Annotated in this window: 50 protein-coding genes (2 of these 50 cut by a window edge); 21 read left to right on the plus strand and 29 right to left on the minus strand. The window is 59.7% G+C overall.

The window, feature by feature from the left end; translation table 11 throughout:
* Positions 1 to 45 carry the beginning of a YitT family protein gene (locus GWQ31_RS11945; RefSeq protein WP_275909440.1) on the minus strand. 582 nt of this gene lie to the left of the window's left edge, so the window shows 45 of its 627 coding nt (coding positions 1-45); it begins with the start codon at positions 43 to 45; the stop codon falls past the left edge of the window.
* Between the two features lie 331 nt (positions 46 to 376).
* On the opposite strand from GWQ31_RS11945, the gene GWQ31_RS11950 reads away from it, so the two are divergent.
* From GWQ31_RS11950 to GWQ31_RS11970, 5 genes are all read left to right on the plus strand, one after another.
* The gene (locus GWQ31_RS11950; protein ID WP_219598436.1) at positions 377 to 1,387 is read left to right on the plus strand and encodes an NAD-dependent epimerase; all 1,011 of its coding nucleotides are present in this window, start codon (positions 377 to 379) and stop codon (positions 1,385 to 1,387) included.
* Positions 1,388 to 1,665: 278 nt separating this feature from the next.
* Positions 1,666 to 2,523, plus strand: coding sequence for a lytic transglycosylase domain-containing protein (locus GWQ31_RS11955; protein ID WP_275909441.1), 858 nt, complete (start codon positions 1,666 to 1,668; stop codon positions 2,521 to 2,523).
* 392 nt (positions 2,524 to 2,915) lie between these two features.
* Positions 2,916 to 4,583 carry an energy-dependent translational throttle protein EttA gene (gene ettA, locus GWQ31_RS11960; RefSeq protein WP_017412471.1) on the plus strand — a complete coding sequence of 556 codons (1,668 nt, stop codon included), beginning with the start codon at positions 2,916 to 2,918 and terminating at the stop codon, positions 4,581 to 4,583.
* 93 nt (positions 4,584 to 4,676) lie between these two features.
* Positions 4,677 to 5,012: a hypothetical protein gene (locus GWQ31_RS11965; RefSeq protein WP_021138350.1), complete on the plus strand. Its 336-nt coding sequence runs from the start codon at positions 4,677 to 4,679 to the stop codon at positions 5,010 to 5,012.
* 268 nt (positions 5,013 to 5,280) lie between these two features.
* Complete coding sequence (locus tag GWQ31_RS11970; protein ID WP_275909442.1) at positions 5,281 to 6,624, plus strand: NCS2 family permease; 1,344 nt, start codon at positions 5,281 to 5,283, stop codon at positions 6,622 to 6,624.
* A gap of 68 nt (positions 6,625 to 6,692) precedes the next feature.
* Here GWQ31_RS11970 and djlA read toward each other — a convergent pair whose 3' ends face one another.
* Genes djlA through GWQ31_RS11985 form a run of 3 tightly spaced genes read right to left on the minus strand, consistent with a single transcriptional unit; the run spans position 6,693 to position 9,227 of the window.
* The gene (gene djlA / locus GWQ31_RS11975; RefSeq protein WP_021138352.1) at positions 6,693 to 7,529 is read right to left on the minus strand and encodes a co-chaperone DjlA; all 837 of its coding nucleotides are present in this window, start codon (positions 7,527 to 7,529) and stop codon (positions 6,693 to 6,695) included.
* 19 nt (positions 7,530 to 7,548) lie between these two features.
* On the minus strand, positions 7,549 to 8,217 hold the full coding sequence (gene murU, locus GWQ31_RS11980) for an N-acetylmuramate alpha-1-phosphate uridylyltransferase MurU (protein ID WP_096120084.1): 669 nt from the start codon (positions 8,215 to 8,217) through the stop codon (positions 7,549 to 7,551).
* Positions 8,214 to 9,227 carry a phosphotransferase gene (locus GWQ31_RS11985; RefSeq protein WP_275909443.1) on the minus strand — a complete coding sequence of 338 codons (1,014 nt, stop codon included), beginning with the start codon at positions 9,225 to 9,227 and terminating at the stop codon, positions 8,214 to 8,216. Before GWQ31_RS11985 ends, murU begins: the two co-directional genes overlap by 4 nt.
* A 174-nt stretch (positions 9,228 to 9,401) precedes the next feature.
* Here GWQ31_RS11985 and lptD point away from each other — a divergent pair, with 174 nt between their 5' ends.
* The 6 genes from lptD to GWQ31_RS12015 are packed head-to-tail and all read left to right on the plus strand — an operon-like array spanning position 9,402 to position 16,170.
* The gene (gene lptD / locus GWQ31_RS11990; RefSeq protein ID WP_275909444.1) at positions 9,402 to 11,834 is read left to right on the plus strand and encodes an LPS assembly protein LptD; all 2,433 of its coding nucleotides are present in this window, start codon (positions 9,402 to 9,404) and stop codon (positions 11,832 to 11,834) included.
* A gap of 30 nt (positions 11,835 to 11,864) precedes the next feature.
* A complete protein-coding gene (surA, locus tag GWQ31_RS11995; RefSeq protein WP_058393609.1) occupies positions 11,865 to 13,163 on the plus strand; it encodes a peptidylprolyl isomerase SurA in 1,299 nt (432 codons plus the stop codon).
* Entirely contained in the window at positions 13,163 to 14,158 is a 996-nt protein-coding gene (gene pdxA / locus GWQ31_RS12000) for a 4-hydroxythreonine-4-phosphate dehydrogenase PdxA (protein WP_275909445.1), read from the plus strand. The genes surA and pdxA overlap by 1 nt, the downstream gene beginning before the upstream one ends.
* Positions 14,148 to 14,975 carry a 16S rRNA (adenine(1518)-N(6)/adenine(1519)-N(6))-dimethyltransferase RsmA gene (gene rsmA, locus GWQ31_RS12005; protein WP_275909446.1) on the plus strand — a complete coding sequence of 276 codons (828 nt, stop codon included), beginning with the start codon at positions 14,148 to 14,150 and terminating at the stop codon, positions 14,973 to 14,975. The genes pdxA and rsmA overlap by 11 nt, the downstream gene beginning before the upstream one ends.
* A 4-nt stretch (positions 14,976 to 14,979) precedes the next feature.
* On the plus strand, positions 14,980 to 15,342 hold the full coding sequence (gene apaG, locus GWQ31_RS12010; protein WP_005311700.1) for a Co2+/Mg2+ efflux protein ApaG: 363 nt from the start codon (positions 14,980 to 14,982) through the stop codon (positions 15,340 to 15,342).
* A 6-nt stretch (positions 15,343 to 15,348) separates the two neighbouring features.
* Positions 15,349 to 16,170, plus strand: coding sequence for a symmetrical bis(5'-nucleosyl)-tetraphosphatase (locus tag GWQ31_RS12015; protein WP_275909447.1), 822 nt, complete (start codon positions 15,349 to 15,351; stop codon positions 16,168 to 16,170).
* A gap of 188 nt (positions 16,171 to 16,358) precedes the next feature.
* On the opposite strand, the gene GWQ31_RS12020 is transcribed toward GWQ31_RS12015, so the two are convergent.
* From GWQ31_RS12020 to GWQ31_RS12030, 3 genes are all read right to left on the minus strand, one after another.
* Positions 16,359 to 16,859 (minus strand): 2TM domain-containing protein, encoded by a 501-nt coding sequence (locus tag GWQ31_RS12020; protein WP_021138360.1) that lies wholly within the window; start codon positions 16,857 to 16,859, stop codon positions 16,359 to 16,361.
* A gap of 123 nt (positions 16,860 to 16,982) precedes the next feature.
* On the minus strand, positions 16,983 to 17,408 hold the full coding sequence (locus tag GWQ31_RS12025; protein WP_275909448.1) for a VOC family protein: 426 nt from the start codon (positions 17,406 to 17,408) through the stop codon (positions 16,983 to 16,985).
* 3 nt (positions 17,409 to 17,411) lie between these two features.
* Positions 17,412 to 18,401 carry a luciferase-like monooxygenase gene (locus tag GWQ31_RS12030; protein ID WP_275909449.1) on the minus strand — a complete coding sequence of 330 codons (990 nt, stop codon included), beginning with the start codon at positions 18,399 to 18,401 and terminating at the stop codon, positions 17,412 to 17,414.
* A gap of 313 nt (positions 18,402 to 18,714) precedes the next feature.
* Here GWQ31_RS12030 and GWQ31_RS12035 point away from each other — a divergent pair, with 313 nt between their 5' ends.
* From GWQ31_RS12035 to GWQ31_RS12045, 3 genes are all read left to right on the plus strand, one after another.
* Complete coding sequence (locus GWQ31_RS12035; protein WP_275909450.1) at positions 18,715 to 19,155, plus strand: DUF1842 domain-containing protein; 441 nt, start codon at positions 18,715 to 18,717, stop codon at positions 19,153 to 19,155.
* A 143-nt stretch (positions 19,156 to 19,298) separates the two neighbouring features.
* A complete protein-coding gene (locus GWQ31_RS12040) occupies positions 19,299 to 22,187 on the plus strand; it encodes an HD domain-containing phosphohydrolase (RefSeq protein WP_275909451.1) in 2,889 nt (962 codons plus the stop codon).
* Positions 22,188 to 22,319: 132 nt separating this feature from the next.
* Positions 22,320 to 22,670 (plus strand): hypothetical protein, encoded by a 351-nt coding sequence (locus GWQ31_RS12045; protein WP_275909452.1) that lies wholly within the window; start codon positions 22,320 to 22,322, stop codon positions 22,668 to 22,670.
* Between the two features lie 63 nt (positions 22,671 to 22,733).
* Here the strand turns inward: GWQ31_RS12045 and GWQ31_RS12050 are convergent, their stop codons facing one another.
* The 5 genes from GWQ31_RS12050 to rplU form a co-directional block, all read right to left on the minus strand.
* Positions 22,734 to 24,428, minus strand: coding sequence for an AMP-binding protein (locus tag GWQ31_RS12050; RefSeq protein WP_275909453.1), 1,695 nt, complete (start codon positions 24,426 to 24,428; stop codon positions 22,734 to 22,736).
* A gap of 173 nt (positions 24,429 to 24,601) precedes the next feature.
* Positions 24,602 to 25,972, minus strand: coding sequence for a YjiH family protein (locus tag GWQ31_RS12055; RefSeq protein WP_159165662.1), 1,371 nt, complete (start codon positions 25,970 to 25,972; stop codon positions 24,602 to 24,604).
* Between the two features lie 408 nt (positions 25,973 to 26,380).
* Complete coding sequence (cgtA, locus tag GWQ31_RS12060) at positions 26,381 to 27,583, minus strand: Obg family GTPase CgtA (RefSeq protein WP_005311680.1); 1,203 nt, start codon at positions 27,581 to 27,583, stop codon at positions 26,381 to 26,383.
* 192 nt (positions 27,584 to 27,775) lie between these two features.
* Positions 27,776 to 28,033: a 50S ribosomal protein L27 gene (gene rpmA / locus GWQ31_RS12065; protein ID WP_005311678.1), complete on the minus strand. Its 258-nt coding sequence runs from the start codon at positions 28,031 to 28,033 to the stop codon at positions 27,776 to 27,778.
* 17 nt (positions 28,034 to 28,050) lie between these two features.
* A complete protein-coding gene (gene rplU, locus GWQ31_RS12070; RefSeq protein WP_005304210.1) occupies positions 28,051 to 28,362 on the minus strand; it encodes a 50S ribosomal protein L21 in 312 nt (103 codons plus the stop codon).
* A gap of 242 nt (positions 28,363 to 28,604) precedes the next feature.
* Here rplU and ispB point away from each other — a divergent pair, with 242 nt between their 5' ends.
* The gene (ispB, locus tag GWQ31_RS12075) at positions 28,605 to 29,576 is read left to right on the plus strand and encodes an octaprenyl diphosphate synthase (protein ID WP_005311674.1); all 972 of its coding nucleotides are present in this window, start codon (positions 28,605 to 28,607) and stop codon (positions 29,574 to 29,576) included.
* Between the two features lie 92 nt (positions 29,577 to 29,668).
* Here the strand turns inward: ispB and GWQ31_RS12080 are convergent, their stop codons facing one another.
* From GWQ31_RS12080 to GWQ31_RS12125, 10 genes are all read right to left on the minus strand, one after another.
* Entirely contained in the window at positions 29,669 to 29,857 is a 189-nt protein-coding gene (locus GWQ31_RS12080) for a DUF2065 family protein (RefSeq protein ID WP_005311672.1), read from the minus strand.
* A 102-nt stretch (positions 29,858 to 29,959) separates the two neighbouring features.
* Entirely contained in the window at positions 29,960 to 30,844 is an 885-nt protein-coding gene (gene hflC / locus GWQ31_RS12085) for a protease modulator HflC (protein ID WP_275909454.1), read from the minus strand.
* A 3-nt stretch (positions 30,845 to 30,847) separates the two neighbouring features.
* Positions 30,848 to 31,996, minus strand: a complete 1,149-nt coding sequence (gene hflK, locus GWQ31_RS12090; RefSeq protein ID WP_131731256.1) for an FtsH protease activity modulator HflK — start codon at positions 31,994 to 31,996, stop codon at positions 30,848 to 30,850.
* Positions 31,997 to 32,088: 92 nt separating this feature from the next.
* Positions 32,089 to 33,375 carry a ribosome rescue GTPase HflX gene (gene hflX, locus GWQ31_RS12095; protein WP_021138373.1) on the minus strand — a complete coding sequence of 429 codons (1,287 nt, stop codon included), beginning with the start codon at positions 33,373 to 33,375 and terminating at the stop codon, positions 32,089 to 32,091.
* 63 nt (positions 33,376 to 33,438) lie between these two features.
* A complete protein-coding gene (gene hfq / locus GWQ31_RS12100) occupies positions 33,439 to 33,702 on the minus strand; it encodes an RNA chaperone Hfq (protein ID WP_005311664.1) in 264 nt (87 codons plus the stop codon).
* A 70-nt stretch (positions 33,703 to 33,772) separates the two neighbouring features.
* Positions 33,773 to 34,690 carry a tRNA (adenosine(37)-N6)-dimethylallyltransferase MiaA gene (gene miaA / locus GWQ31_RS12105; RefSeq protein WP_265452254.1) on the minus strand — a complete coding sequence of 306 codons (918 nt, stop codon included), beginning with the start codon at positions 34,688 to 34,690 and terminating at the stop codon, positions 33,773 to 33,775.
* Positions 34,691 to 34,788: 98 nt separating this feature from the next.
* Positions 34,789 to 36,672 carry a DNA mismatch repair endonuclease MutL gene (mutL, locus tag GWQ31_RS12110; RefSeq protein ID WP_275909455.1) on the minus strand — a complete coding sequence of 628 codons (1,884 nt, stop codon included), beginning with the start codon at positions 36,670 to 36,672 and terminating at the stop codon, positions 34,789 to 34,791.
* Positions 36,673 to 36,744: 72 nt separating this feature from the next.
* Positions 36,745 to 38,469, minus strand: coding sequence for an N-acetylmuramoyl-L-alanine amidase (locus tag GWQ31_RS12115; protein ID WP_275909456.1), 1,725 nt, complete (start codon positions 38,467 to 38,469; stop codon positions 36,745 to 36,747).
* On the minus strand, positions 38,460 to 38,933 hold the full coding sequence (gene tsaE, locus GWQ31_RS12120; protein ID WP_275909457.1) for a tRNA (adenosine(37)-N6)-threonylcarbamoyltransferase complex ATPase subunit type 1 TsaE: 474 nt from the start codon (positions 38,931 to 38,933) through the stop codon (positions 38,460 to 38,462). The genes GWQ31_RS12115 and tsaE overlap by 10 nt, the downstream gene beginning before the upstream one ends.
* 8 nt (positions 38,934 to 38,941) lie before the next feature.
* Entirely contained in the window at positions 38,942 to 40,453 is a 1,512-nt protein-coding gene (locus GWQ31_RS12125; RefSeq protein ID WP_275909458.1) for an NAD(P)H-hydrate dehydratase, read from the minus strand.
* Positions 40,454 to 40,578: 125 nt separating this feature from the next.
* Here GWQ31_RS12125 and queG point away from each other — a divergent pair, with 125 nt between their 5' ends.
* Both queG and GWQ31_RS12135 read left to right on the plus strand, forming a co-directional pair.
* Positions 40,579 to 41,733, plus strand: coding sequence for a tRNA epoxyqueuosine(34) reductase QueG (queG, locus tag GWQ31_RS12130; RefSeq protein WP_275909459.1), 1,155 nt, complete (start codon positions 40,579 to 40,581; stop codon positions 41,731 to 41,733).
* Positions 41,734 to 41,816: 83 nt separating this feature from the next.
* A complete protein-coding gene (locus GWQ31_RS12135) occupies positions 41,817 to 42,566 on the plus strand; it encodes a polyphosphate--glucose phosphotransferase (protein ID WP_005311650.1) in 750 nt (249 codons plus the stop codon).
* Between the two features lie 80 nt (positions 42,567 to 42,646).
* Here GWQ31_RS12135 and GWQ31_RS12140 read toward each other — a convergent pair whose 3' ends face one another.
* Positions 42,647 to 43,102, minus strand: coding sequence for a hypothetical protein (locus GWQ31_RS12140; protein ID WP_275909460.1), 456 nt, complete (start codon positions 43,100 to 43,102; stop codon positions 42,647 to 42,649).
* 474 nt (positions 43,103 to 43,576) lie between these two features.
* Here GWQ31_RS12140 and metN point away from each other — a divergent pair, with 474 nt between their 5' ends.
* From metN to rfaH, 4 genes are all read left to right on the plus strand, one after another.
* Positions 43,577 to 44,620: a methionine ABC transporter ATP-binding protein MetN gene (gene metN / locus GWQ31_RS12145; protein ID WP_275909461.1), complete on the plus strand. Its 1,044-nt coding sequence runs from the start codon at positions 43,577 to 43,579 to the stop codon at positions 44,618 to 44,620.
* Positions 44,621 to 44,696: 76 nt separating this feature from the next.
* The gene (locus GWQ31_RS12150) at positions 44,697 to 45,350 is read left to right on the plus strand and encodes a methionine ABC transporter permease (RefSeq protein WP_017411745.1); all 654 of its coding nucleotides are present in this window, start codon (positions 44,697 to 44,699) and stop codon (positions 45,348 to 45,350) included.
* A 26-nt stretch (positions 45,351 to 45,376) separates the two neighbouring features.
* A complete protein-coding gene (gene metQ, locus GWQ31_RS12155) occupies positions 45,377 to 46,177 on the plus strand; it encodes a methionine ABC transporter substrate-binding lipoprotein MetQ (RefSeq protein WP_275908190.1) in 801 nt (266 codons plus the stop codon).
* 95 nt (positions 46,178 to 46,272) lie between these two features.
* Positions 46,273 to 46,770 (plus strand): transcription/translation regulatory transformer protein RfaH, encoded by a 498-nt coding sequence (gene rfaH / locus GWQ31_RS12160; protein ID WP_005311640.1) that lies wholly within the window; start codon positions 46,273 to 46,275, stop codon positions 46,768 to 46,770.
* A gap of 180 nt (positions 46,771 to 46,950) precedes the next feature.
* Here rfaH and GWQ31_RS12165 read toward each other — a convergent pair whose 3' ends face one another.
* The 6 genes from GWQ31_RS12165 to arcB all read right to left on the minus strand — a co-directional run.
* Complete coding sequence (locus tag GWQ31_RS12165) at positions 46,951 to 48,927, minus strand: methyl-accepting chemotaxis protein (RefSeq protein ID WP_265430440.1); 1,977 nt, start codon at positions 48,925 to 48,927, stop codon at positions 46,951 to 46,953.
* Between the two features lie 38 nt (positions 48,928 to 48,965).
* The gene (locus tag GWQ31_RS12170; protein ID WP_058393629.1) at positions 48,966 to 50,177 is read right to left on the minus strand and encodes an EAL domain-containing response regulator; all 1,212 of its coding nucleotides are present in this window, start codon (positions 50,175 to 50,177) and stop codon (positions 48,966 to 48,968) included.
* The gene (locus tag GWQ31_RS12175; protein WP_275909462.1) at positions 50,158 to 54,438 is read right to left on the minus strand and encodes a transporter substrate-binding domain-containing protein; all 4,281 of its coding nucleotides are present in this window, start codon (positions 54,436 to 54,438) and stop codon (positions 50,158 to 50,160) included. Before GWQ31_RS12175 ends, GWQ31_RS12170 begins: the two co-directional genes overlap by 20 nt.
* A gap of 147 nt (positions 54,439 to 54,585) precedes the next feature.
* Positions 54,586 to 54,789 carry a hypothetical protein gene (locus GWQ31_RS12180; protein WP_096120104.1) on the minus strand — a complete coding sequence of 68 codons (204 nt, stop codon included), beginning with the start codon at positions 54,787 to 54,789 and terminating at the stop codon, positions 54,586 to 54,588.
* A gap of 322 nt (positions 54,790 to 55,111) precedes the next feature.
* Positions 55,112 to 56,479, minus strand: a complete 1,368-nt coding sequence (dgt, locus tag GWQ31_RS12185; protein ID WP_275909463.1) for a dGTPase — start codon at positions 56,477 to 56,479, stop codon at positions 55,112 to 55,114.
* A 55-nt stretch (positions 56,480 to 56,534) separates the two neighbouring features.
* On the minus strand, positions 56,535 to 57,671 hold the end of the coding sequence (arcB, locus tag GWQ31_RS12190) for an aerobic respiration two-component sensor histidine kinase ArcB (RefSeq protein ID WP_219598416.1). It continues 1,176 nt past the right edge of the window; the window shows 1,137 of its 2,313 coding nt (coding positions 1,177-2,313); its start codon lies off the right edge, out of view; its stop codon occupies positions 56,535 to 56,537.

Consider the following 57,671-nt stretch of genomic DNA (forward strand, 5'->3'; position numbering starts at 1 on the left):
GTGCACAAAAGCGTGCGAGTCCGCAGAGCCCGGGGTGTTGTCCATAACCTGTATCCAATAGCGAAGTGAAAAGAGTGTTTTTGCCGCAGTGGCGGACGCGAGCCCTGTCCGCAGGGCTTCGTTATGGGGTCCAGTCTATTTTTTGCGACCATGATCACAATAGCTCCGGGAAACGCCCCGTTTTGGTGCCTGTCATTCTCCATTGACAGGCCGTGCACCAAGATGCAGCATGCCGCGCCTGACGAGCTCCGCCATCGCCCGCCATGTCGCCGGAACGACGTGGCGCTGGCGTGCGCGCTCTGGTACAAAGCCCACAGCCATTTTCCAGTCCCCGTTCAGGACCAGAGACCCCAATGATCAGCACAGGACAACACTCATGAAGTATCTGGTGACAGGCGCCGCTGGCTTTATCGGCTTTCACGTGGCCAAACGGCTATGCGAGGCAGGCCATCAGGTGGTGGGGCTGGATAATCTGAACGACTACTACGAGGTAAGCCTGAAACAGGCGCGACTGGCCCGGCTGCTCCCCTTTCCTCATTTTCGCTTCGAACAGCGGGAACTAGCAGATCGGGATGCCATGGCAAACCTGTTCACCAACGGCCAGTTCGAGCGGGTGATCCACCTGGGCGCCCAGGCGGGGGTACGTCACTCACTGGAAAATCCGTTCGCCTATGCCGACAGCAATCTCACCGGCATGCTGACTGTACTGGAAGGGTGCCGCCAGCACGGCATAAACCATCTGATCTACGCCTCCTCCAGCTCTGTCTATGGCCTGAGCGATCTGATGCCCTTCTGTGCCGAACAGCGGGTAGATCACCCCGTCTCTCTCTATGCCGCCACCAAGAAGAGTGGCGAACTGATGGCCCACTCCTACTCTGCGATCTATGGTCTGCCTACCACAGGCCTGCGCTTTTTCACCGTCTATGGCCCCTGGGGTCGCCCCGACATGGCCATCGCCAAGTTCACCCGCGCCATCCTGGCGGGCGAGCCCATCGATGTGTACAACCACGGGGATCTCAGCCGCGACTTTACCTACATAGACGACATAGTGGACGGCATACTCGCCATCGCCGAGCTGCCGCCCCGCGCCAATCCGCACTGGCACGCCAGTCAGGACAGCCAGGCCGAGAGCGCTGCCCCCTATCACATCCTCAACATAGGCAACGGCCGGCCGGTGCGGCTGCTCGATTTTATCGAGGCGCTGGAGCAGGCGCTGGACAAGCCCGCCATCAAGCGGATGCTGCCCATGCAGGCTGGCGACATGCACGCCACCTGGGCCGACAGCGAGCCCCTTCACACCCTCACGGGTACCCGCCCCGCCACCCCGCTCAGGCAGGGAGTCGCCGAGTTTGTGCGCTGGTATCTTGACTATTACCGGCCGGGGTGAGCCCCCCGGCGACATGAACGTGCAATCCTGACTAAATAGTGCGGCGTGGAACATGAGTCATCACAGGTTTCCCCCATCGCAAGCCACTTTTGCTACCCCTTGTGATGGGACTGTCCCTTCCAATGCCCACCGGCATCCCACACGGGCCTGTATTTGCCATTGGTTCCATACCATTTTGATCTCTGGGCAGGTGGCGTCATAACAACAGGATCCACTGGATTAATGGCAGATCGGGCCATGTTCCCCTATATCTTCTGTACCCCAACAGGAGAGAATCCATGGCGAGCCTCAGCGAAAACAGGCTGTTTTTGCTGCTTTTTTTATCGCTGTTGCTGGCCGGTACTGTGCAGGCTGCAGCGCAAAGCAGGGATTTCAGACAAGCCCCCAAGGCGCTCACTGCCCTGAAAAAGGGTCAGGTGGCGCAGAGCCAGGGTAATTTGACCCAAGCCATTCACTTCTATTGTGCCGCCGCCACGACGGGCAACCCGGAAGGCTATTTTCGCATCGGTCGCCTGCTTGCCACCGGCCCGGGCTCGGTGCGCAACCCCAAGATGGCCAACGCCTACCTCGCCATGGCAATGCGCCTTGGCAATCAGCAAGCCGCCCGCTACTACAATGCCCGCATCGGCAACGCCATCATGGGGGATCAGTGTGGCGCCGGCGTCGGCGGGGGAGCAGGCAGTTACTTTGCCGAGATCCCCAATACCCCTTTCAATCTGGATGCCTACCTGGCCCGCCAGTCACCAACCAAACAGAAACTGGCCGCCATGTTGCGCCACGCCGCCAAACACCACAGCCTCGATGAGCGGCTGGTGCTGGCCATCGCCATTGCCGAATCCAACCTCAACAGCCGCGCCGTCTCCCCCAAGAATGCCCAGGGGCTGATGCAGCTCATACCGGAAACCCAACAGCGCTTCGGCGTGACTCGCCCCTTCGATCCGGCACAGAACATCAAGGGTGGCGTGACCTATCTCAAGTGGCTGGATCGCCGGTTTGATGGCAACTGGGTACTGATGTCGGCAGCCTACAACGCAGGAGAGAGAGCGGTGGAACAGTACGGCGGCATCCCCCCCTATCAGGAGACCCAACAATATGTGCGGCGAGTGCTCTACTTCGCCGGTCACAAGGGGAAGTAACCCTCACCCGTTCATGCCCGATCTGGAAATAGACGTCGGTCCCCTTCCCAACCCGCGACCGGCAATCAGAGCCAGGTACAACCCAATGTCTCGCTCGCAGCCAGCGAAAATATTGCCCGGCAAGGCTGGTCAGCGACGAACAGCCAAATATGGCGGCTTTGGCACAAAAAGAGCCCTCATCATGCCAGGCGTGCCCCCAGCGCACAGCCGGATGTGACGGCTGCGGCAAAGAGGGCTACAAGCCGGGCCCTGCCTTTGCCCCCCTTCCCCCATTGGTTTACAATCGGAGCGTTTTTTGGAACCGGGTTGACGGCGTGTCGACCTGGCCCCACCACGACATCAGTCTGTTAGTGCCAAGACATTAACCTGCTGAATAGGAAGAGAATTAGCCAATGGCTCAATTTATTTACACCATGAACCGGGTCGGCAAGGTAGTGCCGCCCAAGCGTCATATCCTCAAGAACATCTCCTTGAGCTTCTTCCCGGGCGCCAAGATAGGCGTACTGGGCCTGAACGGTGCCGGTAAGTCCACCCTGCTGCGCATCATGGCCGGCATAGATACCGAGATCGAAGGGGAAGCCCGTCCGCAGCCCGGCATCAAGATCGGCTACCTGCCCCAGGAGCCGAAGCTGGATCCGGAGCAGACAGTCCGCGAAGCGGTGGAAGAGGCCGTCGGCGACGTCAAACGCGCCATGGCTCGCTTGGACGAGGTCTATGCGGCCTACGCCGATCCGGATGCAGATTTTGACAAGCTGGCCCGCGAACAGGGCGAGCTGGAAGCCATCATCCAGGCCCAGGGTGGCCACAACATGGAAAACCAGCTGGAGCGCGCGGCCGATGCCCTGCGTCTGCCGGCCTGGGACGCCAAGATCCAGCACCTCTCCGGTGGTGAGCGCCGCCGTGTGGCGCTGTGCCGTCTGCTGCTGGAAAAGCCGGACATGCTGCTTCTGGACGAGCCGACCAACCACCTGGATGCGGAATCCGTGGCCTGGCTGGAGCGCTTCCTGCACGACTACGAAGGCACTGTGGTGGCCATCACCCACGACCGCTACTTCCTCGACAACGTGGCAGGCTGGATCCTGGAACTGGACCGCGGCGAAGGTATCCCGTGGGAAGGCAACTACTCCTCCTGGCTGGAGCAGAAAGATGCCCGCCTGGCCCAGGAGGCCAGCTCCGAAGCGGCTCGTCGCAAGTCCATCGAGAAAGAGCTGGAGTGGGTTCGTCAGAATCCGAAAGGTCGTCAGGCCAAGTCCAAGGCCCGTATGGCTCGCTTCGAAGAGCTCAACACCAACGACTACCAGAAACGCAACGAGACCAACGAGCTGTTCATTCCGCCCGGACCCCGCCTCGGCGACAAGGTGCTGGAAGTGGCCAACCTGCGCAAATCCTACGGTGATCGGGTGCTGATCGACGATCTGTCGTTTGCCATTCCGAAAGGGGCCATCGTCGGCATTATCGGCCCGAACGGTGCCGGTAAGTCGACCCTGTTCCGCATGATGTCGGGTCAGGAGCAGCCGGATTCCGGCACCATCACCCTGGGTGAAACCGTGGTGCTGGCCTCTGTGGATCAGTTCCGCGACAGCATGGATGACAAGAAGACGGTATTCGAAGAGGTCGCTGACGGTCAGGACATACTGCGCATCGGCAACTACGAGTTCCCGAGCCGCGCCTATATCGGCCGCTTCAACTTCAAGGGCGCCGATCAGCAGAAGCGGGTCGGCGAGCTCTCCGGTGGTGAACGTGGCCGTCTGCATCTGGCCAAGCTGCTACAGACCGGTGGCAACGTACTGCTGCTGGATGAACCGACCAACGATCTGGACATCGAAACCCTGCGCGCCCTCGAGAACGCCCTGCTGGAGTTCCCAGGTTGTGCCATGGTCATCTCCCACGATCGCTGGTTCCTCGACCGCATCGCCACTCACATCCTGGACTACCAGGACGAGGGTAATATTGCCTTCTTCGAAGGCAACTTTACCGAATACGAAGAGTGGAAGAAGAAGACCTACGGCGCCGAGGCGATCCAGCCCCATCGCGCAAAATACAAACGCATCACCAAATAAGGGTGACGGCGTCACAAGGGGAGCTTCGGCTCCCCTTTCTATTGCCTTTTGGCATACAATCCAAGACGGATGCCTTTGCATGGATGTATCGAAATGACGACCCAGACCCCCACAGAGAAGAAACTCACCATCCAGATCCGGGTCGAACCCGGCTGCCTCGGGCCGGATGGCAAAGAACACATCGAGACCTTCTGTGTCGCCGCCGCCAAGATCTTCGCCGCCATCTATCCCGAGCTGGTGAGCTGGGTGCTGATCCCGCGCTATGACAAGCAGTTGCCGGAGCAGGAGTTCTTCATCGAGGGACGCAAGTTGACCGAGGAGCAGGCCAGTCTGTTCCTGCGTCGTGTCGGTAGAGAGCTGGGGGAAGTACAGGACAGACTCGACTCCGTGCTGGCCCAGTTGGTGGAGCGTTACTTCAAGACCCTCTGACGCGGCCTCTGTCAGCCATAAAAGGTTCTCTATCGAGGACCTTTTTTATTGCTCAAAAAGAAAACGTTTGAATTTTTGCTCTATTCATTGATCCGCTTCGCAGATCCGGGGTTTGTAAACGGCGCCGCCTGTGTGAAAATGTGCGCGCTGTCACGGTATCAGGACGAGTCTGGTCACTTAGTCACCAGAAAAACAGCCCCCTTGCCCACGCATGGATGGGGTGCCGACTCTCCTGCTGCTTATTTCACGTCACCTATTGGAATCCAACATGAACCAACAACACCAAGCTGCCAATCAGGCCGCCGGGCAAGGATTGCTTGAGCGCTTGTTTGCCCTGCAAGGCCATGGCACTACCGCCCGCACCGAGGTCATCGCCGGGATCACCACCTTCCTGACCATGGTCTATATCGTGTTCGTCAACCCGCAGATCCTCTCTGCGGCGGGCATGGACACCCAGGCCGTGTTCGTCACTACCTGCCTTATCGCTGGCATCGGCAGCATACTGATGGGCCTGTTGGCCAATCTGCCCATCGCCCTGGCCCCGGCCATGGGACTGAACGCCTTCTTCGCCTTCGTGGTGGTGGCCGGCATGGGCTATTCCTGGCAAGTCGGCATGGGCACCATCTTCTGGGGTGCCATGGGTCTGCTGATCCTCACCCTGCTGCGGGTACGTTACTGGCTGATCGCCAATATCCCGCTCACCCTGCGGGTCGGTATCACCGCCGGTATCGGTCTGCTGATCGCCCTGCTCGGCCTGCACAACGCAGGTATCGTAGTGGCGAGCCCGGCCACCATGGTGACGGTGGGCGATCTCACCTCCCTGCCCTGCCTGTTGGGGCTGCTCGGTTTCTTCCTGATCTGCATCTTCTCAGCCCGCGGCGTTCACTCCGCCGTGCTGATCGCCATAGTGGTCACCACCACCCTGGGCTGGCTGTTTGGTGATGTGACCTTCAAGGGCTTCGTCTCCATGCCCCCTAGCATAGAGCCGGTATTCGGCCAGCTGGATTTGATGGGGTCGCTCGACATCAGCCTGGCGGGGATCATCTTCTCCTTCATGCTGGTCAACCTGTTCGACTCTTCCGGAACCCTGATAGGCGTCACCAACCGCGCCAAGCTGGCGGACGACAAGGGTCACTTCCCGCGCATGAAGCAGGCACTTCTGGTGGATAGCGTGAGCTCGGTCGGCGGCGCCTTCATGGGTACCTCCTCTGTCACCGCCTTTATCGAGAGCAGCTCCGGCGTCGCCGTCGGTGGCCGCACCGGCCTGACCGCCATAGTGGTCGGCCTGCTGTTCCTGCTGGCGATCTTCTTCTCCCCCGTCGCGGCCATGGTGCCTGCCTATGCCGCCGCCGGCGCCCTCATCTATGTAGGCGTGCTGATGTGCTCCGAGCTGACCCGGGTGAAGTGGGAAGACCTGACCGAAGCTGTACCGGCCTTCATGACAGCTGTCATGATGCCGTTCAGTTTCTCCATCACGGAGGGGATCGCCGTGGGCTTCATCTCCTACTGCGTGATGAAGGCAGGTACAGGCCGCTGGCGCGAGATCAACCCCTGCGTACTGGTGGTCGCCCTGCTGTTCGTGCTCAAGTTTGTCTGGGTCGACAGCCACTAAACCTGACTTTCGCAAACAAAAATGCCCGTCATCGACGGGCATTTTTTATGGCGGACAGATAGCGGCACTCAACGGATGCCGCGGGCCTCGCGGATCCATTCCCAGGCCTGCTGGATCTCCTGGGTCTTCTCCTTCGCCATCTCCATCATCTCCGGTGGCAGCCCCTTGGCGGCCAGCTTGTCGGGGTGATGCTTGCTCATCTCCTTGCGGTAGGCGCGCTTGATGTCCTGATCGCTGTCGCTCTCGCTCACCCCGAGCAACTGGTAGGCATCCTTGAGGCGATCCGCTGACGGCGCATCCTGCCGATACTGCTGCCCGCCGTGCTCACCGCCCTGATACTGGCCGCCATGCGCCCGGTTGAAAAAGTTCATCTGCGCTTCGGCCATCGCCAGGATGCGGGCCAGCTCGATGCGGCTGAAGCCCAGCTCATCGGCGATGGTATGCAAAATGGCGCGCTCGTCGGCCTCGACCTTGCCATCGGCAAAGGCTGCCTGCAGTTGCACCTCCAGGAAGAAACGCAGTATGTCCCGCTGCCCCAGGCTGGCACGACGGAACTCGGCCAGGGTTTCCCGCAACGGGAACTCGGCCTCCTTGCCCAGACGGAACGACTCCTGGGCGCGCGCTCGCTGATCTCCCACCAGTCGCATCCGATCCATCAGGTTGGAGGCAACCCGGATCTCCTGCTCTGTTACCTGGCCATTCGCCTTGGCGATATGGCCCATGACGGCGAAAGTGGCATGGAAAAATACCGCCTGTTGTTGTTGGCTGGGGCCACGCTGAAACGCGCCCCGAATACCCATGCCCCGATCGAAACGATGGCCGATCCAGAGGCCAAGCAGAGCACCAAAGATGTTGCCGAGCAGAAAACCGAAGAAGGCGCCCAGCACCTTACCCCAAATACGCATGGTTCAAGACCTCGTGATGTTAATGAGTGCGCCGTTGCAGCTGATCATTCAGCTCGCGCAGCCGCTCTGTGGTGCCAATATCGCGCCACTCGCCGGCCAGCATGGCGCCACCGACCCGGCCTTGCGCCATCCAGTCGCGCAGCAGGGGGGCCAGCTTGCGCGCCCCCGACGGCAAATCGGCAAAGGCGGCGGGGTCATAGAGCCCGACACCGCTGAAGGTGAAGGCTGGCGCATCCTGCACCCGACCGGCGTGAAGCGAGAAATCCCCATGAGGATGCTGGGGCGGATTGGGCACCAGCCAGAGATGGGCCAGATCCGTACCCAGTGGCTGGTTGACCAGGGTGCGATAGTCCAGACTGAGCCAGGTATCGCCGTTGATCACCAGAAACGGATCGGCGCCAAGCAGGGGCAGCGCCTGCACTATGCCACCGGCGGTTTCCAGCGCACTCGCCTCTGCCGACCAGTGAATGCTGACCCCGAACGCACTGCCGTCACCGAGTGCTTCCACCAGCTTGTGGCCGAGCCAGGCGTGGTTGATGACAAGCTGGGTCACGCCGGCGGCCTTGAGCTTTTCGATATGGTGCACTATGAGCGGCTTGCCCCCTGCCGCCAGCAGCGGCTTGGGCAAGGTGTCAGTGAGCGGGCGCATCCGCTCGCCACGGCCGGCAGCCAGGATCATCGCCTTCATACCGGGGCTCCGGCCACTCGGGCCAGCCCGGGCAACACCACTTGCTGCAACCAGGCACCGAAGCGGGCCAGCTGCGGATAGCTGGCGCCATGTTGCTGGCACACATCCACCACATAGCCCAGGGTGCGGGGAATGTCCTTGAGGTAACCGGACTTGCCATCCCTGTGATAGAGGCGAGTGAAGAGACCAGCCGCCTTCAGGTGACGCTGCATGCCTGTCAGGTCGGCATGACGACGGAAACTGGCATAGTCGAGCCCGCCAAGCAGACCCGCCTGCTGCAGCGTATCGAAGCCGTGGCGCATGCCCTGCTCGATCACATCGTCGGGCCAGCGCACGTAACAGTCTTTCAGCAGGGAGACGAGGTCATAGCTGAGGGGACCTATCACCATGTCTTGAAAATCGATGATGGCCAATTCGCTGCCGTTTGGAGTATCACCACCACAGACCATCAGGTTGCGGCTGTGAAAGTCACGGTGCATCACCCCCTGGGGTTGAGCCAGATTGCTGGCAGTGAGGCAGGCAAACATATCATCCAGCAGCTGTTGTTCCGACTCGCTCAGGGCCAGCTGCAGATGATGGCCCAGCAGCCACTCGGGGAAAATACTGTTTTCACGGGCCATAAAGGCAGCGTCGAAGGGCTCCAGCGCCAGTGCTACCGCCCCCAGTCTGGGTAGCAAGGCGATGGCTTTGCCATACCAGGCCAGCACATTCTGTGCATCCAGACAGCTGATAAGCTGGGTATCCCCCAGATCTGTCACAGCCAGCAGGCCATCATCATAGTCCACCCCCTTTATCTCGGGCGCCAGCAGCCCCATGGCATGCAAAGCAGAGGCATTGCGGACAAACTCATGATTTTTTTCGGTTTTTGGATTGGCATCCACCCACACCAAGCCACCACCACGGTAGTAGCGGCGAAAACTGGCGTCACCGGAAATCAGGGTCAACTCAAGGTTGGCATCACCGGAAATCCGGCGAGCCCATTGCAATAGCAGGGAATCGCGATCGTACATAAGTCGGGGACCGAATTGGAAAGCAGCACTTGGCTGTTAGCCCTGGCCGCAATAATGCTTTATCATTGCCGGCTAACATAAAGCAATGACATGCAATGTCAACTCGATGAATCCTGTCGTAAAATGCATGTCTTGAATCAGCCGTATCTACCACGGATTGCGCGAGTCTTTCACATGACAAAATGGACACTGGGGTACTCATATCCCATCGCCCTGACCATCAGCCTTATCCCAGCCCTGACCCCGGCCATAGTGCAGGCGGCTCCGCTGACGCCGCCGCCCGCCACCGGGATCCTGGACGGGCTCTGCTATGACTATGTACCCAAGGTAGAGAAACTGGCCCCCGGAAAGGATGCCAACGCCCAACCTGTCGAAGTGGATGCCGATCGGCTAGAGGCCAAGCAGGGCGGTACCGCCGTCTATCAGGGCGATGTCAAAGTTCGCCAGGGTGTGCGCAAATTTGACTCGGATTATGCCGAGCTCGATCAGAAGAGCCGGGATGTCATCGCCATCGGCAACATCTATTACAACGATGGCCAGATCACTGTCACCAGTGACAAGACCCTGAAATCCAACCTGGATACCAAGAATTCCGAGCTGGAAGAGGGCAAATACCAGGTTCATGGCTCACCGGTACGCGGCTCTGCCGACCGGGTCACCATGACCAACAACAACCAGAACATCACCCTGGAAGGGGCTCAGTACACCACCTGCCCACCTGGCCAGGAAGTGTGGACCCTGAAAGCGGGCAGCATCGACATCGATCAGACAGAGGTGTTCGGGGAAGCCTGGAACGCCAGCCTCTGGCTCTACGACTATCCGGTGTTCTATTTCCCGTATATCAACTTCCCCATCAAGGATGAGCGCAAAACCGGCCTGCTTTACCCGGGTTATACCCAGAGCTCCAAGAACGGCATGGACATCACCCAGCCGTTCTACTGGAACATAGCGCCCAACTACGATGCCACCATCACTTCCCGTTTCATGGACAGACGGGGCCTGATGGAGCAGGTAGAGTTCCGCTATATGCCGGATCCGGCCCATGTCGGCAGCCTCTATTTCGAAAATCTGGCAGACGACAAACAGTATGATGAAACCCCCAGCCTGAACGAAAAGCTGTCTGACGGGCATCGCTATCTGCTCAATGCGCGCCACACCTCGCGGTTTGCCGACAATGCCATGCAGGTGTCGATCGACTACACCAAGGTCCGGGATCGGGATTACAACTACTTCAACGACTTCTCCCCCAAGGTAGGGACCCAGGTCGAGAACCAGTTGCAGCAATCCCTGATGGCCGGCTACTTCCAGCAAAACTGGAACCTCAACACAGAGGTACGGACCTACCAGATACTACTGGCCAATGCTCAACAGCCCCACGAGCTGATGCCACGGATCAACCACAACTACTACCATCAGGGCAACTGGTACGATCTGGCCTGGAATACCGAAGTCACCCGATTCGGTTACAACAACACCCAGGCCTCAGCGCAAAACCTGGGGGATGCCTATACCGGCACCCGTGTCTACACGGCGCCGACCCTGACCATGCCGCTCATCGACGAGGCAGGCTATTACCTCGACAGCCAGTACAAGCTGATGTACACCCGTTACGATCAGGAAGTGCCGGACAACATGAGCTCCACCTTCACCAAGCGGTTCACTCCTGAAGGTGCGAGCGGCGTCACTCTGGATAAGGGCATCATCACCCGGACCCTGCCTTCCTTCCGCCTAAAGGGCGGCATGACCTTCGAACGCAACCAGGACTGGTTTGGTGGCAACGCCAATCAAACCCTGGAGCCGGAGTTCCAGTACCTCTATGTGCCCTACAAGGATCAGGACAACATAGGTGTCTATGACTCCACCACCATGCGTCAGGACTACTACAGCCTGTTCAGCGACCGCCGTTATGCCGGTCTGGATCGCATCAGCGACTCAAATCGCGTGTCGGTGGGCGTCACCAGCCGAGTCTATGATGATGCTGGCGATGAACGAATTCGACTGGCCGTTGCCCAAGCCTTCGACTTTGTTGCCCCCAGGGTCAAGCTCTACCCCAGCGAGTCACTGGCGACCAACACCCGCTCCCCGCTCTCGTTTGAGGGGGATGCCAAGATCAACGAGCAGTGGTTTGCCCATGCCGGTGCGCAATATGATATGGATCAGAGCGAGATCAGCTCTGCCAACAGCGCCCTCGAGTATCGCCGCGAGAAGCTGATCAGCCAGCTGAACTACCGCTTCGTGCGCAATGCCAACTACGACCTGTCGAACACCAACCAGGTCGCCGACATCAATCAGGTCGGCATGCTGTTGACCACACCGCTCAATGATCAGTGGCACCTCTACGGGGGCTACTATCGCGACCTCGATCAGGGGGTGAATGTGGATCGCAAGGTGGGCCTGAAATATGACTCCTGCTGCTGGAGCATCAACTTCAACCTGGAGTGGGTCAATACACCGGATAACGTGACCATGCGTCCGACTTCGGAGCGCAGCCTGGGCATTCAGTTTGAAATGAAAGGATTGGGTAGCGTGGGTACCGGCTCCAAGGGCACCTCCTTGGATACCGAAGCACTGCCTTACATTCGTCCGTTTAACCTGCGAGACCAATAACCGGTCTGGCAAACGCCTTGAGAGATGGATATGAAGAAGACGTTGATTTCCCTGCTGACTGCAGGCCTGTTCGGAGCCATGAGTCAGGGGGCCTTCGCCGCCCCCGAGCTGATGGACAAGGTGCTTGCCGTGGTCAACAAGGACGTGGTGCTGGCCAGCCAGCAGGAAGCCCTGGTACAGAAAGTCAAAAGCTCTGCCCAGGAGAGCGGCCAGTCCCTGCCCGATGATGCCACCCTGCGCAAGCAGGCGCTGGATCGCCTGATCCAGGAGAGCCTGCAACTGCAACTGGCGGATCGCCAGGGCCTCAAGATCAGCGACACCCAGCTGGAGCAAGCCATCCAGAGCATAGCCGCCGACAACAAGATGACCCTGGATCAGCTGCGAGCCCAACTGGCCCGCGAAGGCCTGACCTATGCCCAGTATCGGGAAGAGGTGCGCCGCGAGATCCTGATGAACGAGGTGCGCCGCAACCAGGTGCGCCGTCGCATCAACATCTCCGATCAGGAGGTCAAGCAGGTGGTGGATATCCTCGCCAAGCAGGGCCAGCAGCAACAGCAGTACCATGTCGGCCATATCCAGATTGCCCTGCCGGACAACCCGAGCGCCGAGCAGCTCAACGCCGCCAAGAGCAAGATAGAGCGCATACTGGCTGCCCTGAAACAGGGGGCCGACTTCCGCAAGCTGGCCATTGCCGAGAGTAATGGTCCCAAGGCACTGGAAGGGGGCGACTGGGGCTGGATGAGCCCGCAAGAGATGCCGACCCTGATGGCCGAAGCGGTACAAGGCGCGGCCAAGGGTGACATAGTTGGCCCGCTGCGCTCTGGCGCCGGTCTGCACATCGTCAAGGTGTTCGATGCCAAGGGCCAGCAGCAGGTGCTGCAGACCGAGGTGAAAGCACGCCACATACTGATCAAGCCTTCCATTATCCTCAGCGAAGAGAAAGCCAAGGGCATGCTGGATGGCATACTGCACGACATCAAGAGCGGCAAGGCGACCTTCGCCAGTCTGGCGGAAAAATACTCCGAAGATCCGGGCTCTGCGGTGCAGGGCGGCGAGCTGGGCTGGTCTGATCCCAACGTCTATGTGCCGGAGTTCCGCGACATGGTCAACCGCCTCAAGCCGGGTGAGCTGAGCGCCCCCTTCCGTACTACCCACGGCTGGCACATAGTGCAGCTGGAAGAGCGTCGCAGCCAGGATGCCACCAGCAAGGCCCAGGAGCAGCGTGCCTATCAGCTCATCTTCAACCGCCGCTTCACCGAAGAGTCCCAGGCTTGGCTTGATGAGCTGCGTGACGAGGCCTACATCCAGATCGAAGGCGCCGGCAGCTGATGAGCTGTCGTCGTCTCGCCATTACCCCGGGTGAGCCCGCCGGAATAGGCCCGGATCTGGTGTTGCAGATAGCCCAGCAGGATTGGCCCCACCAGCTGGTGGTGATCGCCGATCCCGCCCTGCTGCTCGAACGGGCCGCCCTGCTGGGGCTGCCCATCGAGCTGCAACCCTATGATGCCGAAGCTTCTGCCGAGCCGCAACGGGCGGGTACCCTGACCCTCTGTCCAGTCAGCCTCGGCGCCCCCGTGGTGCCGGGTGAGCTGAACGAGGGCAACGGCGCCTATGTGCTGGCAACCCTGCAGCGCGCCTGTGACGGCAACCTCAGCGGCGAATTTTCCGCCGTGGTGACCGGGCCGGTGCACAAGGGGATCATCAATCAGGCGGGCGTGTCATTCAGTGGTCATACCGAGTTCTTCGCCCAGCAGTCAGGTACCGCCGACGTGGTGATGCTGCTGGCGACCGAAGGCTTGCGGGTGGCGCTGGCCACCACCCATATACCGCTCGCCTACGTAGCCATGGCTATCACAGAGGATCGCCTCGGCAAGGTGATCCGCATTCTGGATGCGGATCTCAAAACCAAGTTTGGCATCGCCAAGCCCCGGATTTACGTCTGCGGCCTCAATCCCCACGCAGGGGAAGGGGGTCATCTCGGCCGTGAAGAGATTGACGTGATCGAACCCGCCCTGGCCAGCTTGCGCCAGGAGGGGATCGATCTGGTCGGCCCGCTGCCGGCCGATACCCTGTTCCAGGACAAATACCTCAAGGATGCGGATGCGGTACTCGCCATGTACCACGACCAGGGGCTGCCCGTGCTCAAATACAAGGGGTTCGGCAGTTCGGTCAATATCACCCTTGGACTTCCTTTCATCCGCACTTCGGTGGATCACGGCACTGCGCTGGATCTGGCAGGCAAGAGCCTGGCGGACCCGGGCAGTCTGATCACCGCGATTAACCACGCCATCAAGATGGTAGAGAAAAAAAGATATGAGCAGTAAGGTGCAGAGCAACAAGGTGCACATGGGTCACACGGCCCGTAAGCGTTTCGGTCAGAACTTCTTGCATGACCGCTATGTTATTGATCAGATAGTGGCCGCCATCAATCCGCAGCCGGGTCAGAATCTGGTGGAGATAGGCCCGGGCCTCGCCGCCCTGACCGAACCGGTCGCCTCCCAGATGGACAAGATGACAGCGGTCGAGCTGGACCGGGACTTGGCCGCGCGCCTGCGCGAGCACCCGACCCTCAAGGACAAGCTGACCGTCATCGAAGCCGATGCCATGCGCTTCGACTTCGGCACTCTGATGGGGGAAGGCAAGGGGCCGCTGCGCATCTTCGGCAACCTGCCATACAACATCTCCACCCCGCTCATCTTCCACCTGTGCGATTTCGCCGACCGGGTAGAAGACATGCACTTCATGCTGCAAAAAGAAGTGGTATTGCGGATGTCTGCCGGCCCGGGCAGCAAGGCCTATGGCCGCCTGAGCGTCATGGTGCAGTACTACTGCCAGGTGATCCCCGTGCTGGAAGTGGGCCCTGGCGCCTTCAAACCGGCACCGAAAGTGGATTCAGCCGTGGTCCGTCTGGTGCCGCACAAGAACCCGACCATAGTCGCCAAAGACATCCGCTGCCTGAGCCGCGTCTGTACCGAAGGCTTTGGCCAGCGCCGCAAGACCATCCGCAACAGCTTCGCCAACTTCATCACGGACGCTCAGCTGACCGAGCTTGGTATCGATGGCAACCTGCGCCCGGAGAATCTCTCCCTGGAGCAGTTCGTCATGATCGCCAACTGGCTGGCGGATCAACAACAGGCCTGATCCCGTGGCATACCCGCATATTGTTATCCGCCCATACCCCCGTTATGTGGCGGATACCCAGGACCCTTACCAGTTCCACTATCTGATCGAGATCGAGAATCTGGGGCCGGGGCCGGCGCAGCTGCTGCACCGGCGCTGGCTCATCACGGATGCCAACGGCAAGATGCTGGAAGTCGAGGGCCCCGGCGTGGTCGGGGAGCTGCCCGTGATTGCCGAAGGGGAGACCTTTCGCTATCAGAGCGGCGTGCCACTCGACACCCCCTTTGGGGTGATGGAAGGGAGCTATACCCTGCAAGATGAGTCAGGGCAGCCGTTCGAGGCGCCCATAGCGCCTTTTACCCTGGCCGTCCCAAACATTATTAACTGAGGTTTCATGGCGAACTGTTTTGTTGGCGATATCCAGGGCTGTTATGACGACTTGCGTCGTCTGCTGGATCTCGCAAAGTTCGATCCAGCCAAGGACGTGCTCTGGCTCTGCGGCGACCTGGTCGCCCGCGGCCCGGACTCCCTGAAGACACTGCGCTACGTCAAGTCGCTGGGCCAGCGGGCCGTCACAGTGCTCGGCAACCACGACCTTCACCTGCTGGCGGTCGCCGATGGCGTTGCGCCGCTCAAGAAGAAAGACAAGCTGCAAGCCCTGATGGAAGCGCCGGATCGGGACGAGCTGCTGACGTGGTTGCGCCATCGCCCCCTGCTGGCGGAGCACCCGGATCTGCCCATCATGATGGTGCATGCCGGTATCTCCCCCGCCTGGGACGCCCGAACGGCACGCAACTGTGCCCGCGAAGTGGAGAGTCTGCTGCGCGGCGATCAGTACAGCTGGTTGTTGCACAACATGTATGGCGATCTGCCCGATGGCTGGAGTGAAGACCTGGCAGGTATCGAACGTTACCGCTACATCATCAACACCTTCACCCGGATGCGCTTCTGCTATTTCGATGGCCGACTCGAGTTCCAGTGCAAGAAAGGCCCCACAGAGTCTACTCCCGGCCTGCGCCCCTGGTTCGAGCAGCGCGAGCACCATATGGATGACCCCATACTGGTGTTCGGCCACTGGGCGGCCCTGATGGGCAACACAGGCAGGAACGACATCAAGGCGCTCGACACCGGCTGCGTGTGGGGCAACAGTCTCACCCTGTGGCGTTATGAAGACGATGCCCTGATAGCGACACCCTGCCCCACTCACGCCAAGTGATGGTCAAGGGCTGCGCCTGAGCGACGAGAGCCTCACTCTGTGGCGTTATGAAGACGATGCCCTGATAGCTACCCCTTGCCCTGCTCACGCCAAGTAAGGGGAAAGAGTGGCGAGAACCCCACTCTGTCGCGTTTCACAAGAACAAAGCCCGGCAAGTTGCCGGGCTTTGTTCTATTCGCACCAATGAGTTACAGCTTGCGCCCCAGTCGCTTCTCGATCTGGCGTCGCTCCCATTCCGGACCAAACAGCTTGAAGGGCTGGAACAGGTTGATGGCATGGGAAATCAACCCCAGACCCCACCCCAGCGCCGGCCACCAGGCCCAGATATAGTCCGGGTTGCTGAGGTAGTTGATGACAAACAGCCCGCAGATCACCAGCACATAGCTGAAAATGTGGTAGTAGAAGCCTTTGAGCCCCTCCACATACCCCATGGCGGCCCGCTCCTCTGCCGACACCTGCACCCTGTCCTGACCCATAGTTTCATTCCCTCTCATCTCGCGCTCCTGTTGTTGTGTCCCATCCAGTTGAGCCACATCAAGTTCAAAGACGGAGGCCAGGGCCTTGAGAGATTCCAGTCCGGGCTGCTGACCCTGTTCGATCCGCTGTATGGTGCGAACACTCAAGCCAGTCAGGGTCGCCAACTGATCCTGTGACCAACCCCGTTGCAATCTCAATTTCCTGACGATCATCATGAGCTCCTTGTGGTGGTAGACAGGGCCAGCATAGGGCCAGCGCGAAGAAAGGTGACACGACAGATGGCCGACATCAACCTGACTATTGTTTAAAATCAATGGATTAGATGTAATCCTGGATCAGGAAACCGGTCGTTCGCCCAGATGCTGGACGAACCGCAACAGATAACCGTCGGGGTCCTGTACCAGAAACTCCCGCTGACCCGAGCTCATATTCCCCACCGGATACCAGGATTCACGCAGTGGCCGATAGAGCGCCACCCCGGCCAGCGCCAGCCGAGCGAGCAGGGGCTGGATGTCGGTCAGCTCCATCTGCAAATTTATGCCGCGTCCCAGCGGAGGCTCCAGCACACCGGTCAGCCATCCTGCCGGATGGATCTGTTCCAGCATCAACTGTACCTGTTGCTGCTCCAGATAGGCGAAGGGGGGATCATCTCGCTGATAGCGCACAGCAAACCCCAATAGCCCGGTATAGAAAGGCAAGGAAGCTGCCAGGCTGGTCACAGACAGCTCGGGCACCATGGGGTTCCAGTAGACCTCATCCATGGATCACAGGCTCTGCATCAGCTCGGCCGCGATCTCGAACGAGCGCAGCCGCGCCCCCTGATCGACGATAGGGCCGTTGAACATCAGCTCATCGGCCCCCGTCTCGGCCAGCAGCGCCTTGAGGCCGTGACGCACCTGCTCGCGATCTCCCACCAGTGAGCGGGCCAGGGTCTGCTCCATCGCCATCAGCTCACGGGGCGACCACTCTTCCCCCAGCTCGGCCACAGGTGCGGGCAGCTTGCCAGCGTCACCCCGGTAGAGACGCAGGAACTGTTGCTGCACAGTGGTGAACTGGAAACGGGCCTCCCGCTCGCTGTCGCCGGCGATCATGTTGATGCAGACCACCGCATAGGGCTTGGGCCAGCGCACCGAGGGGCGGTACTGGGCGCGGTAGATCTCCAGCGCCTGCAACAACAGACCGGGAGCAAAGTGAGAGGCAAAACCAAACGGCAGCCCCATAGAAGCGGCAAGCTGGGCACTGTAAAGGCTGGAACCCAGCAGCCAGATGGGCAGATGCAGCCCCTGACCCGGTACGGCCTGTACCGCCCCTGTCTCGTCACCGAAATAACTCATCAACTCGCGCACATCCGCCGGAAACTCATCCACGTCGCCGCTGCGCTGACGTCGCAGTGCCTGCATGGTGCGCTGATCCGTACCGGGGGCACGACCCAGCCCAAGATCGATGCGATCAGGGTAAAGCGAAGCCAGGGTGCCAAACTGCTCGGCAATCACCAGCGGTGCATGGTTCGGCAGCATGATGCCGCCGGCGCCCAGTCGCAGGGTCTTGGTGCCTCCCGCCAGATGACCGATCAGCACAGCGGTGGCTGCACTGGCGATGCCCGGCATGTTGTGATGCTCCGCCAGCCAGTAACGCTGATACCCCCAGCGCTCGGCATGCTGGGCCAGGTCCAGCGAACGGCGAAACGACTCGGCCGGGTGGGAGCCTTCGGGCACGGGGACCAGATCGAGCACTGAATAGGGGATGGCAGACATGGGTCACTCCATTGATTTACAGACCAGTAACAAGGGAGGCAATGTAGCACGGGATACCTGAACGAATCACGCGCCAGGCCAACGAATTGACAGTGGCTCTTTGCTGGCAACCGATAATCAAAATCGCCGCACCGCCTGAGTTCCCTGAGCCTCCTGCCTTGCCAGGGGTGCAGATGGCGTTATGCCAGCCCGGGCTGAGCGTCAAGTGACAATATCCACAGTTACCCGCTCTGACCGCAAGCGCTAGCATGCTGTGGCTCGTTGTCTGGTTGTGAGCTCAACCTACCCCCTCTTTTTGCAGGAGAATACAGGCATGAATGCAATCACAGACACCAAGACCGGCCTCTTCCTCGCCTCTTTCGAGATCGGCAAAGCCATGCCCGGGGCGCAACTGCTGCACCTGAACCTGGCAGTCTATACGCCAGGGGAGACAGTCAATGGCATCGCCCATCTGACCCAGGCAACCAATCCACCGCTCGACATGGCCTCCGAACTGAAAGGCCAATACACCTATATGTGCGTCATGCCCAAGCAGTGCCATATCCTGGTGACTGCGCAGGGCTACCCCATTATCAAATGGCCCCAAAGCGGCGAGATCGGGCCGGTGATCCAGCCCAACTTCGAGCTGCGCATGGTGCTCGGGGAAGACTGGAAATCAGGCACGGCCAACTACAAATATCAGGACAATCATCAGGTGTGGCATGAGGTGAAAGACGCCCGCGTCACCCTGGTGCCCGCCGCAGTACTGGCTTGACCCCCTCAAGACGGCCCCGATGGGGCCGTCACGTTTATGCCATATCCTGATATATCTGAACGGGTTATTGTGTTTTCTGTCATCCTGTTGGCACACTGATAGTAGATCGTCTCTGCAATCGCCAGTGTGACAAGGATGTGTCCATGACAAGTGCCAGGCCAGGTCGTAAACCCTTCTATGTGCATATCGCTACCCTCTTCATCCTGCTGTTTACCCTGCTGGGCAGCGCCCTTATCGCGTTGCAATTCCAGCAAGCGGCACAACAGGGACTGGAGCATGAGCGGCAAAATTTCCTGCAATACCGGGAGCAGCTCGCCCTCGCCCTTCAATTGAACGAGCGGCCGGCCCGCATGTCCCTCAGTCTGCTGCGCAGCGGTCAGCTGGCGGCCATGAACAGTCTGGATGCCCGGCTCGGCTACCTGCCACAACTGGCAGAGGTGCTGGCCAACAGCCCCAGTTATGGCGCCGTCTATGCCGGCTACGCGGATGGTGACTTCTTCCTGGTGCGCAAGTTGACCGAGCGGGCCCGAGCCCAACTGGACAGGGTCCCAGCGGCCAGCACCTTGCTGGTGCAGAGCCTGCACCAGGGCAAGGGGGAGTTTCTCTACTTCGACCAGCGGCTGACCCTGCTCGAGCGCCGGGCCATGCCTCAATACCAGTTTGATCCCCGCAGCCGTGACTGGTACAAGCAGGCACGCTGGCGTTCAGGCATCGCCACCACCCACCCCTATCTCTTCTTTACCACCAAGGAGCCAGGCATGACGCTGGCGGTGGAAAGCGACAACAGAAGGGCAGTGATCGGGCTGGATACCAGCGTCGAGGGACTGTCGGCCCTGATCGGTGAACTGCGGTTGCCAGAGCAGAGTCAGGTGGTTCTGTTCGACGAATATGCCACTCTGCTTGCCACGGATCCCAAACAGCTTCCCAGCTTCGAGCAACTGAGCCAGCTGCCCCTGCTGTCGGCGCTGTCCCATCCCGTGCTGACCCAGCTGCAGCAACAGGTCACCAGCCAACCCGCCTTGCTGAGCAGCCCGGTGGAGCTGAATCTGACCGCCGCCGATCAGAGTGACTGGCTGGTCAATCTCTCTCCCCTCGGCGAGGGATCACCCTTTTATATCGCCTTGCTGGTCTCGGCAGACCTGCTCTACCAGCAGGCTCGCAACGAAGCGCTGATCAACCTCGGCTGGGCACTGGCAGGTTTGCTGCTGCTGTTGCCGGTGATCTGGCTGGTCTCCCGCCGCACCGCGACCCCCCTGCTGGCCCTGACTCAAGAGGCGGAGCGGATCCAGCACTTCGACTTCGGCGAGAGCCGGGTGCCGGAATCGGCGATCCGCGAGATCGACGATCTGGCCCGTACCATGTCCGGCATGCGACTGACCCTGGGCAACTTCATGAACATGGGCCGGGCACTGGCGGCGGAACACCGCTTCGACTCCCTGCTCAGCCGCATACTGCACGAGACCATAGCCGCCGTACAGGCCGAGGGGGGCTGCCTCTACCTGGCGCAAGAGCAGAGCATGGTGGCCGTCCAGGCGCTCTGGCGGCAACAGCCTTTGCCTGCCGCCCAAGCCCCCTGGCAGGAGGCGCTGCTCGGCAAGCTGGCTCATGGCGAGCGGCTCACCCTGGCCGTCGACGAACGGGGCTGGCAGCAACATCTGGCGAGCTGGGGTCCTTTCCCCGGCCCTTGCCAGCTGGTCGCCGAGCCACTGTGCAATCATCGACAGGAGCTGATCGGCTGCCTGCTGTTGATCCTGCCCGGCTGCTCTGCCCGCGAACTGGCCTCGCGCATCAGCCTGATCGAGGCGCTGGCAGGCACGTCTGCTTCCGCCATCGAGAACCAGCGCCTGCTGGAGGAGCAGAAACAGCTGCTGGAGTCCTTCATCGAGCTGATGGCAGGGGCCATCGATGCCAAGAGTCCCTACACGGGTGGCCACTGCCAGCGGGTACCCGAATTGACCCGGATGCTGACCGAAGCGGCCTGTGCCCAGCAGCAGGGCCCCTTTGCCGACTTTCGGCTCAATGAAGAGGAGTGGGAGGCCATTCACATCGCGAGCTGGCTGCACGACTGCGGCAAGGTCACCACGCCGGAGTTTGTGGTCGACAAGGCCACCAAGCTGGAGACTATCTACGATCGGATCCACGAGGTCCGTACCCGCTTCGAAGTGCTCAAACGCGACGCCTATATCGAGGTGCTGGCGGCCCGTCTGCCGGCGTCAGAACGGGAAGCGGCAAGAGCGGAGGTGGCACCACTCTGGAGCACCCTGGATCAGGAGTTCGCCTTCGTCGCCGAGTGCAACCTGGGCGGGGAATGGATGGCACCGGAGAAGCTGACACGGCTCGATGCCATCGCCAACCGTACCTGGTTGCGCACCCTGGACGACAGGCTCGGCATCAGCCGGGAGGAACTCAAGCTGCACCAGAACGAACCTGCCCCCCATTTGCCCTGTATCGAGCCACTGCTCGCTGACAAGACAGTCCACCTCATACCCCGCCCCGTCCACGACAGCCTGGATGAACGCAATCCCTGGGGCTTCAAGGTCAGGGTGCCGACCTATCTCTACAACCGGGGGGAGCGCTATAACCTGGCCATCGGCCGCGGCACACTCACAGAAGAGGAGCGCTACAAGATCAACGAGCACATCATCCAGACCATCCGCATGCTGGAGCGGCTCCCCTTCCCGCGCCATTTGCGCAATGTGCCCGAGATCGCCGGTGGACATCATGAACGCATGGACGGCAAGGGTTACCCCCGCCAGTTGCTGGGGCAACAGATGAGCATCCCGGCCCGCATCATGGCCATCGCCGACATCTTCGAGGCGCTGACCGCCAGCGATCGTCCCTACAAGTCGGGCAAGACGGTAGCTCAATCCCTGGCCATCATGCAGAACATGGTGCGTGAGCAGCACATAGACCCGGCGCTGTTTGCCCTGTTCGTCAGCAGCGGTATCTGGCGCGACTATGCCGAGCGTTTTCTGGCGCCGGAACAGCTGGACCAGGTGGATGAAGAGGCTCTGCTGGCCACACAGGCATAGACAGGGTTCATATTTTCTTACATTTGTATGCTGGTTTGAGCAGGCCCGCTTGGTTATAACTGTGCCCTACAGCGAAGGGGGAGCAAAAGACTCCCCCTCACTCTTTATCACACCACATGGTTCAGGTTATTTATGTCAAAACATCTCATCATGCTGGGCGCGCTGGCGCTGTCCGGCTGCTCCCTGTTGTCGCCACCCCCGCCCACCGTTACCCCTGTCCATCTGGCCGATGCCAGCCAGCGGGGTTTCTATATCGAGTGCAGCAGCATGACGGCCTGCTTCCAGCAGGCCAACCAGACCTGCCCCCAGGGCTACAAGGAGACGGATCGTCGTCAGCAGACGCTCTACTCCACCCAGTACACAACGGGCAGCTATGACGAAGAGAAGAAAATATACAAGGCGGCCACACCCCACCGCATCGCCAATACGGTCCATTCGTTGACCATTCAGTGCCCCACGGATGTGAGCATCACGCCGCGCTAGCAGCCTGCTGGCAACAACGAACAAAGGGCCCGAGGGCCCTTTTCTCATCGCGGTAAAACCACCTCAACGCGTCGCCTCGGCATGCTGGCGGGTCAGCTCGCGGGTCATGGCCTCCCGCATCTTGAACTTCTGCAGCTTGCCGGTCACCGTCATGGGGTACTCCTCCACGAAACGTATGTATCTTGGCACCTTGAAGTAGGCGATGCGGGCCGAGAGGAAGTGCTTGATCTCCTCCTCGCTGACCATCTGATCCGGCCTCAGCTTGACCCAGGCACACACCTCCTCCCCATAACGCTCGCTGTCGACACCGAACACGGCGGCATCCTGCACCGCAGGATGATCGTAGAGCCGATCCTCTATCTCGCGGGGATAGATGTTCTCGCCACCGCGGATGATCAGCTCCTTGCTGCGCCCTACTATCTGCACATAACCCTCTTCATCCATGATGCCGATATCACCCGAGTGCAACCAGCCTTCATCATCTATGGTTTCCGCCGTCTTGACCGGGTCCTGCCAGTAACCCTGCATGACCCCCTTGCTGCGGCAGCAGATCTCACCCCGCTCGCCAATGGGTACCAATTCGCCGCTCGGGTCAATCAGCTTGATCTCGGTGTGCTCGAGGGCGCGGCCCACCGTGGAGACGCGCTTGTCCTGCGGCGCATCGATGGCGGTCATGTGGTTGATGGGGCTGCACTCGGTCTGGCCGTAGGCGATGGTCACCTCTGTCATGTGCATCAGAGTCTGCACCTTGCGCATCAAGGGCTCGGGGCAAATCGCTCCTGCCATGATGCCGGTGCGCAGGGAGGAGAGATCAAACTCAGCAAAGCCGGGCAGCTCCAGCTCGGCGATAAACATGGTTGGCACGCCATGCAAGGCGGTGCAACGCTCCTCGCTCACCGTCTGCAGGGTCGCCACAGGATCGAACGCTTCCGATGGAAACAGGGCGCAGGCCCCCACGCTGATGCACACCAGATTGCCAAGCACCATGCCAAAGCAATGGTAGAGCGGCACGGGTATGCAGAGCCTGTCCTGCTCGCTAAACGCCATGCCCCGCGCCACCTGCCGGCCATTGTTGAGAATGTTGCCATGGCTCAGGGTCGCGCCCTTGGGGCTGCCCGTGGTACCCGAGGTGAACTGGATGTTGATGGCATCATCCGGTTTGAGGGTCGCCGCCACCCGGGCAAGCCAGGCCGGATCCTGCACATCCCCCAGGGCCTGCACGGCGCTGAAGTTCAGCATACCCGGCGTTTGCGCCTCCCCGAGCCGGATCACCATCTCCAGGCTCGGCAAGCGGGCGCTGACCAGCAGCCCCGGCGGCGAGCTTGCCAGCTCGGGGGCCAGCTCATTGAGCATTGCGAGGTAGTCGCTTCCCTTGAAGGCACTGGCACAGATGAGGGCGCGGCAACCCACATTGTTGATGGCAAACTCCAGCTCGTAGTTGCGATAGGCTGGGTTGATGCAGACCATGATGGCGCCGATGCGGGCCGTGGCGAACTGCACCAGGCACCACTCTATGTTGTTTGGCGACCAGATTCCGACCCTGTCCCCCGGCTGGATGCCTAGCGCCAGCAAGCCCAGTGCCAGCCTGTCTATCTGGATGAGGTATTCACGGTAGCTCCAGCGGATCTGCTGGTGACGCACTACAACGGCGGGACGGTCGGGGAAACGTTCGGCTATCTCTTGCAGATATTCGCCAATGGTCTGGTAAAGCAAGGGCTGGTCGCAAGGACCGGTCCGGTAGCTGAGCAGTGAGGTCATGGGGTGACTCCTGGCCACGTTCGATTTGAATTGCCTACTGCTCGGCTGGCACGCTTTTTTCAGCTTGTTACGTTAATGTAAAAACCATCCATTAAAAAGACTCACTTTGGTCTAATACTCACCATAAAAAACGGCCAACCCAAGTTGACCGTTTTAGATCCCAGACTCTTGCCTTAGAACAGCAGATGCGCCACACCGGCAATGACCGGCAGGGTCACCAGGGTGCGCAGCAGGAAGATGACAAACAGCTCCCACAGCTTGACCGGGATCTTGCTGCCCAGCAGCAGGGCGCCCACTTCCGACATATAGATGAGCTGGGTGACCGACATGGCGGCAATCACGAAGCGGGTGATGTCGCTCTCTATGGTCGAGGCCAGCACGGCCGGGATGAACATGTCGGCAAAACCGACCATGATGGTCCTGGAGGCGGCCTCGGCCTCCGGCAGTTGCAGCAGCTCCAGCAAGGGAACAAATGGCGCACCCAGCCAGTTGAAGATGGGGGTATGCTCGGCCAGCATCAGGGCACAGGTGCCGATCGCCATCACCACCGGCAACACGCCAAACACCATGTCCAGCGCATTCTTCACCCCTTCCCGCGCGACCGCACCAAGATCGGTGACACTCTCCGCCTTGGTCAGTGCACGCTCATAGCCATAGCTCATCACGCTGTGCTGATGGGGCACTGACTCCTGCTTGCGGCACAGGGGAGTACCATCGGCATAGATGTCCTTCTTCCAGGAGAGCGGCGGCAGGCGCGGTACCACTATGGCGGCGACCACACCCGCCAGACAGACAGTCAGGTAGAAGGGAACGAACATATGCTCCAGCTTCACCTGGGAGATCACCACCAGGCAGAAGGTGATGGAGACAGCTGAGAAGGTGGTGCCGATGACGGCGGCTTCACGCTGGGTATAGAACTTGCCCTCATACTGCTTGCTGGTCAGCAGAATGCCAACGCTGCCATCCCCCAGCCAGGAGGCGAAGCAATCCACGGCGGAGCGCCCCGGCAAACGAAACACAGGGCGCATGATGCGGGTCATCATGGTGCCAACAAACTCCAGCAGACCGAAATCCAGCAGCAGAGGCAACAACAGACCTGCGAAGATGAACACCGAGAACAGCACAGGCAGCAGATCGTGCAGCACCAGACCGCCGGTAGCACCGGAACGCAGTACCTCTGGCCCCGCATTGAAGAAGGTCAGCAGCACGAACACGCCACCCAGTACCCGCACACAGGCCCAGAAAGGAGAGACGTTGAACAAGCTGTTGAGGAAAGGGCGACGCACCAGGATCGCTGGCTTGAACAGCCAGGCGATCAGCGTCATCAGCATGGTGGTGGTAATGATGGCACTGACCATGGCCACCAGATAATCGGCAAATACCGTTTGCACCAGCTTCGCCAGCACGGCAACCGGAATGGTGACGTTCTCGTCATAGATGACGGGGGTCATGAACAGCAGGATCCCGATGAGTGACGGGACCAGGAACATCAGCACGTTGCGACGAGTATTGAGCGCAGGCGCTTGCAGAGTCTTTTCCAGCATGGTCTACAGCCTTAATGTTACTTTTCCTTAGCCAGGTCAACTTGCATATTCATGCTCTCGCCCGACAAAACGGGCGCAAGAATACTCCAAAAAAATGCACAAACAAGCCCTTAATGGATCATTTCAAGCATAAATATTTTTGCAGGCGAACCTTCCATAAGAACGACCTCAAACAGATACGCATATCAATTCATTACGAATGGTTAGCATATTGTTTCAGCAAGGTTACATTCAGGTGCGCAGTATAATCCGTTGCGGTTGGCAGGCAATAAGTGACATAAGAAATATATCTATGTGGTGATCCGATCGATCCAGATGCGCCCCATAAAAAACCGGAGCCTGTTGCCAGGCTCCGGTTTTTCTCATCGGTGGGCAGAGGTACTGCACCGATCAGGCAGGACAGAGTGATCAGTCACGAACATAGATGACTTCAACGCCATCATCTTCGTCATCATCCCAGTCTTCCTCATCGAGCCCTTCATCGAAGGCCATGGAGGCGGCCAGCGCTTCGGCTTCGGCTTGGGCCAGCTGGTTCTTGTGGTAGTCATCCCACTTGAACTCCACCTTCTCGATGGCGTCCCTGGCATCTTCCGCCAGTTGACGAGGCATGGTATCCAGCAGATCCAGGATGTCGTAGCACACCTTCTTGGTGCCTTCCTTGCTGATGGCGGAGATCTGGTAGACGGGGCCTTCGTAGGCCAGCGCCGTCTTGACGCGCTCCATCACTTCGACCGCCTCTTCTTCCAGGATCAGATCCATCTTGTTGAACACCAACCAGCGCGGCTTGCCAGCCAGCTCAGGGCTGTATTTTTCCAGCTCCTTGACGATTGTCACGGCGTTCTCGGCAGGATCCGAGTCATCGACCGGGCAGATATCGACCAGGTGGATCAAGACCCGGCAGCGCTCGAGATGCTTGAGGAAGCGAATACCGAGGCCTGCACCCTCGGCGGCACCTTCGATCAGACCCGGAATGTCGGCTATCACGAAGGAGCGGGAGTTCTCGCCACGCACCACACCCAGGTTCGGCACCAGAGTAGTGAAGGGGTAATCGGCTACCTTGGGACGGGCGGCGGACACGGCACGGATAAAGGTGGACTTGCCAGCATTGGGCAGACCCAGCATGCCGACATCGGCCAGCAGCAGCAGTTCCAGCTTCAGAGTACGCACTTCACCCGGCGTACCGCTGCTCTTCTGGCGCGGCGCCCGGTTGACGGAGCTCTTGAAACGGGTGTTGCCCAGACCGTGGAAGCCACCTTTGGCAACCAGCAGCTTCTGGCCGTGGTGGGTCAGATCACCCAGCAGTTCGCCTGTGTCTTCATCGCTGGCACGAGTACCGACCGGCACACGCAGTATCCTGTCCTTGCCGCGACGGCCGGTACAGTTGGCGCTCTGGCCATTCTCACCGCGCTCGGCCGCATGGAAACGCTCGAAACGGTAGTCGATAAGGGTATTCAGGTTTTCGTCGGCAATCAGATAGACATCGCCACCGTCACCACCGTCACCACCATCCGGGCCGCCGTTCGGGATGTACTTTTCACGGCGAAAGCTCACACAACCGTTACCACCGTCACCGGCATCGACTCGAATCTGGACTTCATCAACAAACTTCATAGGTAACCGTCACCTTAATTCGAAAAACCGATACGCAATTATAGTGGTACAGGCCCCTGCGGGCGATACGCATCTTAGCGATGAATGCCCCGCGCAACACCAGGCACATCTACGTTCCGTTTTTTCGTAAACTGCGTCAGAAAAACAAAAGCCCCGCCTGTTGGCGGGGCTTCGGATCCTTGCGGTCCGTAATTACTCAGCAACGATGCTAACGTACTTACGATTCAGCGGACCTTTAACTTCGAACAGGATCTTGCCAGTCGCTTTCGCGTACAGGGTGTGATCCGTGCCCAGACCAACGTTGGTGCCAGCGTGGAACTTGGTACCACGTTGGCGAACGATGATGCTGCCTGCCAGAACTGTTTCGCCGCCGAAACGCTTAACGCCAAGGCGTTTAGCTTCAGAATCGCGACCGTTGCGGGATGAACCGCCAGCTTTTTTGTGTGCCATTTATCGGACTCCTCTAATTAAGCGCTGATGCCAGTGATTTTGACTTCAGTGAACCACTGACGGTGGCCCGCTTGCTTACGATGGTGCTTACGACGACGGAACTTGACGATAGTCACTTTCTCGCCACGGCCGTGAGCCACAACTTCAGCTACAACCTTGCCACCTTCAACGAAAGGAGCACCTACTTTAAAAGTGTCGCCTGCAGCAACCATCAGAACTTCATTGAAGTCGATAGTAGCGCCAGTCTCAACGTTCAGCTTTTCCAGACGAACGATTTGACCTTCGGCCACACGGTGTTGTTTTCCGCCGCTTTGGAATACCGCGTACATTTGATTAACTCCGTAAAGGCGTGTCTTTTGCTCAAGGCCAGACACGCGCAAAAACCTATAACAATGGGCCGGCATTCTACGCAAATCGATTTGCTCAGGCAAGGCCAATTTAGCAAAAAGTTTATTTTGTGCGCATATCTGCCGCCGTGAATAAACGCTTAACTGTAACCCATTGTGAAATCGTGTAGAATCCCCGCCATTACTAAAACCGCAGTTATTGCTGCCGTCACGTTACGAGACTTATGGACCAACAGACTATCCGTGCGCTCTGTGCTGCCGACATGACGGCGGTGAATGAACTGATCCTGGCGAGACTTCAGTCCGATGTCAGCCTGATCAACCAGCTGGGTTTCTATATTGTCAGTGCAGGCGGGAAACGGATGCGCCCCATGCTGACAGTGATGGCCGCCCGCGCACTGGGATATGAAGGTCAGGATCATCTCAAACTCGCCGCCATCATCGAATTCATTCATACCTCTACCCTGCTGCACGACGACGTGGTCGACGAATCCGATCTGCGCCGTGGCCGGGAGACCGCCAATGCGCTGTTTGGCAATGCTGCCAGCGTGCTGGTCGGCGACTACCTCTACAGCCGCTCCTTCCAGATGATGAGCGAGCTTTCCAACCTGCGAGTGATGGAGATCCTGTCGGATGCCACCAATACCATCGCAGAGGGGGAAGTGTTGCAGCTGATGAACTGCAACGATCCGGACACCACAGAACAGAGCTACATGACGGTCATCTACTGCAAGACCGCCAAACTGTTCGAGGCCGCCACCCGCCTCGCGGCCGTGCTGACCCATCAGCCCGAGCCCGTCGAGCAAGCTATGACCGACTACGGCAAGTATCTGGGCACAGCCTTCCAGATCATCGATGACGTCATGGACTACTGCTCCCAGAGCGATGAGATGGGCAAGAACGTCGGTGACGATCTGGCCGAAGGCAAGCCGACCCTGCCGCTGCTGCGGGCCATGGAAGTGGGCTCACCCGAAGAGCGCCAGCTGGTGCGTGATGCCATCGAGCATCGCAATGGCATGGAACATCTCGACCAGATTCTCGGGATTCTCGACCGCACCGGTGCGCTGGAGTACTCCCGCATGCGTGCCAGAGAAGAGGCTGACAAGGCCATTGCCGCCCTCGCCATCCTGCCGGACTCCCAGCACAAGCAGGCGCTGGAAACCCTGGCCCAGATGGCGGTACAACGCAGCGCCTGAGTCAGCGATATCTGCTGTTGCATAAAAAAAGAGGCCAAAGGCCTCTTTTTTATTGTCTGCGCCGCAATGGAACTCAGAGCCAGCCACATGATTCAGTGACCCAGCATCCAGAGGATGACGGCGCCCGCCACCACCAGAGATCCACCGATACGGCGCAGTTGTTCCGGTGGCTGTTCGCTCAGCAACCGCAGCATCTGTTGCCAGGCTTTGGGCATCAGCAAGGGGCCGAGCCCTTCAAACAGCAATAGCAGCCCCAATCCCATCAGAATGGATGTCAGCATCCCATCTCCTTGCACAAAAAAGCCGCCCGTATCGGCGGTTGGTCTCATGCCATAAAGCAAAAGGGCCTGAATCATCAGGCCCTTTGGTCTTATGCTTGTCTCTTACTGCTTGGTGCCGTGAGGAGACTTGAGGTAGCGGAAGAACTCGCTGTCTGGTTTGAGTACCATCAGGTCGTTGCCACCGGCAAAACTCTTGCGATAGGCCTCCATACTACGCACGAAGCTGAAAAACTCGGGGTCTTTCCTGTAGCTGTCGGCATAGATCTTGGCGGCTTCAGCATCCCCTTCACCACGCAGCTGACGCGCATTACTCTCGGCATCGGCGATCATGACAGTCACTTTGCGGTCGATGTCGGCACGCAGGATTTCGGCCTGCTCGCGACCCTGGGAGCGATGCTCACGGGCCACTGCCGTCCGTTCGGCACGCATCCGCTGATAGATGGAGCTGGAGACTTCCACCGGCAGGTTGATCTGCTTGATCCGCACATCAACAACCTTGATGCCGAGCTCGGAGGAGCGCGCCATCTTCATCAGGGCATCTTCCATCACGGTACTGCGCTCACCGGAGACGATGTCCTTGATGGTGCGGTTACCGATCTCGGAGCGCAGACCGTTGTTGATCTTGCGCTTGAGCAGGTCTTCGGCCTGGATCTTGTTGCCACCACCCGTTGCCAGGTAGTACTTGGAGAAGTCCTCAATCTTCCACTTCACGTAGGAGTCGATGATGAGATCTTTCTTCTCGGAGGTCACGAAGCGATCCGCCTGGCCTTCCAGGGTCTGGATGCGAGCATCCATCTTGCGAACCTGATCGATGAGCGGCACCTTGAAGTGCAAACCGGGCTCATAAAGCCGCGGCTCGCCAGATTCAACCCGCTTCACCTTGCCAAACTGGACGACAATCCCCTTCTGACCTTCATCAATGATAAAGATGGAAGAGAAGCAGACCATGGCGGCTACAGCGATGACACCAATAGCTATTTTTTTCATCTATTAGTTTCTCCCTGAGCTGAAACGGTCACCGCTACGCAGCGGGGTCGGTGTGGAATTGGCCCCTTCGTTGGACGGCGGCGTCGATTCCACCACTGACGTGCCAGCCGGACGAGCCGGTTGCGCTGCAGTTGCTTTACCAGACAACTTGTCGAGAGGCAGATAGATCATGCTGTTGTTACCAGCGGGCATGTCCACCAGCACCTTGTTGGCCTGTTGATAGAGCTCTTCCATCGTTTCCAGATAGATACGCTCACGGGTCAATTCAGGTGCGGCCTGATACTGGGGCAGCAACTCGTTGAAGCGAGCCACTTCACCCTTGGCCTTCAGCACTATCTGGGACTTGTAACCTTCAGCTTCCTGCTCCAGACGCTTGACCGAGCCGCGAGCTTTTGGCTCAACTTCACGGGCATAGGCTTCTGCTTCACGAATGAAACGCTGCTCATCTTCCTGGGCGGAAATGGCATCATCGAAGGCATCTTTTACCTCTTCAGGCGGACGAGCCGGCAGGAAGTTGACGTCGACGATCTGAAGACCCATCTGATACGGTTCAATGATGCCGTCGATCACTTGCCAGGTTTCCTGACGGACCTTTTCCCGACCTGTGGTCAGGACATCGTCCATCCGGGTGTGGCCCACTACATAGCGCAGGGCGCTATCGGTGGCCTGACCCAGGCTCTCGTCAGCATTGGTGACGCTGAACAGATACTGCTCGGGATCGACAACGCGATACTGCACGTCCATTTCGACACGCACTACGTTTTCGTCCTGAGTCAGCATGAAGCCGGAGGCGGGCAGCGAGCGTACAGACTCGACGTCCACCGGGATCACCCGGTCGATGAAGGTCGGTTTCCAGCGCAGGCCCGGATCCACGTTATGGGAATACTCCCCAAAACGCAGCACCACACCCCGCTCTGCTTCGCGAATGGTATAGAAGCCGCTGACGACCCACACCACCACAGCAACCACCAAGGCGATAGAGAGACCAAAACGGCCCATCTCGCCACCTGACTTGCCACCACCCAGCAAACCACCAAAACGGCGGCTTACCTTGCGCAACATCTCGTCCAGATCAGGGGGTCCCTGATTCTTGCCGTTGTTCCCCCAAGGGTCACGGTCTTTGCCGTTGTTTCCAGGCTCATTCCAAGCCATCAGCATCTCCATTAATACAAGCGGATGGATATCAACTCTATCTGGCCATCAATCATTGATGAAGCCTGCAAACATTCATCTTCATCGACGAATCAATGCCTGATAAAGCGTTGTAAATTCTCGCCTTCCTGTTTCACGAGGCGGTTCCAGTCGGCCAGTTGCAGGCGAACTTGCAACACAAAATCCCCCTCCTCGCTGAAACCTTCCTGCTCAATGCCTTTGAGACGATAGAGCGCACTTCGCAATCTGGCGGCCGAAGGGGGTAACTGCAAGGTGTGATGCACCATGGATCCGGCCAGCAACTCGGTCAGGGCCGTAAACAGGTATTCACAGCCTTCACCGCTCTGGGCGGACAACCAGAGCCGTACCGGACGCCCCTCATCATCCCGCTCCAGACCTGCCGGACGATCCGCCAGCTTGTCTATCTTGTTACAGATCATCAGCTGGGGTCGGTCATCGGCCTCAATTTCAGCCAACACTTGCTGTACCGAATCGATATTCTCTTGCATCTGTTCGTCGGCACAGTCAACTACGTGCAGCAACAAGTCCGCTTCGCGGGTCTCCTGCAGCGTCGCTTTGAAAGCTGCGACCAGATCATGGGGCAAGTGCCGAATAAATCCAACTGTATCCGCCAGAATCACATCACCCACATCCCGGATCACCAATTTACGCAAGGTGGGATCCAGTGTTGCGAACAATTGATCGGCAGCATACACGCTGGCAGCTGTAAGTTGGTTGAACAAAGTGGATTTTCCGGCGTTGGTGTAACCCACCAGTGACACGGTCGGTACCTCATTGCGGTTACGGGCACGACGGCCCTGTTCCCGCTGTTTGGCCACTTTGTCGAGCCGACGCAAAATTGCCTTGATGCGCTCACGCAACAGGCGACGGTCGGTTTCCAGCTGGGTTTCACCCGGGCCGCGCAGACCGATCCCGCCCTTCTGACGTTCAAGGTGGGTCCAGCCTCGCACCAGGCGAGTAGAAAGATGGCGTAACTGGGCAAGTTCGACTTGCAACTTGCCTTCGTGGGTTCGGGCGCGCTGGGCAAAGATATCCAGGATCAGGCCGGTTCTGTCCACGACACGGCACTGGAACAGGCGTTCCAGATTGCGTTCCTGGGCAGGGGTCAGAGCATGGTTGAAGATCACCACGTCTGCGCCCAACATCTGAACTTGGGACGCGATCTCTTCAGCCTTGCCGCTGCCGACAAAGAGTTTGGCGCTGGGCGCACTGCGGTTGGTAGTCACCACCCCCAATGCATTGACGCCGGCCGAGCTCACCAGCATCTTGAGCTCTTCCAGATCCTCCCGCTCACCCTCATCACTGAAGTTGACGTGCACCAGAACGGCCTGTTCGCCGGCTTCATAACGGTCAAACAAGCGCTTGCTCCTTGACAGGAATCATGACGAATCTGAATTGGCGAGTCGTCTCGCCTCGAGATATCACGCTTCAGCTTCACCCTGTTCTTCGCCAGCTGCGCCAGGGACATGCTGGTGATGGTTGACGGCGCGAGCCGGCACCACGGTGGAAATGGCGTGCTTGTAGACCATCTGGCTCACGGTGTTCTTCAGCAAAATGACAAACTGGTCAAACGATTCGATCTGACCCTGCAGTTTGATGCCGTTCACCAAATAAATAGAAACAGGAATCCGCTCACGGCGCAGCGCATTCAAAAACGGGTCTTGGAGAGATTGCCCCTTAGCCATCTTCTTTTCCTTATAGTTTGTTGTTTTTAAACACCGGATATCAATATAACAACCTGATTATACAGGAGTGTCAAGCCACTCCGGCACGGGCAACGACCCTTGCCAGATTGCCAGACTCACCAGATTCCAGCCAGGTGACTTCAGGCCAACCGCGCAACCAGGTCATTTGACGCTTGGCCAACTGGCGGGTGGCAACAATACCGCGATAGCGCATCTCATCATACTCCACTTCCCCTGCCAGGTAGTCCCACATTTGGCGGTAGCCAACGCAGCGAATAGCTGGCAGGTCGGGGGTGAGATCGCCTCGTTCATAAAGCGTACGCACCTCTTGCTCGAAGCCGCTTTGCAACATCTTGTCAAAGCGCTCTTCAATGCGCTTGTGCAACAGGGCGCGATCGCTCGGGGCAATGGCAAATTGGTGCACCCGATATGGCAACCCTTCCCCCTGCACCTGGGTTAGCTCGGTCAGGGTTTTGCCGCTGATGCGATACACCTCCAAGGCCCGGCTAAGACGCTGCGGATCATTGGGATGAATGCGGGCGCCGGCGACCGGATCAATCCGCACCAGCTCATCGTGCAGCGCCTGCCAGCCAAGGCGTGCCGCCTCCTCTTCCAGCTCGGCACGAATGGCCGGATCGGCGGATGGCAGCGGAGAAAGCCCCTCCAACAGTGCCTTGAAATAGAGCATTGTGCCCCCCACCAGCAGCGGAATGCGGCCACGGGCGACAATATCGTTCATCTCCCGCAGGGCATCGCGGCAAAAGTCGGCGGCCGAATAGCTCAGGGCAGGATCAATAATATCGATCAACTTGTGGGGAGCCAGAGCCAACTCTTGCGCCGTTGGCTTGGCAGTCCCTATATCCATGCCGCGATAGATAAGCGCAGAGTCCACGCTGATGATGTCGCAAGGCAGGGTTTGGCACAGGGCGATGGCGAGATCCGTCTTGCCGGAGGCCGTTGGCCCCATCAAAAAAATTGCATTCGGCAAGTCAGCCACGTTCAAATTCCTCGATCAGATTTAGCAGCGACAGCGAGCACATCACGGGCTTATTGCCAGACTGTGTATTGGAACAAGCACTCGGCAACTCAGCCACCATCTGCAAACGCCTCCAGTACTGTCGTCAGCGACACGGGGCGCACCATGCGAATATCTGCCAATTGGTCACTGAAATCGGCCACAAGTTCCGTCAGCAAGCGATTGGCTGTTGAAAAATCGTATATTTTTTCGTGGCTTATCCCCTGCTCAACCAGCCATTGGCATAATACTTCAGCCAGCTGGCTCGCATCACTGTCAGATCCGCTCTCGATAATTTGCAACAATTCGGGTAATAGCCGCACCAGATCGGTCTGGCGCAGCAAGGCTGGCACCCGAGTCAGGATCATGGTGTCACGCCCCCCGCTTTTCAACTCCAGCCCCATCCGTTTGAGCAAACGTTCCTGCGCTTCAACCAGCGATATCAGGTTTTTCGGCAGCTTGAACGAAACTGGCAGCAACAGGGGTTGCGCAGCCAGCCCCTGGCCCCAGGCTTCCAGCAACCAGTTGCGCAGCAACAGGCGTTCGGCCCGCACCAGGGAGAGCAGCGCCAGCTGGCCATCTCGCACCAGCAACAGATAGGCCTGCTCCACCAGAGTGAGTGCCTGCCAGACTCCAGGTGTGGTCTGAGCTGCTGCACTGGGCACCATTGCAGCGGTAGCGGATACAGCAGACGCGGGCCCGGCACCAGGCAAGGTGGTGAGCAGTGCGCCCATGCCCCGCATCGCCTCCCGGCTGGGTGGCTCGGGCGGTTGGTAGTTGCCGGCACGCGCCGCGCCCCCTTCTCGCACTTCATTCGTCGAGGCAGGAGCCCGATAGCTGTGCTCGGCGCCATACCACTCGGGACGAGGCGCCTGCCCTGGGCATTCAATCTGCCCGCTGACAGGCAGCTCGACCAGGGTTTCGGCCAACGGCTCTTCCTGATGAGCTGCGCTGACCCCTTCGCGGCGCAGCGCAGTAAACAGCGCCTGAAAGATAAAGTCGTGGATCAGCCGCGCCTGATGAAAGCGCACCTCGTGCTTGGCAGGATGGACATTCACATCCACCTGGTGGGGGTCCAGCTCGATATAGAGCACATAGGCGGCGAAGCGGTCGGGGGGCAGCAGCTCGTCATAGGCCTGGCGGATGGCATGATTGATGAGCTTGTCGCGCATCATGCGACCGTTCACATAGGTGTATTGCAGATCGTTCTGCGGTCTGGCGCCCTCAGGCAGCGCCAGCCACCCCCACAGACGTACGTCGCTATGTTCGCTCTCCACCGCCAGCGCATGGTGCATGAAGGGAGTGCCACAAACGGCGGCGAGCCGGCGCTCCTGCTCAGGCACCGTATTGGCGGCCTTGTACTGGCGCATCACCTTGCCGTTGTGACGCAGGATCAGGGTGACATCGAAACGGGAGAGCGCAATGCGACGCACCAGCTCATCGATATGGGCAAATTCGGTCTTTTCACTGCGCATGAACTTGCGCCGCGCCGGGGTATTGAAGAAGAGATCCACCACTTCCACTGTGGTGCCCACCGGGTGGGCCGCCGGTTTGACGGTGACGTTCATCTCTCGCCCTTCCGCCTGTGCCTGCCAGGCTTCGGACTGATCCTGGGTGCGGGAGGTAAATGTGAGACGGGAGACAGAGCTGATGGAGGCGAGCGCCTCGCCGCGAAACCCCAGGCTGCAGATCCCTTCCAGATCATCCAGGGTCGCCACCTTGGAGGTGGCGTGGCGCGACAACGCCAGCACCAGCTCGTCTTTGGCGACGCCGCAGCCGTTGTCACGGATGCGGATCAGCTTGGCACCGCCCTTGTCGATGTCGATTTCGACCCGGTCGGCGCCCGCGTCCAGGCTGTTTTCCACCAGCTCTTTCACCACAGAAGAGGGCCGCTCCACCACCTCTCCGGCGGCAATCTGGTTGGCCAGGATAGGGGGTAATATACGGATCGGCATCACTTACTCCTGAGTTTCAATCTTGCGATGGTATACGCCAACACGGGGAGCGGCATCACCAGCTCCCGCGCGTCAGTTTTGGGGAATGTAGAGCACCTGCCCTACCTGGATATCCCGCGACTTGAGCTTGTTGATCTCCACCAGCCGCGCCTGACTCACCCCATTCTTCTCGGCAAGGCGGGAGAGACTCTCGCCCCGCTTGACCACATGGCGGATCATCTGCGACTTGTCGTCACTGCGAACGGGGGCGGCACTGCGGCTCTGTCCCTGCTGGGGGATATAGATTGTCTGACCAATCTGAATATCCCGGCTGCGCAGCTGGTTGATTTCAACCAATGTGGACTGACTCACCCCATGCCTCTCGGCAAGGCGGGAGAGGCTCTCGCCCCGTTTGACCACATGGCGGAGCATCCGCGATTTGTCATAGTCGCCCACATTACTGACCGGCGCACCTGTCTCTTGCGCTGCCGCCGAGTAAGGCTTGATCACCCCGGCTCCCGAGCTGGTCGCAGCACCACCATCGCGGGCAGTGGCTGGCATCTTGTTGGTCACGACCGGCTGCGACTGTACTTGCCTGGGCTGGCTCACCGACTGCTGGGCCACAGGCGCAGGGCGAGTGGTAGCTGCCGGCCGACTGGCCTGTCCCTTGCCAGTCAGCAAGGCGCCCTTGGTCGGGTGAGCACGGTAGTAATTGCGGATCCCCTCGAAGATGGCGCGGGCCAGCTTGTCTTGATAGGCGGGGGTAGCCAGCAGCTTCTCTTCAGCATGGTTGGAGATAAAACCTGTCTCTACCAGCACGGAGGGAATGTCCGGGGCTTTCAGCACGGCCAGACTGGCATGCTCCGGCGCCTTTTTGTGCAATTTGGCCACCTTGCCCATGGAGCGCAGGATCTGGCGGCTGACGTCATAGCCCTCGGCACGGGACTTGTCCATGGAGAGATCGAGGAAGGTCTGTGCCAGATAGGGATTCGGGTCGGATTCGGCCAATACCTTGCCTACCCCGCCCAGCAGTTCCCCTTGTTTCTCCTGCTTCTCCAGCCAGCTGCCCATCTCGCGGTTGGCGCGATTGGTCGACAGCACCCAGACAGAGGCGCCGCGCGGCGTCGAGTTGTGGAAGCTGTCCGCGTGGACGGAGACCAGCAGATCCGCCTTGGCCTTGCGGGCAATTTCGGAGCGCTTGTTCAGATCCACGAAGTAGTCCCCGCGGCGAGTCAGCACGGCGCGCATGCCCGGTTCCCTGTCAATGAGTGCAGCCAGCTTCTGGGATACCGCCAGGGTAACTCGCTTCTCATAGGTGCGACGGGGGCCGATGGAGCCCGGATCTTCCCCGCCATGGCCCGGATCGATGGCGATCACCACCCCCTTGCCCTTGCCCCCCACAGGGGTGGCTTGCACGGCGGCGGCAGAGCGTTTCTCTTCATAAGGCAGGTCGATCACCAACCGGTGGCCATAGGGGCCTGCCGGTGCCAGCGGAAATACCACGGGTTTGATGGTGGAACTGAGATCCAGCACCAGCCGCAGTCCACCCTTCTCCAACGGCGAGCTCTCGCGGATCTTGCGCACCAGCTCGCTGTTGTTCCCGATACTGGCCAGATTGGCGACGTTGTTCGCCCCTTTGAGGTCGATCACCAGTCGATCCGGGCCGGTCAGGGTGAAGTAGTTGTAATTGGGAGCACTGCTCATGTCGAGCACCACCCGGGTGTTATCCGGCGATGGCCATACCCGCACACTCTTGAGCTGATTCGCCCAGGAGGGTAAGGCCATCAGAGAGAGGGCAATAACAAGGATCAAGCGCACGTAGATGACAACCGTTCCAGAATGGCTTCGCCAATAGCAGTGCGGGCTTCTATCAGAGCCTCACGCTGCTCGTTTACATAAGTCAGGGTAATGTCCAGATCGGGCGCCGGCAGCCAGCCCTCCCCTTTCTCCGGCCACTCCACCAGGCAGAGGGTATTGGCAGCAAAGTAGTCCCGGATCCCCATGAACTCCAGCTCTTCCGGATCAGCCAGACGATAGAGATCAAAGTGATAAACCTGCCAATCGGCCAGTTCATAGGGTTCCACCAGGGTATAGGTCGGGCTCTTGACCTTGCCCTGATGCCCCAGCCCTTGCACCCAGCCACGGGTCAGGGTGGTTTTTCCGGCCCCGAGGGAGCCGTGCAAGAACACCGTGGTCGCCTGCTGGCAGGCGTGTGCCAGACGGCCACCCAGTGCCACTGTTGCTGCCTCGTCCGGCAGTGTCATCATCAACTGTTTTGCCATGTTCTTCTTTAACTTGTTATGGAGTCGGGATTAACCAGTCGACGGATAAAGGGCAGCAGGTCTGATGCCAGCATTCCTCTCTCTCCGTCTGCGGCGGCCAGATCGGCCGCTTCCCCGTGGATCACGGCTCCCAGCCTGGTTGCCTCGACGGCAGACCAGCCCTGAGCCAACAGGGCGGCGATTATACCAGACAAGAGATCGCCCATGCCGCCACTGGCCATGCCGGGATTGCCCTCATCACAGAGCGCGATTTGCTTGCCGTCATCAATGAGCGACCCCGCGCCCTTGAGCAGCACTACGCCGCCAAAGCGTTGCTGCAGGCGCCGCACAGCGGCAAAACGATCCGCTGCAATATCGGCAATGGAGCAGCCCAGCAGGCGTGCCGCCTCACCCGGGTGAGGCGTGAGCACCCAATTATCCTGATGACGGGGACATAGCGCCAGCCAATTCAATCCATCGGCGTCCAATACCAGCGGCAAGCTGTCATTGACCAATAATTCAAAATGGCGCCGACCCCATTCGTCCTGACCGAGTCCCGGCCCCACCAGCCGCACCGAAGCCCAGTACTCATCCGTATCAACCACTGAGTTCATCAACTCGGCTTGATAGAGGCTGACGGGCCCATGACTCGGATGCTGGCACACCCGTACCAGACCCGCTCCCGCCCGCAGGCAAGCAAGACCCGCCAGCACTATGGCTCCCTGCATGCCCACATTGCCCCCTGCCAGCAGCACCTTGCCGTGGGAGCCCTTGTGAGCCGAGCGCTGGCGCGGCGTCAGCAGGTGTTTGAGGCCGGGATAATCGATCCGCTCCGCCGCCGCTTGCAGCGTCTCCTCTGGCATGACCCCGAGGGGATCGCAGTCGAGCTGGCCCACCCCATCCACACCATCGCTGGTAAGCATGCCCTGCTTGATGCCGATGAAGGTGAGGGTGCGAGTGGCACGCACCAGCGCCCCCATGGCGCAGCCGGTATCGGCATTGAGGCCGGAGGGCAGATCCACCGCCAACACAGGCGCGCCCAAGCTATTGATTGTTGCGACGATCTTTGTCAGAAGCGGCGATAGGTGGGTATGGACACCCGTGCCAAGCAGTGCATCTATCACCAGGTCCGGCGACGGCAGTGAGTCCAGCTCGCTGGCGCCAGCCATCAGCACAGCCCCCCCCAGCGCCAGCCAGTCATCGGCGGCTCGCCTGGCATCCCCTTTGAGCTCGGCAGGCGCCCTGGCGGCGATCACCCGGGGTTCAAGGCCTATCTGTCTGGCGAGACGCGCCAGCACATAGCCATCCCCGCCGTTGTTGCCTGGGCCGACAAAGATCCACCAGCGGCGGCTCTGCGGCCAATGATGGGTGGCGTAGGTACACAGCGCCGCACCGGCACGCTCCATCAGGGCGTAGCGTTCCTGCCCTTCTCGCTCGGCCCAGCGCTGCTCCAGCGCGCGGATCTGTTCAGTCCGCCACAGTGATTGTGGTAAACTGCGCACCTCTTTCCCGCTGATAGCATCCCCGATGACCTTTACCATGACGGCTCCTGACTTTCATCCATTAGCCCTGGCTGAGACGCTTCGGGCACGCGATGCGACATGACCACATCTGATTTTCACTGCCGGTTGACCCAGGACATCAAGCCTGTGGGGCTCGATGCCGCATGACTACGCCTGATTTTCAGCAGTTGGCTCACGATATCAAGCTATGGGCAGGCGAGCTAGGATTTGACCAGGTCGGTATCACGGACACGGATCTTACCCTCGAGGAGCCCAGGCTGCAGGCCTGGCTGGATGCAGGCCATCACGGCAGAATGGACTACATGGCCCGACACGGCATGATGCGGGCCCGCCCCCATGAGCTGCTGCCGGGCACACTGCGGGTAGTGTCGGTGCGCATGAACTACCTCCCCTTCGAGGCGGGTTTTGCCGCCACCCTGTGCGATCCGACCCTCGGCTACATCAGCCGCTACGCTCTCGGCCGCGACTACCACAAGGTGCTGCGCAACCGCCTCAAGCAACTGGGGGAGCGGATCGAACAGCGTTGTCAGGCGCTGTTTCAAACCACCCAGGACACAATGGGAGAGTGGCGACCCTTCGTCGACTCGGCACCCATACTGGAGCGGCCGCTGGCCGCCAAGGCCGGGCTGGGCTGGGTCGGCAAGCATTCGCTACTGCTCAACGAATCGGCCGGCTCTTTCTTTTTTCTGGGGGAGCTGCTCCTCGGCCTGCCCCTGCCCATTGATGCCCCGGTGGAAAAAGAGCAGTGCGGCAAGTGCGTGGCCTGCATCAATATTTGCCCGACCGGTGCCATAGTCGCGCCCTATGTGGTGGATGGGCGCCGCTGCATCTCCTACCTCACCATAGAGAACGACGGCCCCATCCCGGAAGAGTTCAGGCCGCTCATGGGCAATCGCATCTATGGTTGTGACGACTGCCAGCTCATCTGCCCTTGGAATCGCTATGCAGGTGCAAGCCCGGAACCCGACTTCAAAGCGCGCCCCAACCTGCACCGCCCGCCCCTGCTGGAGCTGTGGCGCTGGGCCGAGAGCGAATTTCTCAAGCACACCGAGGGGAGCCCGATCCGGCGCATCGGCTATCAACGCTGGCGCCGCAACCTGGCGGTGGCGCTTGGCAACGGCCCGGCCACGCCAGAGGTGATCGCCGCCCTGCAACAGGCGTTTACGACCGCCGAGCCCATGGTGGCCGAACACATAGAGTGGGCGCTGACGACCCTGGCCAAACGCCAGCAGGATGACAACAAAAAGACACGCTTGCTGATCCGTTGCATCGAAAAAGGTCTACCGGATCACGCATAAGCGATCTCCCCCTTGCCGGATACACGTCATTTTTTCATGCTCTGCCGACGGTTAACCGTCGGCACTATAAAAGGAACAATCTGATGCAGATGTTGGGAGTGGATATCGGTGGCTCAGGGATCAAGGGATGCCTGGTCGATACCGAAACAGGCGAGCTGATTGGCGAACGCCACCGTCTGGCAACACCGCAACCGGCTACCCCGGCGGCCGTGGCACATACCCTCAAGGCACTGGTAGAACACTTCCAATGGAAGGGCCCTGTGGGTTGCGGCTTTCCCGCCACCATCCACAACGGCATCGCCAAGAGCGCGGCCAACATCGACAAGAGCTGGATCGAGACCGATGCAGCACACCTGTTTTCGGATGTGACCGGCCTGCCCTGCCATGTGCTCAACGATGCCGATGCGGCAGGTCTGGCCGAGATGCGCTTTGGTGCCGGCAAGGATCGCAAGGGGATCATCATCCTCATCACTGTTGGTACCGGCATAGGTACAGCCGTGTTCGTCAACGGCCAGCTGCTGCCCAACACCGAGCTGGGTCACCTGATGCTGGAAGGCATGGTAGCCGAGCACTACTGTTCGGATGCGGTGCGCAAGCGGGAGGATCTCTCCTGGAGCCGCTGGGGAAAACGCTTCAACAAGTATCTGGCCAGACTGGAGTTTCTGTTCTCCCCCGACCTCTTTATCCTGGGGGGCGGCAGCTCAGCCAAGCTCGACAAATTCATCGATCGCATCGAAACCCGCGCGCCGCTGGTGGCAGCCGCCAGTCTCAATCAGGCTGGCATCATAGGGGCAGCCCTTCATGCGGCCGAACGCAGCGCCGAACAGCAGTAAGGCGACATCCCCACTTAGGGTCAATGATAGAAAAGAGGCCCGGCAAATGCCGGGCCTCTTTCGTTGCACCTTTACCGCGGCTAAATGTCGTCGAGCCGATGCACACCGTGTACCAGTCGGGTCAAGCGGGTTTGTTCCAGCGATGCCAGCGAGATCAGCAAGGCAGCCGTCTCGTCAGTCGGGCACTCGCGGGCCAGATGGCTCAGCTCGCCGATGAGTTTTTCTTCCTGACGACACACCTGCTGCACTATGTCCTGAGTCTGGGCAGTGGCAGGTAGTGCCAACCGCTGGATCTCGGGCAACAGATCCTCGCTGAAGCCCCGCTCCAGCCAGGTTTCCTTGACGCCCTGACTCAGCTGTCCCTGATAATCGTGCAGATGGGCACTCGCTTCATCCTCCCGCCCTTGCAGATACGCCAGCAACATGCGGCTGCGCTCGCCATCCACTTCTGCCATCAATCGCCCATAACAGAGTCCGAGCTGGTGATGAACCTGTTCGAGGTAAGACAGCAAATCCTTGATCTGTTGAAATCGCATCACTCACTCCTCCTGCCACGCCACACCTGTTGAGTATAAAAAACAACCACACATATCCCAAACCAAAGGCGGTCACTTTTTGTGCTGCATCAAGGGGATGGATAACAAAAGAGATAAAGGAACAAAGTGGAACGATTTGTGCCATCTTGGTGGCAGCCAAAGAGTGCGAACAGCACTCCTGCCTTCATGACTAACAAAACAGACAACGAAAGCAGATTATCCAGGCTATATTCGGAAAAAATCAACAATAGCCAAATACAATATTGCCCCCTGATAAACCACTGTCGTCGTTAGTCATCCGGCGAGAATTCTTATCACTTTTTTAGACGTCTAGACGTAGAAACATGCGTTGACATAGCCATCCAGACATCTTAGCATCATCCTCCATGATGACAGAGTAACCCAGTGGAACCTCTGCCCAATTCACCCGCCTGTAGCGCCCTGTGCTTTAAGGCTGTTAGCACGGAAGAATCCATGATTAAGTTGATCGGTCTCAACAAAGTCTACGGTAAAGGCAGTGATGCCGTGCACGCCCTGCGTGACGTGAGCCTGCATGTGCCACAAGGCAAAATTTTCGGGGTGATCGGTGCCTCCGGTGCCGGCAAGAGTACCCTCATCCGTTGTGTCAACCTGCTGGAGCGCCCGACAGAGGGGCAGGTCATCGTCGACGACCAGGACCTGACCGCGCTGCCGGAGCGGGAGCTGACCCAGGCCCGCCGCCAGATCGGCATGATTTTTCAGCACTTCAACCTGCTCTCCTCCCGCACAGTGTTCGCCAATATCGCGTTCCCGCTGGAACTGGCAGGCTGGAGCAAGGCCCAAATCCAGACCCGGGTCGGCGAGTTGCTGGCGCTGGTCGGGCTGGAAGCCCGCGCCCACGCCTATCCGTCCGAGCTGTCCGGCGGCCAGAAGCAGCGTGTCGCCATCGCCCGCGCCCTGGCACCGGCTCCCAAGGTATTGCTGTGTGACGAAGCCACCTCGGCCCTCGACCCGCAGACCACACGTTCGATCCTGAGCCTGCTCAAGGAGATCAACGTCAAGCTGGGGCTCACCATACTGCTCATCACCCACGAGATGGATGTGGTGAAGGGGATCTGTGATGACGTGGCCATCATCAGCGACGGCAGTCTGATCGAGCAGGGCGAGGTCGCCTGGTTCTTCAGCAATGCCAAGACCCAGCTGGCCCGTGATTTCATCCACTCCACCATCCATCTGGAGGTGCCGCAGGAGTATCAGGACCGCATGAGCAGCGAGCGAGTGGCGGGCAGCTATCCGCTGGTGAAACTCGGCTTTACCGGCAGCACGGTCGATACACCGCTGATTTCCGAGGCGAGTCGTCGCTTCAACATCGATATCAGCATACTGAGCGCCGATATCGAGTACGCCGGGGGCGTCAAGTTCGGCTTCCTGCTGGCAGAACTGTTCGGGGATGAGGCCCAGTGCGAGGCGACTCAGCAGTTCCTGATAGACAACCATATTCAGCTGGAGGTCATGGGTTATGTCCGCAGCAACGACTGATCTGCTCATCACTGCCCTCAAGGGCTGCCAGACGCAGTCCCTGATCACAATCGCATTCAGCTGGAGGTAATGGGTTATGTCCGAAGCCATGATTAATCTGCTGGTCACCGCCCTCGGTGATACCCTGCTGATGGTGTTTGCCTCCGCCCTGTTTGGCTGCCTGCTTGGCCTGCCTCTTGGGGTCGCACTGCACGTCACCAAGGCGGGCCAGATCCTGGCCAACCCGGCCCTGAACAAGCTGCTCGGCATCCTGGTCAACATTGGCCGTTCCGTGCCCTTCATCATCCTGCTGGTAGCCATTATTCCGCTGACCCGGCTGATCGTCGGCACCAGCATAGGCACCATAGCCGCCATAGTGCCGCTGACCATAGGTGCAGTGCCTTTCATCGCACGCCTGGTGGAAGGTGCTCTGATGGAGGTGCCGGACGGCTTGCTGGAAGCGGCCAAGGCCATGGGTGCCAAACCCTTGCAAATCATCACCAAGGTGCTGCTGCCAGAAGCCCTGCCCGGCATCATCAACAGCGTCACCATTACCCTGGTCACGCTGGTGAACTACTCCGCCATGGCCGGTGCCATCGGAGGGGGTGGCCTGGGCGATGTGGGTATTCGCTACGGTTATCAGCGCTTTGACCCCACAGTCATGCTGGCAACCGTTGTGATTCTGGTTTTACTGGTTCAAATCATCCAGAGCGCGGGTGAGCGCCTGGTCAACACATGTGATCATCGTTAATCGTCGATTTCTGACAGGAGGTTTTTATGAAATTTGGCATTAAATCCGTTGCGGCTGCCTTGTTGGCTGGCCTGGTACTGGCCGGTTGCGGTCAAAAAGAAGAGAGCAAGACCCTGAAAGTAGGCGCCATTGCCGGGGCGGAATCCCAGCTGGTGGAAGCCGCGGCCAAGGTCGCCAAAGACAAGTTCGGTCTGGATGTCGAAGTGGTCACCTTCTCCGACTTTGCCACCCCGAACGTGGCCCTGAACGATGGCAGCATCGATCTGAACGCTTTCCAGCACAAACCGTATCTAGATAGCCAGGTCAAGGATCGCGGCTTCGATCTGGTACCGGTTGGCAACACCTTCGTCTACCCCATCGCTGGCTACTCCAAGAAGATCAAGGCCCTGGCCGATCTGAAAGAGGGCGCGCAAATCGCCGTGCCGAACGACCCGACCAACCTGGGCCGCTCTCTGATCCTGCTGCAAAAGCAGGGCCTGCTGACCCTGAAAGAAGGCACAGGTCTCGAAGCGACAGTGCTCGACATCGCCAGCAACCCGAAAAATCTGAAGATTGTTGAACTGGAAGCGGCACAGCTGCCCCGCTCCCTGGAAGATGTGGACCTGGCCATCATCAATACCGTGTATGCCTCCCAGATCGATCTGCTGCCAGGCCGTGACGGTCTGTTCGTGGAAGACAAGGATTCTCCCTATGTCAACCTGCTCGTCTCCCGTGGCAACAACAAGGATGACGCCAAGGTGAAGGAGTTCGTCCAGGCCTTCCAGAGCGACGAAGTGTACAAAACTGCTGACGAATTGTTCAAAGGCGGCATCGTCAAAGGTTGGTAATCACTCACTCAGCAAAAAAGGCCACGCCAAGCGTGGCCTTTTTTATTGCCGCGGTTATCATAACCGGGAGCACGGCAACACGAACGTAACAGAACATGAAAAAATGGTATCTGGCCTACTGCAAGCCAAAGGAAGAGGCCCGCGCACGCGCCCATCTCGAAGCCCAGGGGATTGAGTCCTATTACCCCATGGTCGAGATCGAGAAGCTGCGACGGGGCAAGCGTGTCCCTGTGCGGGAACCCATGTTTCCCAACTATCTGTTTATCTATGTGGATCTGGAGGAGGTCACGCCGGTCACCCTGAAGTCGACCCGTGGCATCAGCCGCATCATCCACTTCGGCAAGGAGTGGACCGCCATCAGCAGCCAGCTGGTTTATCAGTTGATGAGCCGTGACGACAGCGACGAGGCGAGAGCCAGCTACGCCAATCTGCCGACCCAGGGCGACAAGGTATTGATCGAATCGGGCCCATTGGCCGGATTCGAGGCGATTTATCTGGAACCGGATGGAGAGAAACGCGCCATCCTGCTGGTCAGCCTGCTCAACCAGGAGACCTCCAGCAGCTTCGACAATCAGGCTTTTCGCCGCCTGTAATGACCCTCATCAGGCAGGCGTTCATGACAAACAACGCCTCATTCCTCCTGGTGAGCCGGCTCAACCAGGAGACGTCCAGCAGCTTCGACTATCATGCTGTCTGCCGCCTGTACCAATGCTGAGGCGGGCCATCTGGCCCGCCTCATTTATTTATCCAGATCATCCGCCTTGGCGGCGTTATCAGGCCCCCAGTTCGAAGCGACTGATGACGGACGTCAAACGACCCGTATCCTGTGCCAGTCTGGCCACTATCTCTTCCCCCTGCTGGCTGCGCTGGCTCGATTGCCGGCTCAGCCCGGCGATCTCTTCCACTGTGCCCGCCACCTCCTGGGCAACCCGCGACTGCTGCTCGGTAGCGGTGGCAATGGCCCCCAGCTGACCGGACAGATCCTGCACCAGCTGCAGCATGGTATCCAGGGTCTGCGTCACAGAGGCAACGGCGTTGCGGCCCTGTTCGACCAACTGGGTACCGCTGCCGACCGTGCTCACCGTCTGGCGGGTCTGTTGCTGAATGCTGGCGATGGTCTGACTGATCTCCTCGGTTGATTGACTGGTGCGACTGGCAAGCAGACGCACCTCATCAGCCACCACGGCAAAGCCACGCCCCTGCTCCCCGGCCCGCGCCGCCTCGATGGCAGCATTGAGCGCCAGCAGATTGGTCTGCTCGGCTATGGTAGCGATCACCTCGGTCACACGGCCGACCTGTTCGCTCTGGGCACTGAGCAGCCCCATGGCCTGATTGGCCTGAGCTATCATGGCGGCAATCTCCTGCATTGTGGTGGTCATACGACCGAGGGCACTGCCCCCTTGCTGTGTCTGTCCCTCAGCCTGATGGGCCACTCGAGCCGCCTCGGCTATGTTCCCCGCCACATCACGGGTGCTGACCGACATCTGTTCGATCGCCGCCGCCACCGTATCCACCCGCTGATTCTGACTCGCCAGATCGTCGACGATGGCCCTGGTGGTGTTACCCACCTCGACACACGCCCCCTCCACCTGCCCCACGGCGCCCTGGATCTCGCCGACCAGCTGACGCAGCTGCAGCGACATCTGGTTGATGGATCCCGTCAATCCCCCCAGCTCATCCTGACTCTGCACCGGCAGAGGGCGGGACGGCAGACGGCCATTGGCTACCTGATCGGCCCGCACCACCAGACTGGCGATGTCCCGGGTCAGACGGCGACTGAACAGCAGGGCGACCAGGGTGCCCAGCACTATGACGGTCAGGGTAGCCAGCAACAGGGTACGGTTGATGGTCTGACCGGCACTGGCCATCTTCTCCCCCATGCTGTCCACTTCAGAGCGAGTCTGGGTCACCTGGGCTGCCAGCTGACTGGCCAGCTGGGTCAACGCAGGTTCTATGTCGGTTGCCATCAGATGATTGGCCTGATCCCAGTCCGGGGCCTGACGCTTGCTTATCACCTGACCGACCAGTTCGGCAAAGGGCGCTGACATCTCTTCAAACAGCGACCAGAGGCTCTTCTGTGCCTCGGAGAAATTGGCCTGCTGCTGTTTCAGCTCTGCGACCCGCTGCTGATGGAACTGGTAGTAATCCTGATACTTGGTGCCATATTCGGGGTCACCCGAGATGAGGAAGTCGCGCAGGGCTGAGAGGGCATTGGAGAGGCTGTTATACGCATCCCCCACCTGCTTGAGCAGCAGGCGGCGATCCCCTGGCAACTGATCCTGGGGGGTGGCCACCTCTTCATTGGCGAATGACTGCAACTGATCGAGAGCCGCTTCTGCCAGCGGACCCGCCTCCAGCAGCATGAGCGTGTGAGCGGGCAGGTTCTCCTCTGTGTGGGCGATGGCCCATACCTGCTCCTGGCGTCCTTTGAAGGCCTTGAGCGACTGGGCAAGTGCGGGAGTGAACTGCTGCTGCTCGATGGCTTGCCAGGCCCCTTCCCACTCCTGTTTGAGGCGGGAGGCCTGGGCCGGATCCTTGCCGAGGATGAGATAACCGCGCAGGGAGGAGACGGTGGCCACCAGCGCCTTCTGGCTCGCCTCATCCCGTTGCAGGGCAGGCAGTGCCTGCTCCAGCAGCGCTGTCTCGACCTCGCCGATCCGGCCGAGCTGGTGATAGACAAGTCCGGAGGAGAGGATCACCAACAGATTGATAAAACAGAAACTAAACAACAACTTGCTTGAAATTTTCATGAACGTCCTTGTTCAACTGCGGGCATGCCGCCTGGCGTTCAGTCCCCGATCAGGCCGGGTAACCGTTCGCGCCAGGTGTCGTGCCACCCCATCAATTCATCCCGCGGCATGGGCCGGGCGGAGAAGAAGCCCTGACACACGTCGCACCCCAATCTGGCCAGCAGCCGCCAGGTCAATTCATCCTCTACCCCTTCGGCGACCGACTTGAGTCCCAACTTGCGGGCCAGTTCGATACTTGACTCTATTATGGCCAAGCGAGAGGGGTCCTCATAGCAGCGATCGACGAAAGAGCGATCCAGTTTGAGCTCGGTGAAGGGCAGCAGCGCCAGCTGCTGCATGGAGGAGTAGCCGGTCCCGAAGTCATCGATGGAGAGGCCAAAGCCATGCATCCGCAGCCGGGTCAGCACTTCCAGCGACTTGCCCAGATCCTTGACGAACGAGCTTTCGGTCACCTCCAGGGTGATGAGTTCAGGGTTGATGCTCCAGCGCTGGCACTGGTTGATCAGGGTATTGCAGAGATCCCCCTCGATAAGGGAGGTGGTTGAGAGGTTCATCGACAGATTGAGGGAGAGACCTGTCTGCTCCCACAGGTGACCGTCACGCAACGACTTGCTGATGATTACCTCGGTCAGTTGATCGATGAGGCCGTTGTTCTCCGCCAGGGGAATGAAGCGCACCGGCGAGATGAGGCCGTAGTCCGGGTGCTGCCAACGGGCAAGCGCCTCCATGCCGACCCAGTGCCCCGAGCCAAAACTCACCTTGGGTTGATACCAGGGCAGCAGTTGATCCTGCTCCAATGCCCGGCTCAGCTCATCCAGCGTCAGGCTGTGGCCATCTTCCTCCTGGGCCCGCTCCTGCTGTGGGCGCCAGGCGCCGATCAACTGGCTGATCTGCTGCTGGCTGGAGGGCTTTTCGATGCGCCCAAGCACCTGCAGGCCATAGGCGGCACTCATCCGCAACACGGCCTCGACCACGTCATCTTCCAATGCACTGGAGAGGATGATACCGCCACGAAAGCCCCCGAGGGACAGACGGCGCAGCAACGCCATCCCATCCATGCCGGGCATGCGCAGATCGCAAAACAGAATGTCGACCTGATGGCGCTGACACATCGCCAGTGCCTCCACGCCATCCTGAGCTTCCAGCAGCGAGGTATAACCGAGCCCACGGATCTGGTGCATCAGTGCCTTGCGCTGAAACGCGTGGTCTTCCACCACCATGATCGCCAACTCATGCTGTGTCTTGTTCATCGAGCCATAGTCCAATTTCGCGTGTTATAGAGTTCATCAGCGCCTGTACTGTCTGGCTCAACTCGGTGAGTTCTTCCAGCTGTTTCAGTCGGGCCGCCGCTTCGAGTCGGGCAGCTTCCTCTGCCAATGGTAGCTGTCCTACCATGCGGGCAGCCCCCTTGATGCGGTGCGCAGTCTCTACCAGAGCATACGTATCCTGACGGGCCAATGCCTGCATCATGTCATCACTATCCTGGCGGTTGGAATCCAGATACTCCCGCGCCATGCTGCGGGCCACCGCCTCATCGCCAAACAGCGAGATCCAGCATGCCCCCAGATCCGCAGCGGGTTCAGCAGGCACCGGTATTACCTCGGCGACCGGTGCGGCGACCGGCAACCAGTCCTCCAGCATCTGGCGCAAGGTATCCAGGGTGTAAGGCTTGAACAGCATGTCGTTCATGCCGGCCTCCTGCATCTGCAGACTGGCTTCTTCTGACGTATCCGCCGTGACGCCAATGATGGGCGCCTGTTCCCCCTGCCCTCGCAGGGTCCGCGTCAGGGTATATCCATCCATCACCGGCATGTGGCAATCGGTGAGCAGCAAGGCAAAATCTTGCCCCTGCCAGGTGCGCAGCGCCTTCTCGCCATCATCCACCACCTCGGCATCCACCCCCAGAATGGCGAGCTGACGGGCCAGCAGGGCACGGTTGATGGGATGATCATCGGCCACCAGCACGCGTCCTTGCAACTTGGCCGTATGGGCCTCGACCGGATTGATCGCTTTCTCTCCCAGCAGCTGATGGCAGGTTTCCAGCAACAGATCCGGATAGAGCGGGGATTGCCCCAAGCGCCACCAGGCATCCGATCCCATGCGTCCGCGCAGTGCCTCCAGCGGGGAGAGCACTATGCCCTTGAGCGCGGATTGCTGTAAACGTGTCAGCCAATCGCTGCCCAGGGCCTGTTCCAGCCAGCCCTCCTCCGCGAACAGCAAGCCACTAAGTGGCTGTTGCCACTGCTGAGGATCCAGACGATTCAGCCTGGCCCCCAGCCGCTGCATGGCAGACTGCAAGGCGGCATCCTCGCCAAACAGCCACCATTCCTGACCCGCCAGCGCAGGTGCATCCCATCGACTCTCGGTCAACGGAAAGCTGAACGTCAGGCGGGTTCCCTGGCCGGGCTTGCTCTCAAGGGCCAGGCTGCCTCCCATTTTCTGCGCCAGCTGATGACAGATGGCCAGCCCCAGCCCTGTGCCGCCAAAGCGTCGATTTATGTCGGATTCCACCTGCTCGAACGGGGTAAACAGGCGATCCTGCTTCGCTTCGGCAATGCCGATACCGGTATCACTGACGGCGATGAGCAGTTGCTCGGCGCGATAACTGACCTGGATGCGGATCTCCCCCCGCTCGGTGAACTTGACCGCATTGTTGAGCAGATTGGAGAGCACCTGTCCCACCCGCACAGCATCGATACGCGCCTGGTCCGGCACGTCTGGCGCCCAATCCAGTGTCACTTTGAGCCCCTTGCCATGGGCCAGGGTGGCATGACCACGGATCACGTCACAGATCACGGAGGCGAGACGGCAGGCTTGATAATGCAGTTGCAGCTGGCCCGCCTCTATCTTGGAAAAGTCGAGCACATCGTTGACCAGATAGAGCAGATTGTTGGTAGAGGTGATGACGTTGCGCAGCATGTAACGCTGATCTTCATTCAATTCGCTCATCTGCAGCAGCTCCAGCATGCCGTGCATGCCGGAGATGGGGGTTCTGAGTTCGTGGCTCATGGTGGCGAGGAAACGGCTGCGCACCTGCATCGCCTGCTCCGCATAGGCGCGCGCCTCCCTCAGCTCATGCTCCTGACGCTTGAGGGCAGTGATGTCCTGGATCACGCCGTTGAGGATCAGATTCCCCTCTTCCTGCGGCACGAAACTGCCGCGCACCTGCAGGTAGCGATCTCCCTCAGGGCGCTCTACCTTTACCTCCAGGTCGAGCGGTGCCAGTGTCTCGGCGTGGTTGGCGACCTTGCTGACAAAATCCTGCAGCGCCTCTTCGGTAAAGCCGAACACCTCACCCCCGGACTCCGCCGACAGCATCTCCTGCTGGCTGGCCCCCAGGATCTCGTTCGCCCCTTGCGAGGCATAGAGGAAGCGCCCCTGGCCCGGCCCCTGCCACAGGTACTGATATACGATACCCGGCATGCTGTCGGTGATCTGGGTGAGCCGTGTCTCAGCCTTGCGGGCCCGCGCCTCGGCTTCCTTGATACGGGTCACATCGGTGAGCACCGTCAATACACCCAGCATATCGCCGCTTGGTGATCGGTAGGGGCGCTTGGCATAGATGACGTGAAACAGGGTGCCATCCTGGCGGCGACTGTAACCAGCCCCTTCCAGCTGCTTGCCGCTGTGCCACACATCCTGCTCCTCTTTGAGCACCCGCTCACGCTCCTGGGGCGGCATGCCGTCAAGATCGATACACTCATCGCCCACGCAGGCACCAAGGAAAGCATCCCGATAAGCCTGGTTGCACAGCGTGATGCTCTGCTCCCGGTCACGCAGTGCCACCATGTTGGGCAGGGAGTTGAGCAGGGTCTGCACAAAGGTCAGCTGCTCGTTCAATTTGCGCTCGGCCAGCTGGCGCTGGACTATCTGGCGACGCAGCGTGCGGTTCCAGCCCATGAATAACAGCACGCAGAGCAGAAAGGCCCCCATACCGAAAGAGGACCAGAGCAGCACTGTCGCCGGGTTGATGCCGGTCTGGATGGTGAGGGAGAGCCACTTCTGTTCCAGCCTCGACAACTCGTCAGGCCGGATGGAGAGCAACACCTTGGTCAGGATCTGCTGCAACATGGGATCTTGCTGATGGGCCGCCATGGCAACGGGCACTCGCAACTCGTTGCCGGAGAAGACCACCTGATAGCGGTTGTTGAATCCCTTCTGCAACGCCAGTTGCAGCGTTGTCATGCTCATCAGCACATAATCGACCTCATTCTGATCGAGCAGGGGCAACAGCCTGGTATCACTGCTGACCGTCACCGGATAGGCTCCCACCTCCTTGAGCACCAGTTCCTCCACAGAACCACCGACTATGCCTACCTTGTGCCCCTTGAGCTGATTGAGATCCTCAAGCTCGGCCACCCCCTGTCTGGCCGCGATCACTCTGTGGATGAAGGCGTACTCAGGGGTAAACAGAGAGAATTGGCGGCGCTCGGGCGTCGGCGTCATGGCCGGAATGAAATCCAGTTTGCGCGCCTGGAACAGCGCCTGGGTTTCGGTCCAGCTGCTGGTCGGTACCAGAGTAAACTTGAGACCGGACCGGGTGCTCATCACCTTGAGCAGATCGGCGATGAAACCCTTGAGCTGACCCGCACCGTCGATCTCGCTCACCGCTGGCCAGTCAGGTGCAACGCCGAACTTCAGCGTGGGATGCAAGGCCAGCCAATTGAGCTCGCTCTGGTTGAAGATAATCTGGCGAGGGCCATGAGCCAGTTCATAGTCGACTATGCCCCCCGTCTCCAGAATGCGGCGCCGATCCTCAAGGGAGATGTCGTTGAGCGCCAGCTCCAGCAGTTCCAGCAGTCCCTGATTATTGGGTCCCACTGCCATGGCCAGCGAGGTATCCGTCACCCAGTCCGGGGTGATCACTTTCAGGCCGGCCTGCTGCTGCAGGCGTTGCAAGCGAACCAGGGCAGGCAGATCGGCCAGATAGGCGTCTGCCAACCCCTTTTTCACCATGAAGACGGCCTCGTCGCTGCTGTCTGCCTGCGCCAGCTGGTCCATGCCCAGCTTCTCAAGGTCCTCACAGGAGTTGAATCCCTGTTCACACACCCAGCGTAATTGACGAGCCGCCGCCAGGGAGAGGGTGTCGTTCCCCTTCGCCAGCAGCACACCGCGGGGCAGCCCCATGAGATCCGAGGTAAACCGCATTTTCTGTTGCCGCGAGGCACTGGGGGTCACGCCGATCAGCATGTCGACCTCGCCATCAAGCAGCGCTTGCTGGGCACCAGCGTAGTAGGGATAGGTCTTGTAGCGCAGCGTCAGTCCCAACCGACCTGCAACCAGAGAGGCAAAATCATCCAGCGGACCACTGAACCCACCCCGGCTATTGGCATAGACGTAAGGGGGCCAGGCCACAGAGGGCATGCCGACAACCAGATCGCTGCGCGAGGCGAGCCACAGGCGCTCAGACAGCCCCAGCCGGTCCTTGTCCAGACTGGTTTGTGCCACAGCCAAATGGCCCCAGCAGGCAAGCCAGCACAGCAGGAAGGCGCGATAGCAAAGACACAACATGGATAACTCCTGAACAGATCGGAGAGCGATAATAGGGATTTTGGCAAAATGTGCGAATGAAAATTCGTAATCAAACTCAACCGGATACAAAAATGGCAGGCCCAAGCCTGCCATTTTCCTGCAAGAAGGGGGCCAAGCCCCTTCTTGTCAGGTTATTCGATTCCCAAGTCGGAAGCCGGTTTGATATTCCAGCTCACGGATGTGGGCGATCTGCACATTTTGCCCTTCAAGGCCGATATCTTTCAGCAAGGCAGGTGAGAGGTGCAGGTAGCTGATGCGGCGTTCCAGCCGGGTGATCCGTTTCTGAACCAGGGATTCGACAGTGCGCAGCAGAGCCAGTTCGATAGACATGATATTCTCCAGTTGAACGTGCGGTTCTCCCGGAGAGAAGAGATCACCCTGCGGGACAACCGCGGGTGATAAAAAGACAGGGGTTACCTGTTTCCTCCACGCGGTAAAAAAAGAGCACGAGTCTTCGCGCTGCCAATGCAGCGATCGGACGCAACGTTTAGCATTGAATGTTGCATATTCGTCTCCTTACCAAGTGAAAGTTGAACAAGTTGCCACAGTCTAAAAAAAGACCGAATTTTATACAACAACCTCACCCCCATATGGGTGGTGAGTCATCTATCAATGCCTGCGCGCGTTCATTTCTGCCCTTCTCGCGGGCGTATCAGATCCCGGACAGCAAGCGGAACTCTTCCAGCGCATAGGTATCCGTCATGCCGCTGACATAGTCGAGCAGCAGCCGCACCCTGTAGTACCACTCCTGCTCTGCACCGCTGTCGAAACGGGGATCCCTGCTGGCCACGGCCAGCCGGTATGCCTTGAGATGACGGGCCGACAAGCGGTGAAACAGGCGACGGGCGAAGAAGAGCTCGCTGCCCCCCTGCCCGGCCAGCAGGCGCTCGAATTGACTGGCGGGCAATGCCAGCAGGCAGGCATAGGTAGAGAGCACACCGCGCAAGGCGGCATAGCCTTCGAGCTCCAGCGCCTCGACCTCGGGGCGCATGAAAACCTGCTCGCGAGCCACCTGCTTGAGGGTGTCGAGCACCATGGCCGCCGGAGCCTGACCGTGCAGCAGCGCCTGGGGATAGGCACCGCTCAGTATGATCTCGTGCTCGCTCACATAGGTGTGGGCGGCCAGCGCGATCAAGTCGTGAGTCAGATGCTGGCGAAAATGGGGGAAGAAGCCTCTGTCCGAGGCGGTGGCATCCGCCAGCAGCCCGGCCATGTAGCTGCCTTCATCGGCCAGACGCAGCGCCTGTTGCAGCTCGCTCAGGCTGAGAATGCGTCTGTCCACCGCATCTTCGAGATCGGCGATGCAGTAAGATATGTCGTCAGCCGCCTCCATGATGTAGACCAGCGGGTGGCGGCAACCGGGTGCCAGCCCCAGGCTCTGGCTCAGGGAACGGTAGAGGGGTTGCTCACTGAAGAAGATGCCCCGCTTGCTGGTCCAGCCGTGATGCTGGCCGTAATGATGAAGTCCCGGTAGGGGTTGCTGTGGATACTTGCACAGGGCGGCCAGCTGCCCCAGGGTCAGGTTCAGCTCATGCAGACTGTGCACCAACCGCAGACTCTGGGCATTGCCGTCAAACACCAGCAAATCCTGGCGCAGCTCAGCCCACTGCGGGCTGGGCGTCTGGCCAAGGGCTGCAGCGAACAGGGTATCCAGCTCCTGTGTCAGCCACTGGCTCATCACCTGCTCGCCAAAATGGCCGAACGGCGGGTTGCCGACATCGTGCAGCAGGCAGGACATCTCCACCAGATTGATGAAGGCCCCCTCGCACACTGCACCCGCGGGCAGTGCTGCCAGAATGCGGCGGCTGATCTGGCGGCCTGTCTCCTGCACCTCCAGCGAATGGGTCAGACGGCTGCGTACCGAGGCCTTCACATCGAGCGGGAAAACCTGAGTCTTCTGTTGCAGCCGGCGCACCGGTGCCGCCTGTACGATGCGGGCACGATCCAGCTCGGTCGCCTCAAGCAAGTCTTCCTCACCCCAGGGGTGACTGCGCAGTGACGGGATCAGGCGCTGATACATCTTGTTCATCTCCTTCTGTGCCTGAAGCGGCAACGTAATGGGGCGGCAGACAGGCTCAGGAGAGCAGCCAGCGCTTCAGCCGGGCTATGTCACCCGGACACTCGCGGCGCAGCGACTCTATCCAGTCCTCCACGTTCTCCCACCAGGCGGGGTGATCCGGGCTCTGGATCAGCTGGGCCAGCTGTTGCAGCCGGCGCAGACCGATGGAACCGGCCGCGCCCTTGATCTTGTGCGCCTCTTCCACCACGCCAGCCTGATCCTTGGCAATCATGTTGGAGTCGAGCACAGCCATGTAGTCTGGCATCATTTTCTCGAACAGTTCGACGCTGGAGAGCAGCACCGGCTTGCCCACTGTATCGGCGTAATCGGTGAGGAAGGCCAGGTCAAGCAGCGCATCCTGATTGCCTGCATCGGCTTGCTCGTCGGCCTCATCGTCGGCCAGATCCGCAAACAGGTGACCAATCACTTCGCGCACCGCTCGGGAGCCCAGCGGCTTGCTGATCACATCCTGCAGGCCGCGATCCCGATAATACTGGCGATCGCCGGTGGCATTGGCAGTGAGCGCCACCATGGGCGGCAAACTGTCGCCGTAGCGTGCCAGCAACTGGGCCGCCACATCGAAGCCGGTCATGTCCGGCAGCTGGATGTCGAGCAGGATCAGGTCAAAGTCATCGGGATTGGCCATGGCCAGCGCCTGGGCGCCGTCCCGGGCCACCTTGACCTCATGCCCCAACTTGTTGAGCAGGGCGCAGGCCACTGTCACGTTCAGCTCCACGTCCTCCACCAGCAGGATGTCGAGGGTCGGCATCTCCTGTTCGGAGGTGGCCACCTGAGGTTCGACGCAGTCCACTTCCAGCTCGGCGGTGAAGCAGGAGCCTTCACCCGGGTCGCTGTCCACATAGAGCTGACCACCCATGGCCTGCACCAGCTGGCGGGAGACGGCCAGACCTATGCCGGTGCCGGTGGCGTGCTTCTTGCCTTGCACCTGATAGTACATGGCAAAAATTTTCTCCTGCTGGGCGCGAGGTATGCCGACACCGGTATCCTCCACCTCGAAGTGCAGTGCCAACTTGCCCGGCACATCGGCCGCGTGGGAGAGACAACGTACCGTCACGCCGCCCTCATCGGTAAATTTGACCGCATTGCCCACCAGATTCCACAGCACCTGGCGCAGGCGGGTGCCATCGGCCAT

The organism is Aeromonas sp. 2MA4 (assembly GCF_029237305.1).
GTDB classification, from domain to species: domain Bacteria; phylum Pseudomonadota; class Gammaproteobacteria; order Enterobacterales; family Aeromonadaceae; genus Aeromonas; species Aeromonas salmonicida.

What these genes read in the sequence shown, in the direction of transcription:
- rplU (WP_005304210.1), bottom strand. Translation starts at nt 28,362, where the DNA reads ATGTACGCGGTATTCCAAAGCGGCGGAAAACAACACCGTGTGGCCGAA.
- dgt (WP_275909463.1), bottom strand. Translation starts at nt 56,479, where the DNA reads ATGTATCAGCGCCTGATCCCGTCACTGCGCAGTCACCCCTGGGGTGAG.
- GWQ31_RS12150 (WP_017411745.1), top strand. Translation starts at nt 44,697, where the DNA reads ATGTCCGAAGCCATGATTAATCTGCTGGTCACCGCCCTCGGTGATACC.
- hflK (WP_131731256.1), bottom strand. Translation starts at nt 31,996, where the DNA reads ATGGCTTGGAATGAGCCTGGAAACAACGGCAAAGACCGTGACCCTTGG.
- metN (WP_275909461.1), top strand. Translation starts at nt 43,577, where the DNA reads ATGATTAAGTTGATCGGTCTCAACAAAGTCTACGGTAAAGGCAGTGAT.
- GWQ31_RS12165 (WP_265430440.1), bottom strand. Translation starts at nt 48,927, where the DNA reads ATGAAAATTTCAAGCAAGTTGTTGTTTAGTTTCTGTTTTATCAATCTG.
- GWQ31_RS11950 (WP_219598436.1), top strand. Translation starts at nt 377, where the DNA reads ATGAAGTATCTGGTGACAGGCGCCGCTGGCTTTATCGGCTTTCACGTG.
- pdxA (WP_275909445.1), top strand. Translation starts at nt 13,163, where the DNA reads ATGAGCTGTCGTCGTCTCGCCATTACCCCGGGTGAGCCCGCCGGAATA.
- GWQ31_RS12030 (WP_275909449.1), bottom strand. Translation starts at nt 18,401, where the DNA reads ATGTCTGCCATCCCCTATTCAGTGCTCGATCTGGTCCCCGTGCCCGAA.
- GWQ31_RS12135 (WP_005311650.1), top strand. Translation starts at nt 41,817, where the DNA reads ATGCAGATGTTGGGAGTGGATATCGGTGGCTCAGGGATCAAGGGATGC.
- tsaE (WP_275909457.1), bottom strand. Translation starts at nt 38,933, where the DNA reads ATGGCAAAACAGTTGATGATGACACTGCCGGACGAGGCAGCAACAGTG.
- rpmA (WP_005311678.1), bottom strand. Translation starts at nt 28,033, where the DNA reads ATGGCACACAAAAAAGCTGGCGGTTCATCCCGCAACGGTCGCGATTCT.
- ettA (WP_017412471.1), top strand. Translation starts at nt 2,916, where the DNA reads ATGGCTCAATTTATTTACACCATGAACCGGGTCGGCAAGGTAGTGCCG.
- lptD (WP_275909444.1), top strand. Translation starts at nt 9,402, where the DNA reads ATGACAAAATGGACACTGGGGTACTCATATCCCATCGCCCTGACCATC.
- metQ (WP_275908190.1), top strand. Translation starts at nt 45,377, where the DNA reads ATGAAATTTGGCATTAAATCCGTTGCGGCTGCCTTGTTGGCTGGCCTG.
- GWQ31_RS12055 (WP_159165662.1), bottom strand. Translation starts at nt 25,972, where the DNA reads ATGCTGGAAAAGACTCTGCAAGCGCCTGCGCTCAATACTCGTCGCAAC.
- GWQ31_RS12180 (WP_096120104.1), bottom strand. Translation starts at nt 54,789, where the DNA reads ATGTCTATCGAACTGGCTCTGCTGCGCACTGTCGAATCCCTGGTTCAG.
- ispB (WP_005311674.1), top strand. Translation starts at nt 28,605, where the DNA reads ATGGACCAACAGACTATCCGTGCGCTCTGTGCTGCCGACATGACGGCG.
- queG (WP_275909459.1), top strand. Translation starts at nt 40,579, where the DNA reads ATGACTACGCCTGATTTTCAGCAGTTGGCTCACGATATCAAGCTATGG.
- cgtA (WP_005311680.1), bottom strand. Translation starts at nt 27,583, where the DNA reads ATGAAGTTTGTTGATGAAGTCCAGATTCGAGTCGATGCCGGTGACGGT.
- GWQ31_RS12040 (WP_275909451.1), top strand. Translation starts at nt 19,299, where the DNA reads ATGACAAGTGCCAGGCCAGGTCGTAAACCCTTCTATGTGCATATCGCT.
- GWQ31_RS12015 (WP_275909447.1), top strand. Translation starts at nt 15,349, where the DNA reads ATGGCGAACTGTTTTGTTGGCGATATCCAGGGCTGTTATGACGACTTG.
- hflC (WP_275909454.1), bottom strand. Translation starts at nt 30,844, where the DNA reads ATGAAAAAAATAGCTATTGGTGTCATCGCTGTAGCCGCCATGGTCTGC.
- GWQ31_RS12080 (WP_005311672.1), bottom strand. Translation starts at nt 29,857, where the DNA reads ATGCTGACATCCATTCTGATGGGATTGGGGCTGCTATTGCTGTTTGAA.
- GWQ31_RS11955 (WP_275909441.1), top strand. Translation starts at nt 1,666, where the DNA reads ATGGCGAGCCTCAGCGAAAACAGGCTGTTTTTGCTGCTTTTTTTATCG.
- GWQ31_RS12020 (WP_021138360.1), bottom strand. Translation starts at nt 16,859, where the DNA reads ATGATCGTCAGGAAATTGAGATTGCAACGGGGTTGGTCACAGGATCAG.
- GWQ31_RS12045 (WP_275909452.1), top strand. Translation starts at nt 22,320, where the DNA reads ATGTCAAAACATCTCATCATGCTGGGCGCGCTGGCGCTGTCCGGCTGC.
- GWQ31_RS11970 (WP_275909442.1), top strand. Translation starts at nt 5,281, where the DNA reads ATGAACCAACAACACCAAGCTGCCAATCAGGCCGCCGGGCAAGGATTG.
- GWQ31_RS12175 (WP_275909462.1), bottom strand. Translation starts at nt 54,438, where the DNA reads ATGTTGTGTCTTTGCTATCGCGCCTTCCTGCTGTGCTGGCTTGCCTGC.
- GWQ31_RS11965 (WP_021138350.1), top strand. Translation starts at nt 4,677, where the DNA reads ATGACGACCCAGACCCCCACAGAGAAGAAACTCACCATCCAGATCCGG.
- djlA (WP_021138352.1), bottom strand. Translation starts at nt 7,529, where the DNA reads ATGCGTATTTGGGGTAAGGTGCTGGGCGCCTTCTTCGGTTTTCTGCTC.
- hfq (WP_005311664.1), bottom strand. Translation starts at nt 33,702, where the DNA reads ATGGCTAAGGGGCAATCTCTCCAAGACCCGTTTTTGAATGCGCTGCGC.
- surA (WP_058393609.1), top strand. Translation starts at nt 11,865, where the DNA reads ATGAAGAAGACGTTGATTTCCCTGCTGACTGCAGGCCTGTTCGGAGCC.
- GWQ31_RS12125 (WP_275909458.1), bottom strand. Translation starts at nt 40,453, where the DNA reads ATGGTAAAGGTCATCGGGGATGCTATCAGCGGGAAAGAGGTGCGCAGT.
- GWQ31_RS12170 (WP_058393629.1), bottom strand. Translation starts at nt 50,177, where the DNA reads ATGAACAAGACACAGCATGAGTTGGCGATCATGGTGGTGGAAGACCAC.
- GWQ31_RS12035 (WP_275909450.1), top strand. Translation starts at nt 18,715, where the DNA reads ATGAATGCAATCACAGACACCAAGACCGGCCTCTTCCTCGCCTCTTTC.
- murU (WP_096120084.1), bottom strand. Translation starts at nt 8,217, where the DNA reads ATGAAGGCGATGATCCTGGCTGCCGGCCGTGGCGAGCGGATGCGCCCG.
- GWQ31_RS12140 (WP_275909460.1), bottom strand. Translation starts at nt 43,102, where the DNA reads ATGCGATTTCAACAGATCAAGGATTTGCTGTCTTACCTCGAACAGGTT.
- GWQ31_RS12050 (WP_275909453.1), bottom strand. Translation starts at nt 24,428, where the DNA reads ATGACCTCACTGCTCAGCTACCGGACCGGTCCTTGCGACCAGCCCTTG.
- rsmA (WP_275909446.1), top strand. Translation starts at nt 14,148, where the DNA reads ATGAGCAGTAAGGTGCAGAGCAACAAGGTGCACATGGGTCACACGGCC.
- mutL (WP_275909455.1), bottom strand. Translation starts at nt 36,672, where the DNA reads ATGCCGATCCGTATATTACCCCCTATCCTGGCCAACCAGATTGCCGCC.
- GWQ31_RS12025 (WP_275909448.1), bottom strand. Translation starts at nt 17,408, where the DNA reads ATGGATGAGGTCTACTGGAACCCCATGGTGCCCGAGCTGTCTGTGACC.
- GWQ31_RS11985 (WP_275909443.1), bottom strand. Translation starts at nt 9,227, where the DNA reads ATGTACGATCGCGATTCCCTGCTATTGCAATGGGCTCGCCGGATTTCC.
- rfaH (WP_005311640.1), top strand. Translation starts at nt 46,273, where the DNA reads ATGAAAAAATGGTATCTGGCCTACTGCAAGCCAAAGGAAGAGGCCCGC.